The sequence below is a fragment of the Magnetospira sp. QH-2 genome (assembly GCF_000968135.1).
In the GTDB taxonomy this organism is placed as follows: Bacteria; Pseudomonadota; Alphaproteobacteria; order Rhodospirillales; family Magnetospiraceae; genus Magnetospira.
On record NZ_FO538765.1, the window covers coordinates 1019022 to 1076101 of the forward strand.

Below are 57080 nucleotides of genomic sequence, written 5' to 3' on the forward strand. Positions count from 1 at the left end.
CCAATCGAATTGATCCAAGATGATCTGCCGCGCCGCCGGCTTCTGTTGTCGTCCTTCCCGCAATAGCGCGATGGCTTTGGTGGCTGTTTCTTCCGGGGTATCGACCACATAAGCTTCGTCATCGGGAATGCCGGTCATGGCATTGCTGGAGGCCAGAACGGGCAATTCCATGGCCATGGCTTCCAGGACCTTGTTCTGAATACCCCGGGCGATCCGCAGGGGCAGGACGGCCGCTATGGCATGGGAAAGGAAGGGGCGGACATCCGGCACTCCGCCAGTGACCAACACGCCGGGACGTTCGCCCAGTTTGCGTACCGCTGGACTAGGCCGCATGCCGACGATGCAGAACAGCACATCAGGCACCGCCTTGCGGACTTTGGGCAACACCTCGTTGACGAACCAGGTCACCGCGTCGATGTTCGGCCAGTAGTCCATGGCGCCGGTGAAGACAAGAACCCGAGAGTCGCTGGGATAGGGGTCTTCGAAGCTCAAGCTGGGATCGAAATACTCGCTATCGACACCCTGGGTGCGGTTGGTGGTCCGGTCGGCACACTCCGGCGCCAGCGAGCGGAACAAATCGGCTTCGGCCTTGGAGATGAACACGGTGGTATCGAATTGCAAGGATGCCTTGGTTTCGAACGCCAGCAGTTTGTCGGCCTCGCGGCGGTACAGCCAACTCAGCGGCCAGGTCTTTTGTTCTCCATAGGCCCGCCACTTTTCCGAATCCACGTCTTCCATGTTGAGCAAGGTGCCTGCGTTGGGGGGCATTTTTCCGTCGATCAGATACAGGCCCATCACACCACTGTAGACCAGCACGGCATCTGGTTTTTCCTCCGCGACGACCCGATCGACCCAGGCCTGGAGTTGCGCATTGCGATAGAAAGGGAGCGACAATGCCTCGCCCGACAGCAATCCCTTGACCACGCTCTTGGCCTTGTGAGTCTTGGGGGAGATGCCGATGATGCAGGTCTCGGCACACATTTCTTCGACCATTGGCAGGTATTGCCAATCTTCTTCCGCATCGATGAAGGTGCCGAGAAAGATCCGACAACGGGTCGAAAAATATTTCAGCATGTTGTGGGTCGCGATTTTGTCACCCTTATTGGGTGGATAGGGCAATCGGTGCACCAGGAACAACAGCTTGTCCATCGGGGATCCTCGGCCAGTCGAACGTTTGAAGTTTCAGCACACTAACCGCCTTTCGCGGATTCGGCCAACTCATTATCCTTGTCCATGCGGTGCTTCAGTAATAGCGCAGGCGATACCACAGCCGCCCCAGTTGTTCATGCAGGGCGTAGTAGCTGAGGACCAGGGCCTTGGCGCTGGGAACGAAATGGGCAACGGTTAAGTCCGGCAGGGCTGCCAGGGCCACGGGCGCCGGAACCACTTTCAGACCCATGGCCTGGAACGCTTCGGTTGCCCGCGGTAAATGCCAGCCCTGAGTCACCAGATAGATCGCTTCAATCTTGTTTTCGTTCAGGATCTCCGCACTGAATTTCGCGTTCTCGAAGGTATTGGTGGAACGCTCTTCCAGCCACTTTGCCTCGATCCCGTAGCCTTGCGAGAGGGCACGAGCCATCAAGGAGGCCATGGAGTGGTCAAAGTGCTTGGCCACGCCCCCTGTCACCAGAATGGGTAGTCGATGCTTTCGCGCCAGCAAGACCCCGCCATGCAGTCGTTCTAAGGTGAGGCCGTCCACCTCTTCTCGAGGCTCAAGGGGAGTCGCTGCATAACCACCGGCACTGAGAACGACCACGGCCTTGGGAAGAGCGGCCGATGGCGGTGGAATGGATTCTTGTAGTTTGGCGAGAAGAGGGATGGCAACGACGGGCAGAGATAGAATCAACAAGAACCCCAGATTGGCCAGCGAAAAACCCAGCCACCGTTTGCGCCGTCGCAGATCGATCAGCGCCAGAAACAGGCCCATTGCCAGCAGCACGAAAAGCAGCCCCGGTGGCATGAGCAAGGCCTTCAGGACTGTCATGATTCCCGATCGCTCCCGTTTAGCCGACCTGGCGACCGATAAAGGGGCCGATGAAGTTGGCCACCGGAAGCGGCAGTTTCTGCCAGGTGGAGATCATCAACTTGTACTTGGGATTGTTGGGGTTGACGTCGGGCATGGGCTGATCGCCCTTCATCTTGAAGTCGAGCACCAAGGGCTGCGGCTCGAAGCCCCAATTCTTCTTGAAGGAATAAGGCCCGGTTCCGACCTTGCTGCGACCGAAATCGAACTGGGTAAAGCCCTTCTCCACCGCCCGGCGCATGACCCGGAAATACATCAGGTCGGCGGCACCCAGCTTGCGGGCCTCGAAGGCGGCGCCAGTGTAATAGGGCATCACCCGGTCTTTGAAATAGAAATTGAGGACACTCGACAGGGGCTTGCCGTCCAGCCGCACGGTCAGGATATCAGCACAGTCGGCGAATTCGGTCATCAGATTCCGGATGTATTTCTTGCCAAAGACCGGGGTGCCCAGATTGCGCATGGAAAACGAATAGAGCCCATAGAAGCTGTCGACCTCGTCATCGACCGTATCGGTCAGGTCCGATTTCAAGGCCTTGCGCACCACGGCGCGCTGTTTGCGCGGGATCTGCTTCAGACAATCGTCTTCCGCGGCCTCGATGGGGCGGTCAAAGGTGGCATAGAGGCCTTCCTTGCGCTGCCAGCCCGCCCGGTCGGCCTTTGGGTTGCGGAACTCGATATAGTCGGCGCTGACACTCTTGAGGATATCCTCGGCGGCGCCGTCCAAGGCCTTGCGGGCTTCCTCGTCCACCACCGCCGGAGAGCCATCCACGCAAAAGGCGGTGGAGACCAAGCGGTTGCCGAAGATCGGGCTTTTCATGTGGGTCAGGGGCAGAACGCCGGTGATCTCGCCATCTTTTTCCGTGTAGAGAAACGGGCTTTTTTGACCGAAGCTGTTCTCGATGACCCGCTTCCAGCCCGCTTTATGAAAGAAAGTGGCTTCCGGACAGCTGTTCACGAACGCGTCCCAGCGCTCCGCGCTTGCGGTGTCCAGTTCCTTAACGGTCGTCATGAGTCCCCCTAGACTGACTTGTGCGCGGCGTTGGGTTGGGGATCGGCCATGAACACCCGGTCCATGCGATCCCATTTGAAATCAGCCAGCAGCCGACGCAGGCGATGTTCCATGCGGTGCAAATTCAGATAATGGCGGAACTTGGATTTGGCTGACAGTCCGTCCATGCGCGGCTGGTCCGGATCCAACTCCCAAGGATGGTAATAGAAAATGCAGGATTGCCCATCATTTCCATTCACCCGCCGCATGGCCTGACGCGATACCGCATAGGGCAGCAGGCGGAAATAGCCGCCGCCGGAACAAGGTAGATTGCGGCTGCCCACACGAAGGGTGGTCAGCGGGATTTCGCTGATGGCGGCATCGGTGGGCTGAAACAGGAAGCGCGGGGCTTCTGGCATGCCATAAAGATCGTGATTGATGGGATAGATGGAAGAGCTATAGGCATAGCCTTCTTCGGCCAGTACGTCGAAGGCCCATAGGTTGTTCCGCCCGATAGAGAAGGTGGCGGCCCGATAGCCTGTGACCGCCTGACCGCCGGTATCTTCCAGCAAAGCCTTGGTGCGGCGGATGTCGTCGCGGAATTCATCGGGGCTCTGGTCGGTGACCAGGAAATGGGCCCAGCCATGGCTGGCCAGTTCGTGACCCTCTTCGACAATGCGCCTGATCAACTGCGGAAACCGCTCGGCCACCCATCCAAGGGTGAAGAAGGTCGCCTTGGTGTTGGTCTCGGCATAGATATCCAGGGCGCGCGAGGTATTGTCCACCACGCGGGTGGGGAAACTGTCCCAATCGCCGCGTGATACCCGGTTGGCAAAGGCCTGGACCTGGAAATAGTCTTCCACGTCAATGGTCATGGCGTTGACGATGGGGGCCGTCATTTCGACCGACGCCTCTTCTCCACCTCCCCATCGAGGGTCCGGAGGTATTCGGAAAAGGTCATCAGTGCGCGGCGCAGCGCCTGGTCATGCAAATCAACCAAGTCTTCCATGGCTTCCACGCGGATTTTCAATTCCTTTACCGCATGAATCTGTTCACGCAGCGCCTCGGAATCAAGGGAAGCGACGTTGGACAGCACCGCGGCCGAGGCCTCTTGCTTCGCCTCTTCCGGATCCGGCTCAAAGCCGCTATCGCGCTCCAGCTCCAGGTCTTCGGCCACCTGATTGACGTCATCGCCGTCAATTTTATGGAGCTCTTCCAGGCACCCATAGAGCAACAGCCGGGAGCAAAGCACGTTGATCCGCCGGGGCACGCCGCCAGTGCGTTCATAGATCGCCTGGAAAGCACCGTCGGTGATTTTCGGGTCGTTTTTCCAGTTCACCTCGTGCAGACGGTGCTGGATGTATTCCTTGGTTTCCTCGTCATCCACCGGGCCCAGGTGATAGGAGGCGATGACCCGTTGGCGCAACTGCTCCAGATCGGGGCTGGCGATGGTACGGCGGAACTGCGGCTGACCGACCAGAATACTCTGCAAGGGCACATCGTTGCCCACGGTCAGGTTGGACAGCATGCGGAGCTCTTCCAAAGCCTCGAAGGTCAGATTCTGGGCCTCATCGACCACCAAGATGCTGCGGCGTCCCTCGGCCAGATTGTCGGCCAGGAATTGTTGAATTCGTTCCAGCAAGGCGGGCTTGGTGAGACCCTCATGGGGAATGCCGAATACCGAGGCCGTCATGTACAGGGTGTCGTCAGCGTTGAAGCGCGTGGTGACGATGGTGCCGGTCTTGTACTTCTCTGAGTCCATATGGGACATGAGATGGGCCAGCAGGGTGGTCTTGCCCGCGCCCACATCGCCGGTGATGACAATAAAGCCTTCACCCTGGGTCAGACCGTAAGATAGATAGGCCTTGGCACGATTGTGAACGGTACTGCCGAAAAAAAACCGCGGATCCGGCGTCAGCTGGAACGGCGGTCCCTTGAGCCCGTAAAACTCGACATACATAGTGGCTCAGAACTCCTTGCGCAGGCTGACAGAGACCGTGTTTTCCTTCAGGGCTGGAGTCCCTGTGGTGTTTTGATACAGCCGCGAGACTTGAGCCGAAGCATCCAGCGTGTCGTTCAGGGCATAGCTCAGCTGCGCGGTACCGTTCATTGACTTTGTCGTTCCGGAGCTGCTGGAGGAACTGCGGCTGAAATTGGCATTGACGTTCAAAGTTGTTTGGCGCGAAAGCTCCCGGTTCCAGCTCCCGTTCAATGACAGGCTCGAATCAGACCCTGCATTGGTGCCGCTGAAAGTTCGCTTGGTCAGGTTCACGCCGGCGTTGAAGCGGTTGCGCCCTCTGGTTCCGGTCAAACCCAGGCTGAGAGTCTGGGACTTAAAGCTGGATTCCACCAAATCGGTTTGCAGGTCGTTGGGATCCACCACAAGACCCGTCGTGGCATCAATGATGTCACCGTCGTCGTTGGTGGTCAGATTGTTCAAGCTGCTGGAAAGAGCGGTTTGCTGGGTCGAGAAATCGGTCGAATAGGAGCCCTGCAACGTGGTCCGTGGCGAGAAGCGATAGGTCAGATCGCCAGAGAATTGAGTGGTGGTGAACCGCTTGCCATATTGGATGGTTACATTGGTTTTTGGTCCCGGGGCGATCTGCATGCCGCCGTTCCAGAAGAGTCCGTTGTTGGCCGATTGGTCCGCGCTGTTCTTGTCCTTGAATTTCTCGTAACCGGCGGAAGCCAGCAAGGTCAATTGCGGCATGACCACATAGGCGGCCTCTCCTTCGGTCACATCGCGGCGGTAATCGAATTGCCCTTGCTTCATGGAAACTTCCGTGCGCGCTTCGCCGGACCAGGTCAGGACACTGAAACGGCGGCCGCTTTCCAGGCCGGAGATAATCTCGTGAGTGATGGTATTGTTGAGGCCTCCATCGCCCGTCCCGGTGTCGGTCCCGGTGGCCATGAAGCGATTGCCGTTGAGCCGATAGGTCATCACCGAATCAGCCCAGCCGTCGTTGCCATGCTTGAAGGTGGGCGCGATGGAATAGTTGAGGATTCGGGTCCGGTTGGTCGATGTGGTGCGGTCGGTCGCCGTTGTGGTGCCTGTTTGCGAAACGAATTGCTCGCTCACCGATGCACGGCCATCGACAGAAACGTAGTCCGGAATGATATCAACTTCTCCGAGCCCCAGCAGTTCATGCCGGAAGCCGTTCAGCTCCTTGTTTCGAAGATAGGTGTCCCGTGACAGGGAATAGCTGAAATTGGCACTGCTTCGGCCGCCTTCGCCCTGTAGGCTGATGCCGGCATCGGTGGTGTTGATAAAGTCGGTGGCCCGATTGGTGGTCGAGGAATTGGCGTTGTCGGTGAAGGTTTCCTCGGTGGCAACGGTGGTCACGATGTCCCAGCGGGCCTGGCTTTGCATTGGCAAAAGGGTCGCCAGACCGCCGACGAAAAGGCTCGCCAGCACGGATCCCCGGACGGCCATCGACAATGAATGGGTGCGTACGCAGGGGTACCCATTCCGTCCGAACCTATCCTTGTTTGCCGCCTTGGTCATTCCGTCGCCAGTGTGCCGTCTAGAGTGCTGTCGTGAATCTCGGATCGTTTCCAATCCCAAAACGACGCCCAGGCGTGCGTGACGCCGGACGCCGGATCGGAACCGGAGAAAGAATCAGAACCAAGCCTGCGGAACGATAATCACATCGCCCGGAAGCATTTCCACGTTCGCGCTCATGTCGCCTTCCTTGAGCAAATCGTCGAGCCGAATACGGAAATTCTCCTTGCCCTCGGCCTTTTGGCGTACCAGCACGGCCCGGTTGCCCGAGGCAAATTCGGTCAAGCCACCCACCTCAATCATCACATCAAGGACGGTCATCCTTTCACGGAATGAAATAGCCTGCGGCTCGGCGGCTTCACCCACCACGCGGACTTGCTGATTGAACGGTCCGACAAACCCGGTGACGATCACCGTGACGATCGGGTTTTGGACATATTCGCCCAGCACCTTTTCGATGTCTCGAGCCAGTTGTGTCGACGTTTTGCCGGCGGCTTGAAGATCTTCGATCAAAGGGACCGAAATCAATCCGTCGGGACGAACTGGAATGGTGGTCGACAGCTCCGGATTCCGCCAGACGAAGATCTGCAGCGTATCCGTGGCGCCGATGCGATAAGTCGGTTGTTCCCCAACGGTCTGGGAAACGTCCGGGGCATCGTCATAGGGCGAGCAGGCGACCATAAACAGGCCGAGTAGGGCGACCATGACGGGGCGGAGTGATATGACACTATTGAAATAGCTGCGCACGACTAAAGGTCCGAACAGTTGTGAATGTTGGAATGCAGTATCATATAGTTGGTTTCCTTGTGCAATAGTCACTTGAGTGATAGTGACATGTCTGCGCTATATCGGTCACACTCCCGTTGCCCATCCGCCACGGAGGTGGCTATGCCCGGATGGGGTGAGGAAACTATCGCCAATGGGTTTGAATCGGTGTTAAATGACTTCCGGATCAAATGCACGACGGTGGTTTCGTTATTGAATTCAGCGGTTGCCGCGTGTTAAGGCCGCACCCAGAAAGTGTCACGCTGGAGCATTGTAAAGCGAAATAATGGACCAAATTCTTTCCTATATCCCTGCAATTTGGCGCCGTAGATGGTACGTGATCTGGGTGGCATGGCTGGTCTGCCTGATCGGGTGGCCGGTTGTGGCCTTTATTCCTGACAAATATGAGTCCAATGCGCGAATCGTGGTCGACACGGAAAGCATGCTGCGACCGCTGTTGCGGGGCTTGACGGTCGAGACCAATAAACTCCAGCAAATCGAAATCATGCATCGGACTTTGTTGAGCCGCCCCAATCTGGAAAAAGTGATCCGGATGACCGATTTGGATATCGGAGCGGTGACCGAGGCCGAAACCGAGAAGTTGATCCAGAGGCTACAGTCGAATGTCACCGTCACGGCGCAACGCACGAACCTCTTCTTGATCGCCTATAGCGACCCGATCCCCGAGGTCGCTTACAAGGTTGTCCAAGCCCTGATTAGTATTTTCGTGGAAGGCAACCTGGGCACCAGCCGGAAGGAATTGGATTCAGCGCGGCAGTTCATTGACGAGCAGGTGCGGATTTACGAAGAGCAGATGACGACGGCTGAACAGCGATTGTCCCGCTTCAAGCAGGCCAATATCGATCTGCTTCCCGGAAGTTCCAACTACTACGATTTTCTCACGGCAGCCCGCAGTGAGTTGACCAAGCTGAAAGAAAATCTCGCGGACGCGGATACGCGGGTTTCTGAAATCCAGCGTCAATTGGGCGGTGTGCCGGAATACATTGAATTCGATGATGACTCGACCGGAAGTGGGCCGCCGTCGGGGGTCGCCTCCCGTCTGATGGAATTGCAGCACCGGATGGATGATTTGCTGCTGAAATACACAAAAAACCATCCCGACGTCAAAGCGACCCAGCGCTTGGTTGACGATCTGAAAAAAGAACTGGCGGAAGAACGGGCCTCGGCTGCCACGGGAGGGCCGGGAAGCGGCGGCCCAGCGATCACCCGTCGCCCCAACGAGGTTTACCAAAGCATCAAAATGCAATTGGTTTCCGCACAGACCGAAGTGGCAAGTCTGCGCTCAAAGGTTTCACGGCAGGAAGGAGTCAATGCCAAGCTCGAAGAGCAAGCCAGCATGGTTCCAGAAGTCGAGAGCGAGTTGGACCGCCTGACCCGCGATTTTGAACTAAGCCGAAAAAACTACGAGGAACTCCTCGCCCGGCAAGAAGCGGCGATCATGTCCGAAAGCCAAGAAACCAAGGCTGAAAAAGTTCAGTTCAGGATTGTTGAGCCGCCGACGCTTCCGGTCATTCCCACGGGTCTCAAGCGATCCTTGGTTCTGACCGCGGTCATGGTTTTAGGGTTCGGTGCCGGATTGGGCTTGGTAACCTTGTTTGTGAGCCTGCAAACCACGTTCCCGAGCACTTTGCGCTTGGCCCAGGTTACCGGAAGACCGGTGCTGGGCATTGTTTCGGTGAGTGTGCCCAAGGGCACGAAAACCTACCGGACCGTGCGGATCGTGACCTTTGTCCTGGCCATATGGGTCCTGATTGCCGTTTACTTCGGCCTGATGGTGGTCGAGCGCAATATCGGTCTGGTCAACGTTGTTCCCGCGGATGTGAAGGCGCAATTGATCAACAAGCTGCCCGAAGGCATCCGAGGCAGGCTGGAATAGAAGATCCCGCCTTGGCGGCGGGCAACGACTATGGATTGGACCCAAACGAGCGAGCGTCGAAAGATGGAGCGGAAAAAAAAGCGACCTTCCCTGATTGAGCGCGCCGCCGAACGGTTTTCGAGCAGCGGTGTGGACTTTTCGGAAAAGCCAACGACCTCGGCGCGGAAGGCCGAGGCCGATAGTCGCCCCGGCGGCGGTGCCGAGGGCGGGGAGATGGCCGTCGAACCGAAAGGCCCGCCAGCGCCTGTGGAGCCCACACCCGCCAAAGGGTCCGATGGCGGCGGCAAGGATGGCTATCGCGGCGGCAATCATATTGATATCGACCTGGATGCCATAGCGGAAAAAGGCATGATTACCTCGCGCGGCGAACGCTCCCGGATGACGGAAGAGTTCCGGGTGATCAAACGTCCGCTTTTGTTGCGCGCCCTGGCGACCGGCGAGGAAGCCGTCAAGGACGGTAACCTGATCATGGTCACCAGCGCCATTCCCGGTGAAGGCAAGACCTATACGTCGGTGAATCTGGCCATGAGCATCGCCAAGGAACGCGATGTGTTTGTGTTGTTGGTGGATGCGGATTTGAGCCGTCCCAATGTCATGCCGACCTTAGGCTTGAAAGCGGACCGCGGGCTCGTGGACCTTCTGGAAAATGAAGATCTTGACGTTGCCGATGTGTTGATGCGGACCAATATTCCCAATCTCTCCATCATTCCGGCGGGGCGCTCTCACTCCATGGGTACGGAATTGTTGGCCAGTGAACGGGCTGGACAGGTCATCAATGAGATTGCCATGCGATATCGCAACCGTGTGATTATCTTCGATACCGCGCCGGTTCTGGCCAGTAGCGAAGGCGGGGCGCTGTTGAAACATGTGGGGCAGATTATCCTGGTGGTCGAATTCGAACGGACCAAGGAAGTGGAAGTGTTGGGCGCACTGGATATGTTGGACAACTGCGAACATATCAATCTGGTGCTCAACAAGGCAGGGACCAGACTTGCCGGAGGCCACGGTGGATCCGCCTATTACGGTAGCTATTACGCCGGTGGCGATGACTGATTTCGTCAAAGGACTGGAAATGGCGCCGTCACGGTGGCCGATGAATTGGGCGATTGCGAGTACCCGATGACTGGGAACAATGATCGGCTGGCCTATTGGATGGCCGGGTTGGGTGTGTTGATGGTAACGGCGCTGTTGTTCGAAACGGCGCGCGATACGGTCGGTGTCTGGTCGACCTCCTCATCCTTCAATCATGGTTTTGCAATTTTTCCTGTCGTCGCGTACCTGATTTGGGAACGCAAGGCGGATTTGGCGTGGGTGGTGCCCAAACCGGCCCCATGGGCGCTGATTCTGGTATCCGGGGCGGCGGTCGTCTGGTTGATCGGTCGTGTAACGGATACCTTGTTGGTCCAGCAGATCGGGTTCATGGGGGTGGCAGAATCCCTTGTGCTGACGCTTTTGGGCCCACAGGTAGCATGGCGGATCGCCTTTCCGCTGTTTTTTGCCTGGTTCGCCATTCCTTTTGGCGATTTCCTGGTCCCGCCCATGCAGGATGTGACGGCGTTGATCCTGGTGTGGGGGCTGGAGCTGACCGGAATACCCGTTTACGCGGACGGCGTGTTGATCAGCATACCCAGCGGTGATTTCGAGGTGGCCGAGGCCTGTTCTGGCTTGCGTTTTTTCACCGCTTCAACGGCCCTGGGCGCGCTTGGAGCCAATATGCTTTACCGTTCATGGGGTAGACGATTGGCCTTCGTCGCGCTGGCCCTGACGATCCCCATTTTGGCCAATGGATTTAGGGCTTACGGAATCGTCGTTCTGGCCCATTATGTGGACCGTGATTTCGCCCTGGGTGTGGACCATCTGATTTATGGTTGGATCTTCTTCTCCTTCATCACCATGATCTTGATCGCCATCGGATGGCAGTTTCGCGAGGATTTCGTGCCGACCACCGAGGCGCCTGCGGGTGCAGCCGGTTTTGCCGCGCCGGCTGGCTCAAGGTCCGTGGTCATGCTGACGGTCGGCACATTGGCCTTGGTTTCCATTGCCCCGTCTTTCGCCTCTTTTGCCCTGGCGCGGACCGCTGAACAGGCGCCGACCATGACGGTCCCGGCGCTGTCAGCTCCATGGCGGATCGTCGAGGAGATTCCCCAATCCTGGCAGCCGGCTTTTCTAGGCCCCGACGACGAAGCGCGGTGGCGTTTCAGCGATGGGGAAAACATGGTTGATGTCTACATCGCCTACTATGCCCGGCAGAGGCAGGGATCAGAGGCCGTGTCCTATGGCAACCATGTGGACAATAAGACATGGCGCCGGGCCGGGGTTGGCACCACGGTTGTCAAGCATGGTGAGCAATCCGTTTCCTTTCATGCCAAGACATTGATTTCCAAACATGGAAAACGGCTTTCGTGGAAAACCTACTGGGTTGACCAGTCTTTTACCGCTCGCCCGTGGATGGCCAAAGTGATGCAAGCCAGAGCCCTGATTTTTGGCGGGACACCGGCGGCAGCGGCGTTGGTGGTATCATCGCCCTATGACGATCGCCCCAAGAAAGCGGCGGAAACTCTCAAGAAATTTTTGGCGGATTCTGGGTTTATGATCCAAACACTCGACCGGGCGGCGGGTCTCAAATAACGGTTTTGGCTGTGAACAAGAGGTAGAGTATGTGCGGCATCGTTGGCATCTATCACGATAGTAGCGCCCGCCCCATCGACGAGGCGCTGCTGTCGCACATGAACGACACCCAATTTCATCGCGGCCCGGATGAAGGCGGTCTGTTTGTCGCGCCGGGGATCGGCCTGGGCCACCGTCGGCTATCCATTCTCGATCTTTCTGGCGGGCGTCAGCCGCTGTACAACGAGGATGACTCCGTCGTGGTCGTCTATAACGGCGAGATCTATAATTTTCAGGAACTTTTCGACGAATTGAAAGCCCTGGGACACCAGTTCCGCACCCATTGCGATACCGAGGCCATCGTGCATGCCTGGGAGGAATGGGGCGAGGACTGCGTCCATCGATTTCGCGGCATGTTCGTCTTCGCCATCTGGGATAGCAACAAAGATACCCTGTTCCTGGCCCGTGACCGGCTGGGGATCAAGCCGCTCTACTACGCCCCCTTGGCCGATGGCACGCTGGTCTTCGGCTCGGAATTGAAATCGGTGCTGCCCTATCCGGGCGTGCCTCGGGATCTGGACCCGGCGGCCGTGGAGGAATACTTCTCCTACGGCTACGTTCCCGACCCGCGCAGCATCTTCAAGGGCGTGTACAAGTTGGAATCCGGCCATACCCTGACCTATCGTCGCGGTATGCCGACCCCACAACCGCGCCAGTATTGGGACGTGCGGTTCGACGCCGATGTGCCCAAGGACCCGCGCGAGATTCAGGAACAATTGATCGAGCGCCTGCGCGAGGCGGTGAAAATCCGCATGATCGCCGAAGTGCCTTTGGGGGCGTTTCTGTCCGGTGGTGTGGATTCCAGCGCCGTGGTGGCGATGATGGCTGAATCCTCGGAAAAACCGGTGGATACCTGTTCCATGTCCTTTGCCCACAAGGATTATGACGAATCCGCCTATGCCCAAATGGTGGCCGAGCGCTATCACACCAATCACCGGGTGCAGCAGGTGGACCCGGATTCCTTTGACCTGATCGACCAGTTGGCGACCTTCTACGACGAACCTTTTGCCGATAGTTCGGCCATGCCCACCTATCGGGTCTGCAAACTGGCCCGGGAAAAGGTCACCGTCGCCCTGTCCGGCGATGGCGGCGACGAGGTCTATGCCGGGTACCGCCGCTATCCGTTCCACAGCTATGAAGAGATGGTGCGCGGCAAGCTGCCGCAGGGAATCCGCAAGCCGTTGTTCGGCATGCTCGGGGCGACCTATCCGAAACTCGACTGGGCACCGAAATTCCTGCGCGCCAAGTCCACCTTCCAGTCCATCGCCCGGGATGCGGACGAAGGCTTCTTTCACAGCGTTTCCGTGATGCCGGATCACCTGCGACGGCGCCTTTACAGCGAGCGCATGACCAATGACCTGCAAGGGTATCATGCGGTGGAGGTGCTGCGACGGCACATGAAGGCGGCTCCCACCGATCACCCGCTGTCCAAAGTGCAATATGCGGACATGAAAACATGGCTGCCGGGCGATATCCTGCCCAAAGTGGATCGCACCAGCATGGCGGTATCGTTGGAGGTGCGGGTGCCGGTGTTGGACCATAAATTTGTCGAATGGTCCTGTGGCCTGCCACCGGATATGAAGCTGAACGGGCGCGAGGGAAAATATATCTTCAAGAAGGCCCTGGAGCCGCACCTGCCCGATGACATTCTTTACCGCAAGAAGATGGGCTTCTCCGTGCCCCTGGCTGCCTGGTTTCGAGGACCCCTGAAGGACCGGGTCCGTGACGTGGTCACCGGCGACCTTCTGGGGGATTGTGGTCTATTTGATCAAAAATACCTGAAGACTCTGGTTGATCAGCATCAGGCCGGGTTGCGCGATCATAGTGCGCCCCTTTGGACGATCGTCATGTTCGAATCCTTTTTGCGCAAAACCCGCGAGGCGGGGAAGCCGGCGCTTTGATTAGTCTTTTGCTCCCTCCTGATGGCCATCGCGATGGTGGGGGAGCAATAATTGAATGAATGGAAAATAACATGGCCACCCTTGATCACGTTATCGGATTGCTCGGCGAAGTCCTGCATCTGGGAGATCGGACGGCGGATCTGACCGCCGATACGGCGCTGTTGGGAAGTCTGCCGGAAATGGATTCCATGGCCGTGGCGACGGTGATCGCGGGTTTGGAGGAACGTTTCGACCTGGCCATCGAGGACGATGACCTGACGGCCGAGGTTTTCCTCACTGTGGGCAGCCTCTGTGCATTCGTGGAGTCTAAGCTTGGCGGCTGATCGCGAGCCACAGTTTCTACAAGGTCCGAATGGTCCCTTGTTTACCCTGCGGATCGGTCCTGCCGCCGCGCAGGCTCGCGCGGCTTTGATATATGTTCCGCCTTTTGCCGAAGAAGGAAATCGCTCGCGACGGGTTGCCGTGGATTTGGCGGAGACCCTGGCGCCGCTCGGGATGGCCACTCTTTTGCTGGATCCCTATGGAACAGGGGACAGCGGGGGTGACCTGGATTCCGTTCGTTGGTCCACCTGGATCGAAGATGTGCGCGCGGCAACCGGCTGGCTGCGGGAGTCCGGCTATGAAACCATTTCCTTGCTGGGCTTGCGGTTGGGGGCTGGTCTGGCCTGTGCCGCGGCAGACGGGACAACCGAGCGGGTCATTCTTTGGCAACCGGTTCTCAAGGGCCCGACTTTCCTCACCCAGTTTCTAAGAATTCGGGTGGCTGCGGGCCTTGGCGGCGCTCAGGAGACCGTGAAGGATTTGCGCGCACGCTGGGACGCGGGGGAAACCTTGGAAGTGGCCGGATACGCCCTGTCCGCCGCCTTGGCCAAGGATCTGGATCAATGGACTCTCGCCAACCCTGGGGTACCGGTGGATTGGTTCCAGGTCGGTGGCGAGGCGCTCAATCCCGCCGCCTCGACCTGTCTGGCCCAATGGGGGGCAACGAGTCGGGCTCAAGTCGTATCTGGCGAGGCCTTTTGGTCCATCGAAGAAGTCGTTGCGGCGGACGATCTGGTGGCGGCGACGGCAGCCTTGTGGCAGGACAAACCATGACCGTCGTCATCCAGGAACAGGCGCTGACTTTTCCCTGTGACGGGGAAACCCTGGTGGGAGTCCTGCATCAACCCGCCGCGCCGGGGAATCGAGGCGTGGTGGTGGTGGTCGGCGGCCCCCAGTACCGGATCGGCACCCATCGACAGTATGTGCTTTTGGCCCGGGAACTGGCGGCACAGGGAATCCCGGTGCTCCGTTTCGACCTGCGCGGCATGGGAGACAGCACCGGCGACTTCCCCGGTTTCGAGGACTTGAACGTGGATATCCGCGCGGCGGTGGATTGCTTGCAGGCCCAGGCACCGTCCGTGAACGACGTCGTTCTATTGGGCCTTTGCGATGGCGCGTCGGCGTCGGCCTTCTATGGGGCGACGGATTCCCGCATCGGGGGGTTGGTGCTCATCAATCCCTGGGTGCGCAGCGAACAGACGTTGGCTCGCGCGCAAGTCCGTCACTATTACCTGCAACGGCTCACCTCCCCTCAATTCTGGCGCAAGGCCCTGGGGGGCGGTCTCAATCCCTTGCGCGTAGGCAGCGAGCTGCTGGGCAAGGTCGCTCAGGCTCGCGGGGTGAAAAAAGACCATGGAACCCAGGCTCATCCCGAGCCCCTTTCCTTGCCCGAACGGGTGTCGGCGGCGCTTCGGGCCTTTGATCGTCGGGTATTGGTGATTTTGGGGGGCGCCGATATGACCGCCCAAGAATTTGATACGGCCGTATGGCGCAGCAGTGCCATGAAGGATTGGACGGCGCGGTCTCAGGTCACTTTGCAGCGGCAACCGGGAGCCAACCATACCTATTCCACCGCCGCTTGGCGGCGGCAGGTCCATGATTGGATCAGCCAATGGCTATTGCTACCGTGACAACAGGGCCTTCTTGATCTTGGGCGCCAACACATGGCGGGCGGCGCCAAGAGCGCCCCGGAGCGTCTTTGGATTGTAGGCGGCCAGTCCCCAGAGATCCCGCCGCTGGAATAGCCATTCTTCCTTATAAGGCTCGGCGCCAATGCCGAAATCCACTTCGTGAACATGGTCCTCGTCGATGACGTGACGCATCAGGTGGAGGAGGGAAAGGCGACCAAGCGCCTGTTTCTTGTAGTCCTCGTCATAGGCGGTTTTGTACATGCTGGCGCGACCGCCCCGCACAAAGGACAATTGCTCGGCCACCGGTTTGTCATCCCAGTACACAAGACCCAGGCGCAGGGAGCCTTCCTCCGCGGCGGCGCGGATCAGCGACCGCATGAAGTCGGGTTTGGCTTCCGGCTGCTTCCAACTGGCGGCATAGATGAGCTCATAGTCGGCAATAGCCCGGTCCAGACCCTCCGGCCCGGTATGCATGACATGATGATAGGCCCCCGACCGCTCCGCCTTGCGTTCCATGCGCAAGAGGGTCTTGCGGATGGAGGATCCGCGACGGGACAGGTAGGTCGCGCTATCCGGATCCGTAATGGATTCATAGATGTTGGCATATTGGAAATAGGGCTGGACCGCCCAACCGTTGCGGTGCAAGGCGGCGACCAGCCAATCGAAACTGGGAGTGTCTTTTTCCATGGCGCGGAACGACATATGTTCCCAGCGGCTTTCCCGGGCACACAAGTGGTCAACAAGAGCGTCCAAGGCTGCTTTGGGATTGGCAAGATTGTCTGCGTACAAGGGCTCCCACAGGACCGTATAGACATTGGTCAGCGAGCCCACGGTGCGCAGGACCAGGTCCTTGCCGCCGGTGACACTCAGAGCAGGGAGCAGCAACAAGCAGCGGGAGTCTTGGTTGTCATCGGCGACCGCGTAAAAATGGATGCCATCTCCGGGGGCACAGGCTTCATCAATCAGGCAGCGATACCAGGTCCAAGAGGAGAAAAAGCTGCCCTCTCGGTGAAGGAGCGCGCTGGCTTGCTCCGGCAAGTCGGCTAGGCGATCAAAACGCGTGACCTGATAGGACATGGCAGGCCTTACCGGGATAGGTTTCGTGGGTCGCAGGCGCCGCCTTTGTATTCGATCGCCCCCAGATCAGGCGTTTTGGAATCCCTTTTATGGCCGCAGATATCCGCTGACGGGGTCGGGATGGGTTGGCCCTTGCCCACCACCGCGGACCGATCCTTCAAGCTGAGATCGACCTTTTGGGCATTGGTAAATAGGGTGCTGGTACCGGCTCCACCTGCCAAGCCGAACAAAGCCTTCGACCCTAAGGCCAAATTGCTTTCTTCCGTGAAGGACCCCCCGTTCCGCTCCTTGATTCGACCATCCAGGATGTTGTTGAAAATGGTGGCACTGGAGGCCGCAAAGCGGGAGTCAATCCCTGTGGTATGGAGAATGGTATTGTTGTGGATCGTGGTGTCGGCGGCCTTATTCAGATAGATCCCCACGTCGGAACAATTAAGGATGACATTGCCCCGCATGGTCCCGCCTGTATGCTCTATGTCGCGGCAGGCGCCGTTACGGCACAGCGTCTTGCCGGTGCCGCCACCGCCAAAGGACAGACCGACCTGGTTCGCCGCGGGTGGTTGATTCATGGCGCAGATGATTAGATTGTTCTCGAACAATGTGCCGGAGGATTCCCCTTTGGCGAAGGCGGCATAGCTGGTCTTATTCCCCAGTGCCTTGCTGTAATCGGCAATCAGATTCCGGCGGATGATCCAGTCTTTGGCACCGACAATATCAATGGGAGTCACGGATCTATGGGTTTGCCGGGGGGCTGTGTTGATGAATGTGTTGCCTTCGATGACACCATTGTCGGGAATACTCCGGACTTTTTTGAATGTGGCGCCATTAACTTTAACCTGGGCATTGAAGTCGATAACAATATTGTTGCGGATGCCAATGAACCTGGCATCGGCGACCACATGAAACGCATGTTCGCATTTCGTATGTTTGGCGCAAACACCGCGGATGACAAGGTTTTCGAAATTCCAGTACGGTTGCTTGACATTAAAGCCGCCACTCAAATCGAACTCGAGGATGACATCACCCAAGGTGTTGGCCATGACGGTGATGGGCGCATCGGCCCGTCCGGTTGCCTGAGCCGGGATCTTACTGCCGGGGACGCGATAGGTGCCAGGGGCGATGATGATGGTTTGTCCCGCCTTGGCTTTGCGTATGGCCTTTTTCAGTTCCTTGACCGACGCAACCGCCACCTTTTGGCTTTTGCTCCGGTCTTCATGGGCATAGGGCAGGATGCTCAGGCGTTTCCGCGATGCTCCGACACCCGACCAATCCAGCCATGAGGTGATCTGTTGCCCGGCCTTGGCCGGGTGAGTGAGGCCCAGGCCCTGGCTTGCCAAGGGGGCAACCGCCACCATCAGCAAAAGGAGAAGGGGCGAGAAGAAACGGCTTTGGGTCAATCTCTTTGGCATATTCGACATGACTTCCCTGTACGATCAGATCCAGCTTATGGGGGCATAGCCAATCTGACCTTTTTTTTCCCCTTGCGCCATTTGCAATGCGCCTCGTTTCGCCATTTAGCAAAAAAACCTCGTCCCAATCCGCCATCCCTGTTTGATTTGTCAAAAAATGTAATGTTATACTATTTCATCATGAGGCAAGGGTTGGCGGGTTAAGCCGCCATCCGCCGGTCGATACAGGTTTGTCATGACAAAGGTATGGGATGATGACTACACTGAATGTTCCGCAAGTCTCCGGAGGGCCGAACCTGGGCCGTTTCAGGGGAAATGATCAGGAGAGCGGGTTATTGGGGTCTCTCGCGCCGGGTAAGGAAAAGACGAGTACCAAGGAACAGGGAAAGGAGTCGATGAAAATCGGAACCATTCTCAAACGCATCGGTCGCGCGCTCTTGATTTTTATTATGCCTTGCGGCGGTAGCGACGTGGAAGACCTGTTTTCTGAGAACGATCGAAAATAGGTCCCTGAATGGCCGTGGATCGGCAAGGCTGATTCCGGCCATCGCTCGGGTTCTTGATCCCGTCGCGTTTGATCGGATTCAGGCCAATGGGAAAAACGGGATCGGTATCCATGGGCGCGCGCAGGGTTACCGGGTTCAATTGAACCAGACCACACCCGAATCAATATGTTCCTCCTGTTCCATGCAAATCTGAAGGTCGCCCCAATAACAAGGCGACCTTCAGATTTGGGGCAGGAGAGATATCAATTCCAGAGCCGTCCCTCGGAAAATCCTTGAGAGGCGGATTTAAAAGTATCCATTAGATATCAAGGCAGTAGATTCTTGATCTGGCCAGGAAAGGCCGACGACACGGGGCGGCGCCCCGTTCGGAGGTCTTGACGCCGCCAGAGCGGAAATATACGCCCTCGAGATCAAAGGAATACTTTTGAATCCGACTCTGAGAAATTATTCGGCTGCGGAGGCCTTCTTGGCCGCTTCCCTGGCATCATCGCCAATGGGTTTGGCGGGTGTCGCCGTTGCGGGCTTCCGCGTGACCATTTTGATATAGGGCGCCAGCCACTTGGTGTTGCGTGCCCGGTAGCCGAGCAACAGGGCCACCAGGGTGCCATAGATGTAGGGTTCGCCGTTCTCGGGCTCGGCAGCCATCATGAAGTGCAGCACCACCACCACATCCAGCACATAGACCGAGCGATGCAACTTCTTCCAGTTCCGCCCGCCCATGGTCTGGACCAGCTTCTTGTAGGAGGTGATGGCCAGCGGCAGCAGGATCATGTAGGCCAGGATGCCGACAATGATGAACTCGCGCTTGGCGATATCCTTGGCCATCTCGCCCCAGTTCAGGTCCCACTGGAACCACACGTACACCAGCACGTGCAAGGTGGCGTAGAAGAAGGCGTAAAGCCCGATCATCCGCGAGTATTTGGCGATCTTGTTGGCCCCGGTCAGCTCTCGCAGGGGCCGCATGGCCAGCGAAAGAATCAGGAAGTTCAGCGCCCAGTCGCCCAGATAGCGATTGAAGAAGCCCACCGGCATTTCATCCACCCCGGTACCCGGCAGCATGCCGCTGACCGCCACCCGGCCCAGCAGCCAGATCAAGGGCAGCAGGCAGGTCATGAAGACCAACGGCTTGAGGTCGGTCTTCTTGAGCTTTTGCAGGATATGCTTCGGTGATTCATCGACCCCGTTGTAAAGCAGCCAGATGGCATAGCCCATGACCAGCAAATTGCCGGTGGCCGTGAGTACAAAGGGCGAGCGCGGCCCCACGGCGTCAAAGAAATAGCCGCCGCTTTGGACCAGCAACACAATGCCGATACCGCCAGCCACGTTGAAGGCACCTTGGACCGACCCTTGAATTTTGTTGGGCGCCAGATCGCTGATCAGCACCCGGGGCGCCACCAGGCAACCCGCCTGTCCGGCACCGATGAGCATCAACGGCAGCACCACGCCCCATTCAAAGGGATTGACGAATAGTGCCAAAAAGATGAACCCGGCCCCGGACATGGAAAGCCCGGCGCCGATAGCGGCGATGCGGCTGTGGTTTTCGATAAAGCGCGACCAAAAGGGAATGCAGATCAGCACCATCACGCCGGTCAGGCCGATCATCAAGCCCGCATGGCCCACCGCGTCAGTGCGGCTCAGGCCGACCACATCGGCAAAGGAAATACTCCACAGCATGTAGAACAAGCCGATGAAGACCATGTCGGCGCGGGTGTAAAAAGCCGAGGCAAAACAAAGCAGCATCCGTGGGTCGTTGGCGGCCAGATTCCAAACCCGCTTCCAAGGGCGCTCTTCTTCTTCCAGGCGCGGCGTATTGTCGACCAGGAAATTCTTCGCCACCCAGGCGCCCAGCAGGCCGATGGCGGCGGGCGCCAACATGACGATCCAGATGCCGCCTTCCTGTTTGGGAATCTGCATCATCACCGCGTAAATGATGGTGCTGCCAAAGGTCATCATGAACACGGTATTGGTCATGAATCGGGCGCGATTGTTATAGGTGGTGAAGTCGCCGGCGAGCGTGGTCATCTGCAACTGCACCGCATCGGCGCCCAGGGACATCAAAATCCGCGTCAGGTAATAGACCACCAACCCGCCAATGCCGAGGACGGCGCCCAATTCAGGGCTGAAAGGGGCGAGCAGGGCGCCCGTGGCGGCGATGAGGAATCCGAATACGACCACCGGAATGCGCCCGTAGCGATCCGACAGGTAGCCGAAATAGCCAATCAAAATCAGGCTGAGGATCTCCACCACCACCTGGATGTTGGCATTGATGGTTCCGGCTTCCTCGAAAGGAATTTGTAGAACCTGATCCAGGAACAAGGGCTGGATGCCCACCGCCAGGGCCATGATGGTCGAGCCCAAGGCCGACAGCATGTAGACCGTGTTCCAATTTTTGGATGTGACTTTGCGACTGGTCATCCGTTACAGGCTCGTCCTATGAGTGGTCTCGACTTGCTCTAGAATCCGGATGACGAAACTTTCCAGTCGATCGCGGAAATATTGGTTTGCCTTGTCTGAAGACTATTCAAGAAATAAAGTAATTATTCCAAAGAACAGCCATATTGGCTTTTCCAGTTGATCCATTAAGGGATTTATACTAATTCGAAACTGCGAAGCAAGAAATTTGTGTGCATTCCGGGGATGGCGATGATCGTCCTCCGGCAATGCGCGCCATCCTTTTTGGAGCGAATCCGGCGGCCTATGCTCAGTCAGATCAAAACCGAACAATGGATCATGGGCGCCAGCATCGTCTTCAGCTTGGCGTTGTTGCTGATTACCCTGTTTTCCGACGATCTGTGGGAAGAGCATGACTACGAGCATGCGCCGCCGATCGTCGCCGGCATTCCCGCGCCACATATGGATGGGCGGGAAAAGATGGCCTGTTCCAGTTGTCATGTGATCATGTCGACCCGTAATCAGGCCGCCCTGCCGTCGACCAACCCCAATGCCACGGGAATCGCGGTCCCGCCGATCAAGGCTGGAACCCTGTCTCCTCATACGGATGGCCGCGAGGCGCAGCCCTGCCGCAACTGCCATCAGATCATCCCGCGCAGCGCCGCCCAGGCGCAGCAGGGAATGCGGATTGGTCAAGCCACGCCCCCCTCACGACCGCAGCCCGTGGGAGTCGCCGCTGCCTGGACTCAACAGCCGCAACGGCAAGCCATGGCCAGCAACGCCTTGCAGCCGGTCATGCCGCCTGATGGGGTCAAGCGGCTGCGCATTGCCGGGCCGGGGCAGGGGAACGGCACCACAGATTTCGGGTCCCTGAACATTCCGTTGGATCGGGCCGGACTGCATCGCTTCCAAGGCAGTATCGCGCAAGTCGCCATTTCGGCGCCCAATGCCCAGAATTCGTTGATCAATATTTGGGTCGACGATGGGGTCAATGTGCCGCACCGGGCGGTGCTGGCGCCGTCATGGTTCCTGGAAGAACAACGCTGTCCGGTTTCCTTGAATATGTACGTCAAGGGATTGGCCTTCCGCATCGAGCTGCCGCAAGCGGTCGATCCGCTGTACGTGAAGACCATCGCGGTCAATGGCAAGACCTGTGTCCTGCGCGATACCCTCGGCGCCCCCGCGTGGCAATGACCGGAAGGGAACAAGCGTCATGAGCCTCACCAAACCCGGCAAGAACGACGAGGGCGCCCAGTGGTTCGTCCTGTTCCTGGCGGTGGCGTTGGTGACTGGCGTGCTGATCCTAGTGGTCGATTCCATGCTGGGGACCAATGCCCCGCAGGTCACAGGTTTGAGCAAGCAAGAAGTCGCGGATCTACAATACATGCGGGAAGAGGAAAAACTCGCTCGGGATGTTTATCTGGACCTCTTTGAGCGTTGGCAGATCCCCATGTTCAAACGCATTGCCCAGGCCGAACAGCGGCATATGGACGCGGTGGGTGGCCTGTTGACCCGCTACCGGGTTCCCGACCCGGCCATGGCGGCCAAGCGCGGGGAATTCATGGACAGCCACTTGGCGGACCTCTATCAGGAGCTCACGGCCAAGGGACAGGCCTCGCTTCAGGCCGGTTTGGCCGTAGGCGCCCTCATTGAGGAAGTGGATATCGCCGACCTGGATAAGGCCCTGGAAAATACGCAACGGGCCGATATACGGGATGTCTATCGCACCATCCGGCGCGGCTCGCGCAACCATCTGCGGTCCTTCGCCGGACAACTGTCGGCCCGAGGCGCGCCTTACAAGGCCAAGGTGCTGACTGCTCGTCGGGTGAATAGAATTCTTTCCTCGCCCATGGAAACAGGCCAGTTCTAACAGGCTGCTTCTGTAATCGAGTCATTTGAGTCAAGCTGATTTCCAAGCCGTCGGTTTGAACCTGGGTTATGTGGCGCCCTTTGCTTCTGTCCGCGGTCGACGTCGTCGCCGCATGATGGGGATCAAGGGGGATCGGGTGCAGCAATCTGAAAAGCGTGGTCTTACGCCACTGCAGCCTGCGCGCTGTCATCCGAGCCCCGCGCGTCGCCACGCGTCCTGGCCGCCCTTCAGGCGATCTCGGTTTTCGTTGTGTTTAGATGGCGGTCTCCTCCTTGCGGTACTGGAAGTCCGTGCCGTCGATCCACATGCGATGCATGATTACGGCGAGACGCCGGGCAACGGCTACCTTGGCGCGTTTCATCCCGCGCCTTTTGGCGACCGCGAGCCCCCAGTGTTTGAGCCAGGACCAACGGCGGGTTCGAGTGAGAAGTGCATTGGCGGCCTCGAACAAAAGCCAACGAACCATGGCATCTCCGCACTTGCTGATGGGGCCGCTTCGGTCCTGCTCTCCCGAGGCGTATCTGCGTGGGACAAGCCCGAAGTGGGCGCCGACCATGACCGACTTTTGAAACCGTTCCGGCACGTCGAGTCCTGTCCTGAAAGCGAGGGCGGTAACCGGGCCGACGCCGGGAACGGTCATCAGGCGCCGGCAAACGCTATCATCGCGCGCAGCGGCATGAACCTGCCGGTCGAGCTTGTCGAGTTGTTCGAGCAAGGCTTGGCGCGCAAGCAAGAGCGGCTCGGCGGCTGCGCTGAGGTGCGGGTTATCAGCCGTCAATTCCCGAACCCGCGCCGCGAAAAGGCGTCCGCGCGCCATACCGACCTTGAGGCCGAAAGCTTTCAATGTTCCTCGTACCGTATTGGACAACTGACGGACCTGATGAACCAGGGTCTCCCGATGGGTCAGCACCATCCGGAGCTCCTGACTGCGCGCGGTCTTGACGTGGGTCGCGCGGTACAAACCGGTCCGCATCGCCTGGCTGATCAAGCGGGCGTCGCGACGGTCCGTCTTGACTGGGCTGGCGCTGGCAAAGGCCTTCATTTGCCGGGTCTCGATACAAATCACAGGGAGGCCCCGACTGGACAGTCCTGCGTACAGCCAAGGCGCCAGAGGGCCAGCTTCCAACCCAATTCGCGCAAAGCCACGCCCGCTTTCCTCGAGCCAAGTGGCGACCGCCTCGGGTGTGCTTGACACCTTGCCTTCGCGAATGACGGTTCCCTTTGCATCAATCTCACAGATCGAAATGCTTGCCATCGATACGTCCATTCCAACAAAATACTCCATAGCTGGTCTCCTCTGTTCCATGTCCAGGAATTGACCCGGATACTTGATCAAGACCGAGTGTGGAGACCAGCTGACTGTCTAGGCAATCCCTGACTGCTCGATTACCGCCATCTGAAAAAGTCCGATTTCGAGGGTGTGGCGACACATGCTTCGACAAGCTCAGCATGAGGGCCTTTGAATTAAAGCCTTTCGCCTCACCCTGAGCTTGTCGAAGGGCGAGGCGGGCCGTTGAACAACACTTTTTCAGCAGCTTGTTAGCTACAAAGTTCGTTGCGGCTGCCCATGGTCACCATGCGCAAAGCAAAAGCCAGCAGGCCAAGTCCGGCCGCCAATAGCCCCAGACGCTCAATCAACACCGTATCCAAAGCCACCATATTGGTACTGGCGCCGATGACCCAATCCCATTGCGGGATGGTCTGGACATAGGCCAGACGGGCGTGGTTGGCGCGGCTCGGCCAGCGGTAGGAGACGAAGCCATCCCCCGATGGCGCATCCAAGACCTGACGCAGAATTTGGGTGGCCGGAGATCCTTGGACGGGGAGAGATCGAAATCCCGGTTCAATTTCGTTGACCAGCGGATGTCCGGCGGAATCACTGACCCAGAGCCGCACCGTGCCATCGGCGGGCAGGTCCTGAAGCAAGGCCTGTATTTGAGGGCCACGCAGAGGAGGAGCCCCTTTTGCAGCCAAGTCTTGAAGCTGCGCGACCAGCGCGTTCACCGGATCGACCAGGGCTGTCTGCTGTGAGCGGCGTTCTTGCAGGGTCAGCCCAACCAGGACCGCGCCGCCCAGCAAGGCGACGGCCAACCAAAGGCTCAGCTTCAGTGTCCGTTCGGTCATTTTCAGGTGTTCCCTATTGTTCCCCAAATCCAAGGGGCCGATTGCCCGACATATGTGCATGGTCTTCGGGTTCGTCAAGGCGGGTCCTTGCGACGGTTTCGCGGACCTGATACCAACGGCATGACAAGACACTGGAAAGGAAACGGCCCCCATGAAAGCCGACGTATTGTTCAAGGATTCTTTTACCGAAGGCCTGCAATCCTTCGATTCCGTCGAGGTGGATGCTTCCGATGGTAGGAACCTGACCATTCGACTCCAAGATGCCGAAGGCCGGGGCCTGGACCTGTCTCTCGATCGCAAACAGGTGAAGAAGATGATCAGCTGGAAAATGCTGATGTCCCTCTAGATCACGTCGTATATGAGAGCATTCGATCAAACACGAAAAACATGATCGTTTCCAATGAAGTCGCGCGTGTCCAACGGGTCCGATTGGACCCGACACGCGCTAGGGATCGAGGAGCAAGGTGGATATGCGCGGTTGCCAGTATTTCGGTCTCATTTGGGTCTTGTGTGCCATTGCGGCGGCGGTCATGCCCAATGGCCTTCTCATGGGGATCTTTTTCGTCCTCAGCGGCTTGAGCGGCGGATTGGCACTGTACCTGCTCGGGTTGGATATGGGATTGTTGGGGGAGGCCCCCAAGGAGGCTCCAAGACCCGCTTCTTCGGCCAAACTGAAAGAGCCACGGCAGGAGCCCGCAAGGGATTGGAAGAACAAGGTCCGCGATTCTTTTGGACGGCTGGTTAAATAACGAATCGCGAATCGGAACGGTGTCGGTGCGGTGGCCGGGGCGGCAAATGTTGCCCAGTGACCGGGAAGAAATACCAAATATAGGCCCAATACCAAGGATTGTTCGCCTATATCGGTGTGGAATTCGCGCTTGACCCGGCAAAATTTACCCGAATTGACCCAAATAACGATTTCACTTAACCTTATTGAAGGAATTAACCTTTTTTAGCGCGCGTGCTAAGGGGCACATCGGGAATGTCGAACGTTCACCATTTGAGAAACGTGGCCATGGGAGCCGGGCGTTGGAACGCCTGGCGGAAATCCGAGCCTGATGTGCAGCCTGACCTGAGTCAGGCCGATTTGCGCGGTGCCAATCTGTCCGGCATGGATCTGGCGGAAGCCGTCATGTCGCTGGCCAACCTGAAGAAGGCCAACCTGAGCGGTGCCAACCTCAAGGCTTCCAACATGGCCGGGTCCATCCTTGAGGATGTCAATCTGGCCGGTTGCGTGATGGTCGGATCCAATCTGTCCGGTGCGCGGCTGACCCGCACGAATCTGGCCGGTGCCGACATGCGTCGGGTGAACCTGTCGGGCGCACGCTTTGGCGGCGATGCCATTCTCACCGGCACCGACCTGGGCGGCGCCAATCTGGCCGGCGCCAAATTGGGGGGCTCGATCCTCAGCGGCGCCAACCTGGCACGCTCCAATCTGGCCGGGGCCGATCTGCGGAATACCGATCTTAGCGGCGCCAATTTGTCCGGCGCGGTTACCGCCGGCGCCCACTTCGATGGCGCCGATCTCAGCGGGACCATTCTCGATGATCTGGGCGAGTTGGACGATTCGGAGCTAGAGGACGACTATGTCGAGGTTGAGGCTGAACCGGAGTATGTCCCGGAAGAGGACTTCGCCGAGCCGCGGATTGACGACTTTCCCGAGGAACTCCCGCCCGAGCCGGAAGCCCTTGAGCCAGAGCCCATGCCTGAGCCCGAGCCAGAACCAGAGCCAGAGCCAGAGCCAGAGCCCGAGCCCGAGCCCGAGCCAGAACCCGTGGCGGCTGCCCCCGTGGCTGATCCCAACGCCTTTTTTAGCTATCAGTCCGGCGAATGGGCGGTGTTCTCGCTGGTGATCAATGGATTCGACGATCGTACCGAAGAAGAAAAACGCAATCTGGTGGCTTTGCTCAAGCGCTATAACAAGTTCGTGGTCGGCGAGGCGTCGGATGTCTGTATGTCGACCCGGGGCGATGCCATCATCGGCGTGTTCAACGAACCGGCACAGTCCCTGTTGTTTGCGGCCAATTACATCAACGTGCTCAAGAACATCAATGTGGAAGCTTTTGCCGCCGTCCATTGGGGCACGGCCACCATCAAGACCGATCCCGGCGATGGCGAGATGGAACTGGTGGTTGATTCCATCAGTCCGGCGGCTCGCTTGGAGCCCATCGGCAGCACCGGCGAGATTCTGGTGCTCGAGGAGTTGCACAGCCGGGTGGCTGACCAGAGCGACCTGTTCGACTTCAACAAAGTGGTGCGTAAATGGAAACGGGCCGGCGACAGCAACGACAACGCGGTGGACGCGGTCTGCTATCAGGTCATGCCCGTGAACTGAAGTACTGCGATACAGTAATAAAAATAAAACCGCCGGAGTGTCCCGGCGGTTTTATTTTGTCCGGAACAGATTATTCCGCGTCGGCGTCCTTGGACGGCTTGACGGTCTTTTTCACCGTATCCGTGGCCTTTTTCACGCCGGTTTCGGCACTGTCCAAGGCCTTGTCGGCGGTGGGAATGATATATCGGTCGGAAATACGCATGCCAAGGGCAAAGCCCGCGCCGGCAACCACGGCTCCGACGGCCAAAGGAATAAAGGGTAACATAAGCTTCTCCCGTGTTTGTCATTGCACTTCATATGATTGATAGAATGGCAGAAAAGACGCATGAAGTCATCAATGGATCGCCGTTAGACTGGTATTGAGGGTGTTATAATATAATAAATCCATAGAAAATGTAAATGAGAATGATTATCGATTGGGGAAACCCCCTAGTATTACTGCGTTTCTTCATTGTATTGGCGCGTTGACACTCTGATTGTTTTTTGATTTATTGGGACCGACCCGAACGGGCGAGACGATCCGACACGGGATCCGGTTTATTCAAGGAGACACTGATCATGGCTGTTGCTCAGGCAGGTGCCCAGGCAGGCGCGAAAGCGGCGGGAGCGACCAAGGGCGGCATGACCGCCAAGGGCGCGGCGGTTGCCAAAAAGGGTTTGGCCATGGCCAAGGGCGGAGCCTCCAAGGCTGCCATGAAGGGGGGCGCTGCCAAGGCGGCGACCGGCATGGGGGCCGCCAAGGCGGCAACCGGCATGGGCGCGGCCAAGGGCGTCAGCGTCGGCCTCGGTTTGGGTCTTGGGGCCTGGGGCGCGGTGTTGTTGGTCGCGGCCGGTGGCGCGGCGGCTTATAGCTATCTGGCCAGCCGACGGGACGAGCAAAAACAGACCGACGCGGAATTGGAATTGGCGGAAGCGCTCGGCGAATTCTGAGCCCATTCCGTTTTTCACGAGTTTTGAGTATAACCGGGACCATCGCACCGATTCGGGTGCCTGCATTGAAGAGGTAGAACACCATGGCCGTCGTCATGACCCAAGAGGAAGGTAGCAAGCCCCGTTTCATGGCCGCTTTGAGCTATTTGGGCATTCTCTGTTTTGTCCCGCTTTTGATGAACCGGGATGACGAGTACGTCTATTTCCACGCCAAACAGGGCTTGGTGATCTGGATGTGGGGCGTGTTGGCTCTGTTCGCCTTGCATCTGCCGGGCGCCGGCAAGTGGTTCTTCAGCTTCTCCGCCATGGCGGTGATGGGCTTCTCGCTGCTGGGTCTGGTCAGCGTGGTGTTCAACAAAGCTTGGCGGTTGCCAGTGATCAGCTTTCTGTCCGATCGGCTTTGATCGTCGACTGTACGAACGGGTTGGAAAGGGCGTCTTCGTGAAGAAGGGCGCCCTTTTTGTTGGAATCCGTTTGTATTGAGACTGCAAGCTCCGGTAAACAGAAGTACCGTTGAATGATTCTATGAAACAGGGCGAACCGGTTCCGAAGCCATGAAAGATAAATTGGTCGAGCAATGGCATTGGAACGCCGTCTATCTATTGGCGGCGCTCTGCATGATTTTCATGACCCTGGCCGTTGCCGTGCAGCCCTTGTTCCTGCGCAACGTGTTGGGAGTCCCCTTCGAATACGCCGGGTCGATCAATGCCAGTGTCCAGGTGGTGACCGAAATCCTGGACTTGGCGGTCATCGGCTATCTGGGGTTTCTGTCGGATCGCTATGGGCGGGTGCCGATCATCGTTGGTGGATTCCTTGTGGCCGCCGCCGGAGCGCTGTTGGCCCCGTTCAGTTTGGTATTGGGCGAGGCCCTGGTGGTCGGCGGATTGGCCATCTACTTCCTGGCGCGAATCATCATGTCCATCGGGTCCGGGGCCGTCTGGCCGCAGCTGGCGACTCTGGTCGGGGACTTCACCAGCTTCAAGAACCGCGCCCGCATGCTGTCCAACAGTGCCTTCATGATGGCCTTGGGCGGCACCCTGGTTTACGCCATTTTGATGCAAATCCCGCAACATGCCGGAATCGGCGTTGTCATGCTGCTGACCGCCGCCATCGCCGTGGCCGGGGCCTGGGTGGCGGGCAAATGTCTGATCGATATCGCGCCGAAGCTGAAGGAGAACGAAGTTCCTTGGAAGCGCCTGCGCAAGCTCATTGTCGGTGATTCGCGGCTCAAGCTGACCTTTGCTTCGGCCTTCTTCGCCCGCAACGACATGGTGCTGGTGGGTATGTTCTTGATGCTGTGGTTCATCTATTTCGCCGACGTGGTCGGGGTGAGCCAAGAAGACGCCGCCGCGCAGGCGGGCAAGCTGATCGGTCTGATCGGTCTGGTCACCCTGATTTCCATACCCATCTGGGGGCAGGTGATCCAAAGGGCCGGGCGGATTACCGCCATCACCCTGGGCATGGCTATTTCCGGAGTTGGGTTTTTAACCTTCTACTTCGTGGTGAATCCCTTTGATTCAATGATTTATCTTCCGGCGGTTCTGGTTGCCATCGGTCAGGCCGGCTGTCTCGTGGCGCCGCAGGTTCTGACCGTGGACATCACCCCGAAAGAGATTCTCGGATCCATGCTCGGGGCGTTCAATGTGATGGGGGCGCTGGGCATAATTATCTTCGTGCAGGCAGGGGGATACCTGTTTGATTCCGTGGGTCCGCACGCCCCATTCGTCTTTACAGGTTTTGTGAACCTAGCTATCATGGCCTACGCTTTATGGGTCTCCCGTGTTAGCACGGATCGGCAGGTCGGCGACGACGAATACGATGTCGACGACGACCAATTGGCCGAAGAAACAGCAAGCCTCTGAAGCCCGTACGGGGGTACCGGACTTCAGAGGTTTTATGTCGTCCAGTCGCCGGGCGATTGAGGAATTGGGGCGAAGAGTTTATCGGGGCGGGTGCCGCCCCCTGAAGGAGGACGTTTCATGCCGAGCATCATTACAGGCCTTTTGGCCTTGGCTCTGGGGCTTTGGAGTCTGACCATCTGGTGGTGGTCGGTGGTCGAGTTCCTGCGCGGGTTCGTGCCCTTGGCGCTGATTGTGCTGGGTCTGGTGGCTTTGGCCGCGGGCGTTTCCGCCGTGCGTCAGGCCAAGGACGTCAATGACGAAGACCTCCTCGGGGTCGAGGACTAATAACCAACAACGCTCCGGTGGCTTTTGGGCGCCGGAAAATGAATTTGGGGTCGCCAAGATATGGCTTTCGAGGATCCGATTTACGAGGACTACGACGCAGAACCCGAGATGTGTTCGAAGGGGCTGCGGAAGTATTTCTTCGTTATTGCCACATTCGCCATGCTGATCCTGATCGGCGTCTACTGGTACAAGAACTATTACTCCACCGGCATGATGCCCGGCCTCCAGGGTATCTTTGACGGCACCAAGCCGCCGTCGGTCGCTGATCGTGGGGTCGGCTCGAAACGGCCGTCCAATGCGCCCGTCAATGCCGCCTTCGCGCCCGTGGCAACCCCCGCCGCCATCGGTGGCCTGCCAGCCTTTGGTCCTGATGGTGCGGTCATGGGTACCGGTGTTCCGACCTTCACTCTGCCGTCCCCGGGGCCGACCAACCCGACCATCGGCAGCCCCTCCCTGTCGCCGAATTTGCCCGGCCAGCGCTTGGCGATCAATGCCGCCGGCGGCAAGTTCTCCAACGTTGTCACCGGCATGCGCCACAGTGTCACCAACGTGACCATCCGGCGCCCTGGCGGGATGCTGCCCAAGAAGCCCGCTGCCGATCCCAATCCCGAACCCAACATGCCGCGCTTTCGCGTGCCGTTCTCGGGCCAGTCCCTTGAGAACGTTGGTTCCGGTGTCATCATTCGCAACGATGGCTATATCGTCACCAATTACCATGTGGTTCGCGGCGCCGACGCGGTCTTTGTGACCGTTTTCGACGACGTGGGCACCGAGCGCTATCGGGCGGAAATCGTCAAGCTTGATCAGTCGTTGGACCTGGCTCTGTTGAAGATCTCTCCCAAGGCGCCGCTGGTGGCGGCCATGCTGGGCGAATCGACCCATGTGACCGTCGCCGACGAAGTGGTCGCCATCGGCAGCCCCTTTGGCCTGGACCAGACCGTCAGCCGGGGCATTGTCTCGGGTATGCGTAAATCGTTGGTGATTGAAAACGTCACCCATAAGGACCTGCTGCAAACCGATGCGGCGATCAATCAGGGCAATTCTGGCGGCGCCCTGGTCAACGTGGAAGGCGAGGTGATCGGTATCAATACCGCCATCTACACCCCCACCGGCGCTTTCTCCGGCATTGGCTTCGCCATTCCGTCCAACCAGGTCAAAACCTTTGTCCTGGAAGAAATCAATTTCCTCAATTCCGTCAATCCGGTGGCCCAGATTGCCCGCAACGTGGCGGCCCCCGGTGCGGCGCAGCCCAAGTCGGGCCCCCCGATTCGCGCCAACCAGGGCATTCCCGGCAATCACAAGAAAGACGGTCGGGATCGGATGAACTGCGTTATCTGCCACGACATCACAGGAGCCGGTGGTCAGCAGGCGGGAGCCCAGCCGGTGTTCTTCCCCATGATGCCCGTGGCGGCGCCGGGGCGTGGTCAACCCAAGTCGGGACCGCCGATCCGCGCCGATCAGCCCGCGCCTCATACGGATGGCCGCGAGCAGATGAACTGCACCATCTGTCATGACATCATGCCCGCGCCGGGAGGCGCCGGGGGTGGTCAGCAGCAGGTGCGCGCCGCGCCGGTCGCCGCACCGCCGCCCGCCGCTGCGCCTCCGATCCAGGCGGGGATGCCCCCGCCGCACAAGGATGGCCGGGAAAAGATGGACTGCAAGATCTGCCATCAGATCGTCACTGCCAGCGGCCTGCCCGCCGCAGCGGCCACGCAGGGCCAGAATAACGCTCTGAACAATACCCAGCCGTTCAGCTATGCCGGACCGCCCAACACCCTGGCGCTCAACGTGATCCAGGGCCAAGGCCAAGGTCCGTGCGGTCAGGCCGTGGCCCAGGGCCAGGGCGGCACCGTCGCGCCTTGCCCGGGGGGTGGCCAGGGTCAAGGCATGGGACAGCGGGCCGGCTTCGTCATCCTCGGCGCCGTGGTCCAGCCCATCACGCCAGTCATTTCCGCCGCTCTCGGCCATCCCGAAGGCAAGGGCGTGTTCGTGCCGGTGGTGGTCAAGGGATCCGCCGCGGATAAGGCTGGGATCAAGTCCGGGGACATCATCCTCAAGGCCGATGGTCGCCGGGTCTCGACCCCACGCGAACTGGCCGGAATCCTCAAAAGCTTCAAGAAAGGCGACAAGGTTCGCGTCAGTCTTGAGCGCAATGGCAAGCGGAAACGCAAGAAGCTGACGATTGCCCCGGCTGGTGGCCCGGCTGGTGGCCCGGCTGGTGGGATGCAGGCTGGCCAAGCCCCCACCGCCCAACAGATGATGGGCCAACAAGGCCAGCAAATGGCGGGCCCCAATCAAGGCATGACCGCCAACCAGATGGCGGCTCGCATGGGACAGCAGCAACCGGCTGCCCGCGTGCCGACTGAATTTGCCTGGTTGGGCATGGAAATCGAAACTTTCATGCCGGCCAAGGGCGCCATGGCGCCCAATGGGTCGCCCATCAAGGGGGCGCAGGTGGCCGAGCTCACTCCGGGCTCGCGGGCCCAGCGGGGCGGCCTGATGGCCAATGACATCGTGCTACAGGTCAATAATACCTGGGTGCCCTCGGCCAAGGCTTTCAACAAGGCGATGATGGAAGCCAAGGCCAACGGCAATGGCAAGCAGGTCATGCTTCGGGTCAACCGCAACGGCAGCGAATTCCTGGTAGTGGTTTAAAGGCGTCCCGGACTTTTCGGGCGGTAGACGGATCAACGGAGCATCCATGGCGGATCAGAACTCACAGGACGGCGAATCGGCACCGAAACAGGCTTGGGTGGATATCTATGATGTCTCTCCCTGGGCCGGGAAACAGGCGCCCCTGTCCCGTTCTACCAATATCCCCAAGCTGAGCCGCCGTCGCGGCGCCGCCCAACTGTCGGAAGGCGAAGAGGGGGCCGATACCCCCTGGACCGAACCGGACCCTGTGCCGAAGTCCGCCGCGACGCCGGTTGATGATGCGCCGGTGCCCGATACCCCCGAAGGCGAGATTCCCTGGGTAACCCGCGATGAGCCCAATGCGGAAGCTTCTGTGGCGACCGAAGAGCCCGGGCCGGAGATCGTCGAGCCCGCCGCGACCGAATCCGAGGTCGAGGTCGTGGAGGCCGCCGCCTCGGCCGAAGAAGTGGTGCAGGCCAAAATCGATCCGGAGCCGCAGCCCTATCCGTCGGTTGGCGATTCGGCGGGCGATTCGGACTGGGCGGAATCGCTGGCTAAAACCGAGAGCACGGACCAAGACGAGGACGACATGGCAAAGAAGAAGGCAGCTAAGGTGACGGAAGAACCCGCTCCCGTGACAGAGACACCGGTCGTAGAAGACGTCGCGGAGGAAGTGATCATCGAGGAAGTGGTCGAGGCGGCCGTGGCCGAAGCCCTTTCCGAGCCCGTGGAAGCCGAATCGGCGCCAGTCGAGGACGATGTCGAGGACGATGTCGAGGACGATGTCGCAGAGATTTCCGAGAAATCCGAGGATGAGGCCCCTGCCTCCGAGGCGGCTGAAGAGGTCGCCGAGGAAGAGGCCGAGGAAACCGACCAGGGCGAAGAGATCGTTGCCCAGAGTGTCGCCGCCTTGCGCCAGAAACTGGCCAAAGATGTGGGCAACGATACCCTGCGCAAGATGATTTATGAGAAGGAAGGGGTCTTGCCGTCCGAAGGCAATCCCTGGAAGACCAATGGAGATGGAGGCGATGCCTCCGCGAACAGCAGCAACGAGGGACAAGAAATGACAGCAGCAACAGCGACCCCCGTCGAGGGAGTGTTCGGTGGCGTGGTGAATCTGGTTCGCAGTGGTGCCGTAACCACCTTCAACGTCACCAAGGGCGTGGCCACTGGGTTCGGAGACAACCTGACCTTCGGTGCGACCGAATTGGTCAAGGACGGCAAGGCCCTCGGCCTGGGCGTCGCGGGCATGGGCATGCGTGCCGGGACCGAGTTCGTCGAATGCGTCAAGGTCGGCGCGGTGGAGATCGTCAAGGATACCGGTAGTGTCGCCACCGGCGCCGCTTCCAGCGTCACGTCGCTGTTCTCCAAGAGCGAAGGCGCCGAGGAAGCCGCTCCGGCAACCGAGGAAGCCCCGGTGACCGAAGAAGCCCCGGCCGCTGAAGAAGCCCCTGCCGAGGCCGCCACTGAAGAAGCAGAGGCCGATAAGTCCTAAGTCTCAGAAGGTTTATCCTGTCCGATGCAATTGCGACACAGGAGCAAATACTGTGTTGCGAAGTCGCCAGGTTGGGAGCAGTATCCCGACCGGGCCGGTAGAATCGGTACAAGATAACCTCGATGACGAAGGAGTGCCTCCATGAATGCTGACAACGACGGACTGGTGATCGACATGGCAGCGGATACCGCGCCCGCCCCTAAGACCAAAAAGCGCCTGCGCCTGGGCATCGACTTGGGCACATCGCACACGGCGATCATGTCTGATCGTGGAGCCAAGGCCATGGTCAGTTCCGTGGTCGGGTATCCCAAGGATATCGTCGGCGTGAAGCTGCTGGGGGCGCCCTATGTGGTCGGCGATCGGGCCATCGCCACCCGGTCCTATCTGGAGCTGCGCTATCCGTTGGAAGACGGCGTGATTCGCGAACTGGGCGACCGGGACATGGAAGTGGCCCGTCACCTGTTCAAGCATGTGCTGGCCCTGTCCAAGCCCGAAGAGGGGGACGAGGTCTGTGCCATCATCGGCGTGCCCGCCCGCGCTTCCAACGCCAACAAGGAATTGCTGCTGGGGCTGGCACGTGAAGTGGTTCAAACGGCCATGGTGGTTTCCGAGCCGTTCATGGTTGCCTTTGGTCAGGGTAAACTGGTCAACAGCCTGGTGATCGATATCGGCGCGGGGACCATCGACATCTGCGCGCTGAAGGGCATGGTCCCGGCACCGGAAGATCAGATCACCATCCCCAAGGCCGGCAACTTTGTCGACGAGCGTTTGCAAGTGGCCATTATCGATCTTTATCCCGATGTGCAGATCAATGCCCATGTGGCCCGTGCCATCAAGGAAGCCCATTCCTTCGTCGGCAAGGCGGCCAGCCCGATCAAGGCCAATCTGCGGGTGGATGGCAAGCCCGTGGAACGGGATGTGACCGCGGCGATTCAGGCGGCCTGCGAATCCATTCTGCCCGACGTACTGGAAGGCATCGAGACGCTGATTCGCAACTTCCCGCCCGAAGATCAGGCCACGGTGCTGAAGAATATCATCGTCGCCGGGGGCGGCTCGCGTATTGCCGGGCTCGAGACCTATATCAAGAATCACCTGTCCGATTACGGTGAAGTGGAAGTGACCTGTGTCCAGGATCCGGATTACGACGGCGCCGGTGGCGCACTGAAACTGGCACAGGAACTGCCGCCGGAATACTGGGGGCAGTTGGGGGATATGGTCAGCGGCTGACAAAGCGTCACAAACAGGCTATAGACCATAAGGAAATTCAGGGTATCCGGCGAAAGGGTTCGAAGAAGGCATGGCGACATTGGTCATCTATATGGTCCTCGTGATTGGGATCGTGCTGTTCGCCAGCCAGAACCTGGACATGGTGAGCGTTCACCTGATCGCCGGGAATCCGGTGGAAGTACCGTTGATCGTGGTGGTTGGGCTGTCGTTTTTCGTCGGCTTCGTGACCGCCATTTTCAGCGTGATCATCAAGACCTTGCGGGATCGGGGGAAGCAGAACCGCTACGCAAGACCTCCAGGTAATCAAATCCGCCGCATGTAGGCGGGTTTGTCCTTGCGTCCCGGTGGGCGGACAGCGTAAGGAAAAGGGAACAAAGAAGCAGGGCGAAGAGTAATGCGTTACGAAAAGTGTGTGACCTGTTCGAAGACCGTGGGCTGGGTCGGCCTCATCACCAACAGCGTGCTGATGGTGATGAAGCTGTTTGTGGGCCTGATTGCCGGGTCTCAGGCCATGGTCGCCGACGCCATGTACTCCGCCAAGGATTTGATTTCGTCCATTTTGGTGATCATCGGCATGACCGTGTCCACCAAGCCTTTGGACGAGGAGCATCCCTACGGTCATGGCAAGGTCGAGTTCATTCTGTCCTTCGCCATCTCGGTGATCTTCATGATCGTCACCGGCTATCTGCTGGTCCATGCCGTCACCGTGCTGCTGACCCATGACGAACACAAGGCGCCGCATATGATCGCCCTGTGGGCGGCTTTGTTGTCGGTGGCTGTCAATGTGTTCATGTATTACTATTCGCGCTGTGTCTCCATCGAGTCCAACAGCCCCATGGTGCGCACCCTGGCCAAGCATCACCACGCGGACGCCACGGCGTCGGCCGGTGTGGCGGCGGGCATCGTCGGCGCCCATTACCTGAACATGCCCTGGATCGATCCGGTGATCGCGGTCATCGAGACCATCCATCTGCTCTACTTGGGCGGTGACGTGTTCTGGGATTCCTTCAAGGGCCTGATGGATCGTAGTCTGTCGCCCAAGGCCCGCGACGGCCTGAAGAAACTGATCGAGACCACCGAAGGCGTGCAGGAAGTGCGTTATCTTCGTTCCCGCCGCGTGGGCCAGGAAATCTGGGCCGAAGTGGTGGTCGGCGTGGATGCGGAAATCTCCATCGACGAGGCCTATGACATCTGTGAATCGGTGAAGCGCCGTATTCTGTCCCGGGTTTCCCATGTGGGTCATTTGACGGTCAACGCCGAAACCGGCGAGATCAGCGACGAACTGCGATTGGCTTGGGAAAAAGACAATCCGACCTTGGTGACCGCCCAGGAGGGCTGACCTCTTGGATACCCTCGTCGCTCTGGCCATCTTTCTCGGGGTCTTTACCGTCATTTTCAAAGGAATGATCGACCGGCATTCGGCGGTGCTTTATGGCGCCATCGCCATGATCCTGGTCGGAGCGCTTTCCGGATTCTACTCCTTCTCCGATGCCATTGACGCGATTTACTTCGAGACCCTGGCGCTGATCTTCGGCATGAGTGCCATCTCGTCGCTGCTGGCCCGTTCGGGTGTTTTCGCTCATCTGGCCGACCGTGCCGCGCGATCGTCCGGGGGCAATGCCTTTTGGCTGCTGTTGGTGTTCAGCCTGCTGACCTATGCCCTATCGCTGACCATCAATAATTTGGCAACCATGGTGGTGTTGCTACCGGTGACCCTGGCCACCTGTCGGCGCATGAAGATCAATCCCATTCCCGTGCTCATCGCCGAGATCGTGTCTTCCAATCTGGGTGGCGCTTCGACCATGGTCGGCGACTTCCCCAACATGATCATCGCCTCGGCGGCACAATTGAGCTTCCTGGATTTCATCGGCGGCATGATGGTGCCATGTTTGGTCCTGTTGACCGCCGCCCTCTTGTTTTTCCAATCCCGGCGTCACGAATTGCGGGTGGTGCCTTCCGGCCCAGTGGAAGACGATGACCAAGACGATTGGGAACTGCCAAGGATCGATCAATTCCGGCTGCGCCTGGGGCTGATGACCCTGGGGCTGGCCATTCTCGGTTTTCTGATGGCCGATGCCTTGCAGATCCGTCCCGGTTGGATCGCGCTCATGGCCGGAGTGATCGCGGCCGCCGGAGCCCGTTTCGGTAACGACGAGATCGCCGAGGCCTGCGGTGTCAGCGATATCCAGTTTTTCGCCGGGTTGTTCATCTTGGTTGGTGGCTTGGTGGCTGCCGGCGTGCCCGACGGATTCTCATCGGCCATTTACGCCATTGCCGGAGACAGCGAAGCCGGGCGGTTGCTGGTGATGATGTGGACCGCCGCCGGCTCGACCATTTTCCTCAATGCCGGTCCTTCGACGGCGTTGTTCGTCTCCCTGGCGCCCGGACTGGTGGCCGATGTGCAGGATCCAACCGTCTGGTGGGCCTTGTCCCTTGGCGTGCAAGCCGGGTCCTCGGCGGCTCTGACCGGGGCCACGGCGGGGGCCGTCGCGGCAACCCAGCTCAGTGCCTATCTGCGCGACCACCCGGACATGCTGGCTCATATGCCCGAAGGGAGAACCTTGGATTTCAAGGAGTTTTTACGTTGGGGGCTGCCGCTGATGGGGATTTTCCTGTTGTTGTCGTCCCTTTACGTCCTGCTGATCATATGATACCTACATCATCATCGGAGAGGTGTGCCGGAGTGGGGGATTCCCAGGGAAAACCTGAGATTTTCAGTTTCCGTAAGGGAACATTTGCTTCGTCCATGTCTTCACCAAATGCGGTCATCATGACCGAATAAAACCGACGGGTTTGCGGAATGATCGAAAGTGAAGAGATAAGCGGCCATATGGCACGCAACACCATTCTCTTTTGTACAAGGGAGTGGCGAATACCCACACTGATTCTGACAGTGTTTGTATTGCTGACGTTCGGCTGGGGATTCTACCTCCTCTCAAGCTACGGAGAGGACGACTACTTCGAATCCTATGCCGAAACATCGGTAACGAACTTCCTGTTTAGGGATGTGGCGGCCCCAGACCTGCAAAGGCTCTATCAGACGGTACCGCCCGCCGTGGTGGGGATCGGCAGCGGGACCATCAACCAGTCCATTACCGCGTCCGGTGCCCTGGTGGGCTCTGGCGGATATGTGGTGACCGCGCTGCATGCGGTGCAGGACGTGGAAAACCTGCGGGTCTATGTGCGGACGCCCTCCGGGCCGAAGCAATATGACGCCCAGGTGGTCAAGTCGGAAGCCACCCACGACATTGCCTTGCTGAAGCTGCTGACCAACGACAAGTTCATGTTCTTCGAACTGTCCAATACCCAGCAGCAGGTGCCGGTCAATGTTTATGCCTTCGGGCATGGGGGATCGGGCAGCGCCATCGTCAAGGCAGGCACGGTTTTGGCCCGGCATGAGGCGGTGACCGTTGGCAAGGCCGGGATCTCCCATCTGATCCGTACCGATGCGGTCTACAGTTGGGAGCAGACGGGCGGTCCGCTGGTGGATAGCTCGGGCAAGCTGATCGGCATCAATGTCGCCTTGCAAGATGGTACGGGCAACCTGGTCGGTTACGCCGTTCCGGCCCATGTGCTGGCGGCCCACTTCCAGGACGTGGTGCCCTTCAAGATCGACGGCAAGGTGGCGCATCTGGCTCCGGCTCCCGAAGCCGCCCCCGCCGCCTTCCCGGGGACAAAGGCCATGGCCAAAAACGTGGCCGTGCCGCCGACCAGCGAGTTGGGCACCAGCGGAGCTTCCGCTTGGTGGGCCCAGGCGCGCGCGCTGGTCGGGTCGGAGCAGGGCGCGCCGAAGGCATTCAATATCGCCATGGGACAGCCTCAGGCTCCCCCGGCGGCACCACAGGAGATGCCACCCACCGTGGCCCCCTCACCGATCATGGATCCGCATCAGGTCCATTTTCCTGACATTCTCCTAGATACTGATCATCTTTTATCCGGCCGCGTTGCCGGACTTCCTTTGGCGGATATCGCCGGTTTAACCCTTTTATCGATTATTTCCGGAATTCTGGGCGGCATGATGACCATGGGCGGCGGCGTTTTGCAGGTCGCGGGCATGATGGTGTTCTTTGGCTACGGCATGTATTTGATCCGGCCGGTGGCTTACCTGACCAATATTTTTGTGTATGGCGCGGCATCCTATCGGAATTCCAAGACCGACCTGGTGATGTGGGCCAAGGTCCGGGCCTTGACCCCCTGGGCCGTGATCGGCGTGGCATCGGGCTACTTTATTGGCAACTGGGCCGGGGACTCGGTGGTCAAGCTGCTGCTTGGTGGCTTCGCCCTGTTGATGACCGCCAAGGCCTTGCAGGAACTGTTGGTCGATCATGCCGACCAGATTGTGTTGCGGCGTCGGGCCAAGAAGGGCAAGACCCACCTGGACGACGAAGACATGGACATGATGTTCGGCGAACAGGCCGAGCAGGAAAAACAGGAACGGAAACTATCGGTGTGGCTGTCCGTGGCTCTTGGCCTGCCCATGGGCCTGATCAGCGGTATCCTGGGGATCAGCGGCGGCGTGGTTGAAGTGCCTTTGCAGCGCTACCTGGGTCGGGTCGCCTTGCAAAACGCCATCGCCAATGCCTCGGTGCTGGTCTTTTGGGCCTCTATCAGTGGTGCTGCCGTGGCCTTTACCCATGGCATCAGTACCGGCCTGATCGATTGGAACGCGCCCTTTACCCTGGCGGCGGTGATGATCCCCGGCGCCTTTATCGGTGGCTGGATCGGCGCCAAGCTGATGCGCAAGCTGCCGGTGGTGGTGCTCAAGGGCGGCTATGCCCTGGTCATGCTGGCCATTGCGGTCAAGCTGCTGTTTTTGAACTGAGCGCCGGGCGGGATCGAGTATGGAAGTCAATAAAAACCTGATCATTGTCGGGGCCACCTTGGCCACCATGGCCGCCGTGGTGTTGGTGGGATTCGCCACCCATGATCTGTGGAAGGACGGCATCGGCACCACCCGGGCCGATCGTCCGACCCTGGCTCAGGACATGGCCGACCCGGAAGTCAGGGCCTTGCCCGGCGAGACCGATGGCCTACCGTTTTCCATGCTGGCCGATCAACAGCCTATCCGGCAGCAGTTACAAAATCCCAAGCCGACGGACCCCAAGAGCATGCCCGCCCAAGCGGCTCAGCCGGTCCAGGCGGCGTTTCAAGGGGCTCCGCAGCAGTTCGCCGGGGTTCAGCCATCTCCGGTGACACCGCAATTCTCCTTGCCCGAACAGCAACAAAATCAAGTGCAACCGCGGGATCAGGCTCCCAACCAGCCGACCCCGCAGCCCTGGCAGCGGCAGACCACGGCGGGGGCTGCCGCGCGCATGGGCGACGTGAAGCCCATGCAGATGGTCGATACGGCCCAGCCGACTCCGCCCAATTACATCCCCAAAGACTTGCTGCCCTACGAAATCCATTGGCAGGGTCTCGATGCCCGGCAGATGACCACCGAACTGGCCCGCAAGCTTCAGATGCCATTGTGGCTTGAGGGGCTGATGGTAGGCGAGGTAACCATGAATGCCGCCGATTCCGGCATGCTGGGCGGCGACGTGATTGTTGCGTTGGAAGATCAGCCCATTGTCCTGTTGACGGATCTGCATAAGCAAAGCCGTATTCATCGACACAAAAAGTCGGTGAAGATCTCGGTCTTCCGCAAGCGCAAGAAAATGGTTGGCAACGAATATGCCATGCGTCGCCTGACCTTTGTCATGCACGGCAACCCCGATGTGGGCTTGGCTCAGTTGGAAGGGGCGCCGATGATCATGCCGGGCGACCCGCGGCCCCATAGCGACCGCGGCCCCTGTACCAAGTGCCACGCCATCGGCAAGGGATTCGAGTTGACCCCCGATCCCGATCTGATAACATTGCCTCCGCCGCCCATATTGAAGGATGTGGCGCTCCGTGAGGCTCGTCCTCACGAAGATCGGGGGCCCTGCGTGGCCTGCCACGTAATACAGTAGGTGCCGTGGCCTGCCACGTTATTCGTTAGTTTTCATCTTATTCGATCATGACCGCCAAAAGAGGAACACATGGGCCAAAATCTTGACCTCATGGACACGTTGGGTTTGTACGCACAGCAGACGACCTTGGTTCTGCAACGCATCACCGGCAATATGGTGAGCGGGTTTCAGTCCGTGTTCAGCATCAGTGACCAGGCCAAGGCCGATTTCTACCGCGACAAGGGTATTGTCGCCGCGAAGAAGGGCCAGTATGACCGCGCCGTGGTCATGCTCGATGCGGTGCACGAGCAGTATCCCGATGATTTCGAAGCCATGCTGTTCCTGGGCGTGGCCTGTCTGAAGACCGGGCAGATGGAGCGCGGGGTCAAACTACTGGAAACCGCCCATGCCACCGGACGGGACAAGGTCAAGACCGCCGCGACCCTCGGGGTGGCCTATGCGCGGATCGAAAGTTTTGAGAAAGCCATCCCGCTGCTGCGGGAAGCGCTTGAAAACGCTCCGAATAACTTTAACATCATATACCGTTTGGGATTGGCGCTCGACAATCAGGGCCAGCATGACGCGGCCATCGAGCAGTTCAATGCCGCGTTGGAGATCAAGGCAACGGACCCCCGGGTACACCGGGCCATCGCCTTTGCCTATGAGCAGAAGGGTGACCACGAAACCGCCGTGGCGCACTTCAAGAAAGCCAGCGATCTGGAAGACGATTGAGTGAACCGGGGGTAGGCAAGGATTATGGCTAAATACTCGTTCAAGCCGGAAGGTGTCGGCAACGGGCCGAACCAACAGGCACGGGTATCGGAGAATATCCTGGCCCAGCTCTATCACAAGGAGCTGGACCCGCCGTTTCGCGCGCCGCCGGTGCGCGGCGTGCGCTTTGCCGCCATTTTCTCGGTGGTGGCGCTGGTGCTGTTCTCGGCTACTTTGTTCTATAAGTTCAATAACTTCATCCTGCTTCGGGAAGACGTCTATACCAAGGGCGGCAACCTCCAAGCCGCCTTGCAGCGTCGGTCCAATCTGTTTGGAAATCTGGTCAAGCTGACCTTGAACCACGCGGCCTTGGAGCATTCGATCTTTTTTAATGCCTCTGATTCCCGTGCCGATATCATCAAGGAAAGCAAGTTGCCCGATGCCATCGCCGAACAACTTCTCAAGGGCATCCCGAGCCTTCCTGATGGCGGTTTGGGGGGTGATTGGGACAAGGTACTGCAGAGCTTGAATGGGGACGGATCGGTGGAATCTTCGCTCGGGCGCTTGTTAGCCGTGGTTGAGCAATATCCGGACGTCAAATCGGCGGAGACCTACAAGGAAGCCATGAGGTCCTTGGTGGAAATCGAGGACCGAATCGCCACCCGGCGCATGGAGTTCCATATGTCCCTGCGCGAATATAACGTCAACGTGTCCAAGTTCCCCTGGTATCTGCTGGCCAAAATGACCGATTTCAAGCGCATCGACTACTTTACGACCACCGAAGGCGCCTCTGCTCCGTCCATTACCCCGGACATTTTCGAGGATTTGTTGCAGATGGACCACAAGGATAAGAAATGATTTGGCGTTCACTGACCAGGGGAGGCATACTCCTGTCGGTTATTTCCGAGGCGGCGCGCCTCTGGGATATGGCGAGCCGCGACATTCGTCCGGCCCGCATCTATTCTAGCGCTGAGGCCGCGAAGCTTTTGGGAACCGACCGTAAGAGCGTGCTGCTCCTGATCAAGGAGAACGCGATGAAAGCAAAGCAGATTAAAGGCAACTATCAGATCCTTGGCCAAAACATCATAGATTATTTGAACAAATGACCACAGCAGCTTGCAGAAAATGCCGGGATGAAGTCATCTGGTGGGCATTCTTCATCAACATCGGGCAGACCACCTACAAGGGGGTTCTGGGTGTTCTCAGCGGATCAGCGGCGCTGGTCGCCGACGCCATGCACTCCGGTGCCGACGTGGTTGCCACCTTGGTCACCATGTTCAGCGTCAAGGTCTCGGACAAGAAAGCCGATGAGAAGTATCCCTTCGGGTACGGCAATATCCAATTCATCGCCTCGTCCATCGTCGGGCTGATCCTGTTTTTCGGCGCCTTGTACCTGATGTACGAATCGACCATGCAGATCATCGCCGGGAACACATCGTCGCCCAGCCCGTTCGCGGTTCTGGGCGCCATCGTGTCCATCGCCACCAACGAATTGATGTTCCGCTACCAAAGCTGCGTCGGTCGTCAAAACAACAGTCCGGCGATTATCGCCAATGCCTGGGACAACCGTTCCGATGCCTTGTCATCCGTTGCGGTGCTGATCGGCATCGTCGCCGCTGTTGTCGGTTTCCCCATTGCTGACCGTCTGGCCGCCATCGGCGTCGGCATTCTGGTCGCCAAGATCGGTATCGAGTTGAACATCGACGCCATCAACGGCTTGATGGATACCTCGGTCGAAAATGATGTGCTGGTGGATGCCTACAACATCGCCAAGGATTCGCAGCATGTTCACGGGGTGCACTATATTCGCGGCCGTAACGTCGGCGAGGACGTCCATCTGGACATTAACATCTATGTTGATGCGGATCTGAAGGTCTTCGAGAGCGACTTGGTGGCCGATGCCATCCGACGCAAGATCGAAGCGGAAGTGGACCATGTGCGCGACGTGCATGTGGGCGTAACACCGGTTCGCATCGCCGCCTGAGCGCGAGGGGCCGGGATATCGGTTCCAGCCTCGCGGGGGAAACACTAAGCACGAGGCGGACATGAAAATCGAAAACTGGATCTTCCTCTTCGGGATCGTGGTGATTCTCGGTATTGCCGGGGCTGCCATGCTGCCGGAACACCTGTGGGAAGACGATTTCCAGCAGTTCGAGATGTCTGCGGGAAGCGCATTGTCCGTGGGGCCCGGAGGTATCCCAGGGATCCAAGGCAATGCCGCCGATCCCAATCTGCATCCCGGCCATGTGCAGGGCCAAGGGCAAGGACGGGGACAAGGCCAGGTCCCCAAGGTCGGCCCCATGGGCCCCCCCACCGCGCAGACCGCCTTGTGGGGACCGGAATCAGGGCAGATGATCGCGCCCAATGGCCGAAACGTCGCCAATCTGCCGACCATGCCTTTCATGCAACGTCCGCAAAGCGCCCAGCAACCGCAACAACAAGCCCAACCGCCGAAGATGGCCGGGCTGGTTCCTTTCCGCGCGGCCAAGACCGTGCGCTACCAGGGCCGCGTGGAACGGGTCGTTCATCGCGGCGCCGCCGGAACGCCGGGGGCGGGTTGGGGGCAGATGCATATCTGGGTCGCCGACGGGGTCAATCCGGTGCAGGAAGTATCCGTCGCGCCGGATTGGTGGGTGGTGCACCTGGGATGCAACGTCCAGAAGGGCTCCTATGTGCGGGGCGTGGCCTTTCAGTTCGATCAAAGGCAGCGGCCCGAGTCTTTCATCTATGCCAAGACCCTGGTACTGAACGGCAAGCTCTGCCAAATGCGCAATGACGAGGGCTTTGCCATCTGGTCCAACCAGCTCAACTAAGGGCGCGCGGGGCCATGGCCATCTACCACAAAATCATGGAATGGCTTGCCGGGCTCAGAGTCGTGCTCTGGTTTCAGGTATTCTGGCATCGCACCGGCGGCAAGGTCGCCGTGGTTTTTATGGTGGTCGTCATCACCTTGGGAATCGCCTGGGAGTATTCCCACCTCAGCCTACAAGGCTGGACCGATCCGGAAACCAATCGCATTTTCCGCTCCCACTATGTGGGCCGCCTGGATGCGCCGACCCAGGAAACGTTTTTCGGTGGGCTGGTTAAGGTCTTTGCCCCGGAGCCGGAAATGAAGCTGATGGCCATCAAGCGAATTCCGCGCATCAAGCCCACCCAGCCCATGCCACATCCATACGTGGGCGCTTGTACCGATTGTCACCTTTACGAAGGCGGCCCGGGCCCCGGCACCCAGTATAAAACTCCGGTTGGGGCGCTGTTGGAACAGATGTCAAAGGTCCGCAAGCTGGGCCCGCCTCTGCGCCCGGATTCAGAGATGCCCCATCCCCCAGCGGGCCGCTGTATCAAATGCCACGATATCGTCGTTCAGGTTCCGGCCAATCCCGCGGCCGATACCGGCTTTGCCTGGCAGCTGCCGAACTTGCGGTAGCGACCCGCGCCGCCGTAGCGGCACCTTTCCCCACAAAGAAGAGGAGTTCACCCGCCATGTTGAAGGTCAACGAGTATTTCGAAGGCGCGGTGAAATCAATTGGCTTTCAGAGCGAGACCCTGCCCGCAAGTGTCGGCGTGATGGCCCCCGGCGACTATGAGTTTGGCACGTCGCAGAAAGAAACCATGACCGTCATCAGCGGTGCCCTGATCGTTCGACTTCCCGGAGAGGACGACTGGCAGACCTTCGCGCCCAACCAGTCCTTTCAGGTCGATGCGGACCGCAAGTTTCTGGTCAAGGTGTTGGTGGATACGGCCTATTTATGTACTTACGAGTAGGGAGAACACCTCCCTTATGGCCGCGCCAGATCATCAATCTGTAATTTAGGACGGACGATCATGGGGGTTTGTGTCAATCCACCTTACAAATTTGAAATAGTCTAATTTGCGGCAGGCCTAGAAAGCGATGATTGCCAGAAAGGTACCTGTTATTGGTATGTTTCTTGCTATGTGATTTGAGTGTGGGCGAATAAAATACAGGTTCTTTGAAAGCACAACTCAACGGAGCGAATAAAAATGAAAAACATGTTTAAACACGGTTTGGGTGTTGCCTTGTTGGCGGTGACGGTTTTCATTGGTGATCGGGCTGATGCGGTTCCCATCGTTTTCCAAGGCGATCTTACGGACGGTACCCTGCATTACGGTGCCTCGGCCAACAATGGCCTATCCAGTCCGAGCGGATGGGATTTCTGGACCTTTACGGCCTCGGCAGGTGACGTTGTCACCGTCACCAATCGCCGCAATGAGTACTATCTTGATCCGATCATGGGTGTCTGGTTCGGCTTGGAGAGTGATACTTCGGCATTCAGCAGCTTGTACTCAAGCACAGCCAATGCCATCAGCATCGGCGGTGCCGATGATACTCTAGGCAATACCTTTGGTGGGCCGTATGGGGATCCACAACTGATCTTCACCGCAGCTTACACGGGCCTCTATATGGTCGCCACCGCAGATCATACCGCCGGTAGCTATAACTGCTCCGGCCCCTGCGACTATACCCTTCAAGTGACAGGTGCTAGCGCGGTGCCGGAACCGGCCTCTCTGGCGCTTTTCGGTGCAGGTCTGATCGGCTTGGGCTGGACCCGTCGGCGCAAGGCGGTGGCCTAAGCACATAATTGTTTTGCGGCTAGATCACGTCGTGTTTGATCGGATTCGATCAAACACGACGTGATCGATTCCAATAGGCGCGCGGGTGTCCAACGGGTCCGATCGAAACCGTCACGCGCTAAAGTCCGTTGCGGCCCTACCCCCGCACATTCCCTTCTACGGTGAAGTGCTCGATGAGGATCTGGCGCAGACCCCAGAGGTCGCCATCCTCGACGACGATGCGGAACAGGTGCTGACGGTCGAATCGCTGCACCAACTGCATGATCTGTTCGGCCTCGCGCAGCAGCTTGGAGATGGCTTGGCGGACCTGGGTATTGCTCTTGCTCAGGGTCTTCATCTGGTCGAGGGTTTCCGGGTGGGCCTCCAACTGAGCCTTCATGGCGCGGAAGAACACGTTCTTGTCGCCGGTGGCGTAGGCATTGACCATTTCGCCGATGAATTCGCGCACCTCGCGCTTGGAGTATCCGGCATCCTCGCGCAGGACCCGGACCAAGCTGGTGCAGGTGACGCTAAGGTCGGACAGGGCGACGTTGAACAGATTGACCAGCATGGCCAAGTCAGACATTTCGTCGCGCTCCTCGTCCACCGCGCCGCCTTGGGCTGCGGCCACGGGGGCGGGCATGTTCTGCAAGGTGGTGGTCAGGGCGGTGAGGCCGGAGGACTGGTTCTCCAGCGCGGCTGCCATGTCCTGGGCGAGGGATTTGTGGGCTGTCAGGTCGGCGACGAGAATCTCGCGGCTCTGGCGGGTTTCCTCGGCGACCTTTTGGACGCCTTCGCCGATGGTTTCGACCATATCCGATTGCTTGGACATCAGGTTGCCGACCATGGAAACTTGGCTGCCAATATTCATCAACACATTGAGGCCCAGCACCGCCCCCAAAGGCAGAACGGCGACCAGGAAGATGAAGCCCATCTCGCTGGGTAGCATGGAAAACAGGTTGCCCCAACCGACCCAATAGGAAATGTAGAACAGGCACAGCAGGATCCAGACCCCGGATCCAATCAGGCCAGCGCGTCCGAAGCCCGCGCTGAGCGGTGTGGCGTTGTCCTGGTCGTTGTCATCCATGGTCGCTTGGTCCACCATCTGGTCTGTCCCTAAATACATTGATCGACAGGCTATTTTCCGAACCCGGCGTTAACAAAGCCTGAAAATATCACCGTCGCCCTTACAATAGGTCGATCCATTCGTCATCATCGTCCTTGGCTTTAGCTTTTTCCGGTTTCTTTTTCAGGTCGGCGGGCTTGGAGGCCTTGGGGCGGCGTCCGAAGATGGAGTCAAAAAACCGTGCCAATGGATGGCGGCCATCCTTGGTTGCGCCCCAGCGATAGCGATTGTGATAGCTGCTCTCTTCCTCGGTAAAGCCCTTGTGGCGGCGCTTGGTTTTCTTGTTTCGGCTGCTGTGATTGCCGAGCAGATCATCAATCTCGTCATCCACGGTGATTTTGCGGTCTTCGTCGCGCAAAAAATCCCAATCGTCTTCGTCATCGGTGCTGGGCTTGGTAATGACCGGGTCGGGGTCCGGCTCTTTTTCGGGCTCGCGTTCTGGCACGGGCGCGGGATCCGGCGTATCGGCCTGTTCAGCTTGGACGTCGATGTCGGCATCGACCTCCGGCGTGGGGGGGGATTCCGGGGCGGCGGCCTGCTCTCGCTCGGGTTCCGGCTCTGGTTCTTCTTCGACGACGGGAAGCGGATCGGGCAAGGGCTCGGGAATGGGCTCCGCTTCCTCTGCCTTGATTTCTTCGGGGGCTTCCTTGGGCGAGGCCACCTTTTTCTTGGCTTTGACGGGGGCCGGCTCATCTTCCATCAGCGCGAGCAGTTCGTCGGTGGTCTCCGTCACGGGTTCGGGTTCAGGATCCGTTGCCACAACGGTTTCGGTCTCTTCCGGGTCGGTCAGGTCGGCCAAGGCTTCTTCCATGGCTTCAATGGCGGCTTCCGGTTCGCGGGCCCCGTCGATTTCATCCACCTTGTGCAGCATCTCGGCATTGCCCGGCGCCAGCACCCGGCGGGCCGACTGGGCCCAGGCCTCGAACAATTCCTTGTCCTTTGCCTCCGGGTCGACGGGCGGTGATTCGGGGGCGGCCTCGAGGGCCGGTTCCGCCTCGGACGGCGCCGGGGTCTCGGCGACCGGTTCGGGATTGCCCTGCTTGGCCGCCGCCTGTTCGAGGATGCGGCTCCAGGGCTGTTTGTCCTCTTCCTTATCCTTGGGTGCGGGAAGATCAGAGGGCGCGATATCGTCGGCGGGGTGGTCATAAGGCGCCATGCCCTCGGGCTGGCCGGTCTTGTCCTCGCGGGCATGGTCGGCCAGCGCGTCGGTGGCCGCGGAGTCCGGCTGATGAGTCGGATTCAGGGGCACGTTCCAGCCGAAAGCGGGTTTGTCATCGTGAACGGGCAACGGGACCGGTCCGGCCTGAGCCGCGGCGGATTGAAGTTCCGTTTCGGCCTTTTGGATCTGGCTCTGAAGCTTCTGCACCGATTCCCGCAACAGGTCGAGCACCGGTGGCGAGGCATTGAGCTTGTCAGTCTTGAGAGTCTGCACCAAGTATTGGGCGCTCTCGGAAAGCTGGGCAATGGGCTCGTAGCCGAAGGCTTCGGCGCCGCCCTTGACCACGTGAAGGGAGCGCTCGGCGCGAATCAACGCGGCTTTTTCCAAGGCCGGTTCGGCACCGAGAAGATCAAGGGTGCCCTCCAGGTCGGCGGCGGCCCCGGCAGCTTCGCTGAGGAATGTCTGACGATATTGCGTGAAGAAGGTCACCGGCGGGTGTTTCCCCCAAATTTGTCCGAGAACAGGCTCCGACTCTTTTCAAGTCCGCGATAATACCGGATAATCCCCGCGCGCGCCCCCAAAAGAGGCGCCCCAGGGGACCAAAGTATGACCGATTCAAGCACCTATACCATTGTCGTGGGCAACGAGAAAGGGGGCTCGGGCAAGACCACCACCGCCATGCATTTGGTGGTTGCCTTGTTGCGCATGGGTTTCCGTGTGGCCAGCTTTGATCTGGACCGCCGACAGCGCAGCTTCACCCGCTATATGAGTAATCGCAAAACGCTGGTGGATTCGCGGAAGATCGACCTGCCCATGCCCGACCACTGGGACCCGCGTCACCTGAATAAGCTGGCCAAGGACGGCCCGCGCCCGGAAGAAACAGTGGCGGCGCTGATTACCTCGACTCAAAAGAGCCACGACTTTCTCGTCATTGATTGTCCCGGCAACGATACGCTGCTGGCGCGGCAGGCTCATGCGGCGGCGGACATTCTGATTACTCCGGTGAACGACAGTTTGCTGGATCTGGACTTGCTGGCGGAGATCGATGGCGAGGATCTGAAGGCCGCCCGCCCGGGGATCTATGCCCGCATGGTCTGGAACCAGCGCAAGATGCGCCTGGAGCGGGACCGCAAAGGGCTCGACTGGATCGTGCTGCGCAACCGGCTGGGCAATTTCGCCGACCATAACAAGCAACTGATGTCCACGGCTTTGGGGGATCTGTCGAAAAATCTCGGATTCCGTCTCGCCGACGGGTTCAAGGAGCGGGTGGTCTACCGGCAACTGTTCCTGGCCGGGCTGACGGTGATGGATCTGGAAAACGACGCCTTTTCGGTCAAACAGACCAAATCCTATGACATGGCCCGCGAGGAAATGCGCAACCTGCTGCGATTCCTTCACCTGCCGGATATCAACGAGCGGATTGATCGGGTTTAGGGACTTGGAAGCCAGAAGGACATACCGGAGCGTTGCTCGGTTTTTCAAGTGGAGCGCCGTTCTTTTGATGGTTGCTGCACTGATATCGCCGCCGGTGTTTGCCCAAGAGTCCGGCTCAAAAACAACGACGCTGCTTAATGTGTTGGCGCTCACTTGCCTCAAGCACATGGGGAATCCGGAGAAACTGGCCGATTTTCTGTCCAGCGATGATGGGCTTCTCCCCCGGCTCCATCAGAAAGGCGAAAAGGCACTATTGGGTGGGAGGGCCGGTAAGGCATGGTTGCTGCCACCTCAATTGGGGAATGCCGCCCTGGTATCGCTGGATGTCGGGCTCTGTACGATTTACGTTGAATCATGGAAGGAGCCCGGCTTTCCTCAAACGCTGGAAGCTTTTTTTCGCGACACGATCGAATGGTTCCATTTGCGAGAAGTCAGCCATCGGGACGGCGACCTCAGGTCCACGCTGTATGATATTGTGCCGGTCGGCGAACACCGGGAGCGTCTCCTTTCGAAGGGTATGAGAACGGATTCCATTAGCCATCTGGTTTTGTCCATGAGCAGCCAACCCGAGGCGAACTTTCAGTTGGCTATTTCGGTTGGATTCAAACCGAATCGTGATTGACTGGTCCGGCTAACGGTCCCTATCCGGCTCGTTTAATGCTATACTATTCGGTACCCAACAGGGAGCCGCGACCATGGATGGATCGGATCGGCAACCCAACGGGTTGCCGCCTGTGCGCGTGCCTTGGCATGCGTTGGACATGGGGCGGGTGCAACAGCTTCTGGATTGCGGGCCCGATGGCCTGAGTGATCTTCAGGCCCAAGAGCGTCTAACCAGATTTGGCCCCAATCAGCTTCCGGAAGCGAGGCCCGTCAGCGCTTTTGTGCGTTTCCTGCGGCAGTTCCATAATGTGCTGATTTACGTGCTGCTGGCGGCGGCGGGGATGACCGCCGCGCTGGAACACTGGATCGACACCGGGGTCATTGTCGCCGTGGTGCTGATCAACGTGATCATCGGATTCTTGCAAGAGGGCAAGGCCGAGGATGCCTTGCGCGCCATCCGCAATATGCTGTCGCCCCAGGCCATGGTCCTGCGGGACGGACGGCGAACCGTCATTGAGGCGCGGGATCTGGTGCCCGGGGATCTGGTACTGCTGCAATCGGGCGACAAGGTGCCCGCCGACCTGCGGCTGCTCAGCGGACGGGAACTGCGTCTTCAGGAAGCGGTGCTGACAGGCGAATCCGTCGCCGTGAGCAAGACCATCGAACCACGACCGGAGGAAACGGTGCTCGCCGATCGCCGCTGCATGGCCTATTCGGGCACCTTGGTGACCGCCGGACAAGGGGCGGGATTGGTCATCGCCACGGGCAAGGAAACGGAAATCGGTCGCATCAGTGCCCTGGTCGCCCGGGTGGAACAACTGACCACGCCGCTGCTGCGTCAGATGGCCCAGTTCGGTCGCTGGCTGACGGCGGGCATTCTCGCCATCACCATGTTTACCTTCCTGTTCGGGGTCTTGGTGCAGGGCTATTCGGCGGTTCAGATGTTCCTGGCCGGGGTCGGGCTGGCGGTAGCGGCGATTCCCGAAGGCCTGCCCGCCATCATGACCATCACCCTGGCCATCGGGGTTCAGCGCATGGCCAAACGCAACGCCATCATCCGGCGTCTGCCGGCGGTGGAGACCCTGGGTGCGGTGACCACCATCTGTTCCGACAAGACCGGCACCCTGACCTGCAACGAGATGACCGTGCGCGGACTGGTCACCGCCGATGGGCGATTCGAAACCTCCGGTACCGGCTACGACCCCCACGGGGGATTCCATGCCGATGGCACGGAGTTGCTGGCGCCCTTGGATTTCGCTCTGATCCAGGCGGCGGAGGCGGCCTGCCTGTGCAACGATGCCTCGTTGGAACAAAAGGACGGCGACTGGCGGGTCAATGGCGATCCCATGGAAGGGGCGCTGCTGGTGGCCGGGATCAAGGCCGGACTGGAGCCCGACTTGCTGGCCCGTCAGTATCCGCGCACGGATCTGATTCCATTCGAATCCGAGCATCGCTTCATGGCTACCTTGCACCATAGCCACGCGGGTGAAGCTTTCGTCTTCGTCAAGGGGGCGCCGGAGCGGTTGTTGGAGATGTGCCGCACCCAACGGACCCGGGACGGCGATGGTCTTCTCGACCGGGACTATTGGTCCCGCATGACCGAGACCCTGGCCGATAGCGGGCAGCGGGTGCTGGCGGTGGCCGTACAGGAGGTTCCGGGAGATCGCTTGGAATTGGAATTCGACGACATCGACGGGGACTTGGTGATGCTGGCCCTGTTCGGCCTGATCGATCCACCGAGGGAGGAAGCGGTGACGGCGGTGGGGACCTGTCGCGGGGCCGGGATCCGGGTCAAGATGATCACCGGCGATCATGCTCTGACCGCCCGGGCCATCGCCCGGCAGCTGGATCTGGCCCATGCCGACGGCGCCCTGACCGGGGCTGAACTGGATGACCTGGACGACGAAGAGCTTTCGGCGCGGCTGTCCCAGGTGGATGTGTTCGCCCGGGTGAGTCCAGAACATAAGCTGCGGCTGGTCAGTCTGATGCAAGGCCAGGGCGGCATCGTCGCCATGACCGGCGACGGGGTCAACGATGCCCCGGCGCTCAAACGGGCCGATGTGGGGGTGGCCATGGGCCGCAACGGCACCGAGGCGGCCAAGGACGCCGCCGAAATGGTGCTGGCCGACGACAACTTCGCCTCTATCTCCCATGCGGTGGAGGAGGGGCGGACGGTGGACGACAACATCAAGAAGTCGATCCTGTTCATTCTGCCCACCAATGGCGGCGAGGCGCTGACCATTCTGGCCGCCGTGCTGTTTGGTTTCGCCGACTTGCCGCTGACCCCGGTACAGATTCTGTGGGTCAATATGATCACTGCCGTGACCTTGGCGCTGGCCTTGGCTTTCGAGCCGCCGGAACCGCATGTGATGGCGCGCCCGCCCCGCGAGCCGGACGAGCCTATCCTGACCCGGCTTTTCATCTGGCGCATTACCTATGTGTCGCTGATCCTGGTGACCGGGGTCTTCGGTCTATACCTGTGGGAGACCGCCCAAGGGGCCAGCCTGGCCGAGGCCCGCACGGTGGCGGTCAATACCCTGATCCTGTTTGAGATCTTTTATCTGTTCAATTCGCGGTCCATTATCGGGCCTGTGCTCAACCGGCGCGGCCTGCTGGGCAGCCCGGTGGCGCTCTATGCGGTCGGGTTGCTGATCATCATCCAGATCGGCTTCACCTACCTGGGATTCATGCAGACCCTGTTCGGGGTTGCCGCCATCGGCCCGGAGACCTGGCTTCGAATCGTCCTGGTGGCCTCGTCGGTCCTGTTCCTGGTTGAATTGGAAAAAGCCCTGCGGCGCAAAAGTTCGCGCGGTTAGGCCGATTCACCCCCCCCCCAAGAAAAAAACCGGATAATTATTATGGTTTTTCAGGGGTCTGAGCCGTCGATTCTCGACGAGAGGAAGGAAAGGCGTTTTTTTCGCTTGGTAATGATACTCAGAATCAATAGTATTGCGCCGCTATTGCGAATGAGACGCAACAAATATATCGGGGGCGATATGATCGACGACTGTAATGATTGCTGTGGCGACACCAAGAACGACAAGACACTGGCCGACCTGAAAGCGGGTGAGCAGAGCACGATTATCTGCATCTCCGGCGATGATTCGCTGAAGCGCCGTCTGTCCTCCATGGGCGTGGTCAAGGGAACGCAGATTTCCTTGGATCGCAAAGCCCCCCTGGGCGATCCCCGGGCTTACGAGCTGATGGGCTACAAGCTGAGCCTACGGCAGGCGGAAGCCAAGCAGATCGTCATCGAAGGCTGATGCGCGGCAACCCTTGAGGTTGCCATTCGAGACACATAAATTTTCCGAGGGAAGATAATGAACCTTCACGAGCGTAGGGTGACGGTTGCCCTGGTGGGCAACCCCAATTGCGGCAAGACGTCGCTGTCGAACAAGCTGACCGGATCGCATGATTCCGTGGGTAACTATCCCCGGGTCACGGTGGCCAAGAAGATGCGCGCCGTCGAACACAAGGGCTGGACCCTGGAGTTCGTCGACCTGCCGGGGGTTTATTCCCTGACCTCCCAATCGCCGGAAGAACGCATCGCCCGTGACTACATTCAAGACACCCGCCCCGACATTGTCCTTAACGTACTGGACGCGGGCAATCTGCAACGCAGCTTGTTCCTGACCACTCAGCTCATCGAGATGGGCGCCCCTCGGGTCTATTGCCTTAACATGGCCGACGAGATGCGGTCCAAGGGACGGACCATCAACATCGGTGATTTTGGCTCCATGCTCGGTGGCCCCGTGGTGGAAACCGTGGCCAAAAACGGCGAAGGGGTCGAGGCTCTGCTGGATGCGGTGGTCACGGTCGCCGAGGGCCTGCCCTCGGAGCATCCGTTGCGGGTGCCCTATGACAGCCATCTGGAAGAAGCCATCGAGCGGGCCGAGAAACAGGTCGCCGATCTGCATCCCGGCATGCTGAAGGAAACCCAGAGCCGCTGGCTGGCTATCAAGCTTCTCGAAGGCGATGACGAAGTGCTGCGGCGCGAGGCCGAGCATGATGAATTGGTGGGGCTGGTGACCAGCGACCGTGAAGAGCTGGTGCGGACCCACGGCGAAAGCGTCGAGGCCATGTTCGCCACCGCGCGCTACGGCTTCATCCACGGTCTTTTGATGGAAGTGGGCGGCGAGGTCGATGACATGGCCAAGCGCATGGACATGACCCGCTTTATCGATTCCCTGACCCTGCACCCGGTCCTTGGGCTGCCCATTTTCCTGGGCTTCCTGTGGCTGATGTTCGAAACCACCTTTACCGTCGGCGCCATTCCCATGGACTGGATTGATGCCGGGGTCGGCTGGATTTCAGAGGTCGTTTCCGGAATCCTCCCGGCGGGCATGGTGCATGACTTGGTGGTGGACGGCATCATCGCCGGCATGGGCGGAACGATCATCTTCCTGCCCAACATCGTCATTTTGTTCTTCTTCATGGCCATTTTCAGCGAGACCGGCTACCTGTCGCGCTCGGCCTTCCTGCTCGACCGGATCATGCATAGCTTCGGTATGCACGGCAAAGCCTTCATTCCGCTGGTCATGGGCTTCGGCTGCAACGTGCCCGCCATCATGGCCACCCGGACCATCGAGAGCGACCGGTCGCGGATGATTGCCATTTTGGTCAATCCCTACATCACCTGTTCGGCCCGGCTGCCGGTGTTCGTGTTGTTCGCCGGTGCGTTCTTTGCCGAGAGCGCGGGCACGGTGGTGTTCGGCATGTACATGCTGTCCATCGTCATGGCGGTGCTGGCGGCGGTGCTTTTGGACAAGTTCGTGTTCAAGGGCGAATCCGAACCCTTTGTCATGGAACTGCCGCCCTACCGCATGCCGACGGCCGCCGCGGTCATGCATCACATGGGTGAAAAGGCCCTGGGCTTCTTGAAAAAGGTCGCGGGCGTCATCCTGGTGGGCTCGATCATCATCTGGTTCCTGCAGGCCTTCCCGCAGAACATTCAATACTCGCAGGACTACGATTCGCAGATTTCCGTGCTGGAAACCCAGCCCGAGAGCGAAGCCCGCGACACGCAGCTTGCCGTCCTGCAAAGCAAGAAGTCGGGCGAGGAACTGCAAAAGAGCTATCTGGGCAGGATCGCCGGTGGCTTTGCGCCGATCGTCGAACCCATCGGCTTTACCTGGATGGATACGGTGGCCATCCTCACTGGCTTCGTGGCCAAGGAAGTGGTGGTCGCCTCCTATGCGGTCATGTACGCCCAGGGCGAGGAGGCGGACGAGGAATCCACCGGCCTGAGACAGGCCCTGGCTGGGTCCATGACACCGCTGGTGGCCTTTGCCTTCATGGTCTTCATTCTGCTCTATGCGCCCTGTTTGGCCACCATCGCGGTGATCAAGCGGGAAGCGGGCGGCTGGAAGTGGGCTGGGTTCTCGGTGGCTTTCTCGCTGGTGCTGGCCTATACCATGGCCTTCGGCATCGTCACCATCGGGGCGATCATCATCTAGCTGGGAGACCCTAATGATCGAAGCTCTGCTGCTGGCCGTTGTGGTCGGATTCGGGTTCTACTACGTGATCAATCGGATCGCCGCGAAGATCTTCGGTAACGGCTGCCACAAGTGCGACAAGGCCGACAGCTGTACCAAGATCAAGGAATTCGACCGAAAGTCCGGTCAACTGCGCTGAAGAACCTTGCGGCGGCCCTCGGGTCGCCGTAAGTC

The 57080-nt window shown here is 59.1% G+C and carries 53 protein-coding genes and 1 pseudogene (1 of these 54 only partly in view); 39 read left to right on the forward strand and 15 right to left on the reverse strand.

Annotated features, from left to right (window positions below):
• The 7 genes from MGMAQ_RS04855 to MGMAQ_RS04885 all read right to left on the reverse strand — a co-directional run.
• Positions 1-1149, reverse strand: the 5' portion of a protein-coding gene (locus MGMAQ_RS04855; RefSeq protein WP_046020656.1) for a TIGR03087 family PEP-CTERM/XrtA system glycosyltransferase. The gene continues 75 nt to the left of window position 1, outside the view; the window shows 1149 of its 1224 coding nt (coding positions 1-1149); its start codon is at positions 1147-1149; its stop codon lies beyond the left edge, outside the window.
• A gap of 94 nt (positions 1150-1243) precedes the next feature.
• On the reverse strand, positions 1244-1984 hold the full coding sequence (locus MGMAQ_RS04860) for a YdcF family protein (RefSeq protein ID WP_052716128.1): 741 nt from the start codon (positions 1982-1984) through the stop codon (positions 1244-1246).
• A gap of 19 nt (positions 1985-2003) precedes the next feature.
• On the reverse strand, positions 2004-3032 hold the full coding sequence (locus MGMAQ_RS04865; RefSeq protein ID WP_046020658.1) for a FemAB family XrtA/PEP-CTERM system-associated protein: 1029 nt from the start codon (positions 3030-3032) through the stop codon (positions 2004-2006).
• An 8-nt stretch (positions 3033-3040) separates the two neighbouring features.
• A complete protein-coding gene (locus tag MGMAQ_RS04870; protein WP_046020659.1) occupies positions 3041-3910 on the reverse strand; it encodes an XrtA system polysaccharide deacetylase in 870 nt (289 codons plus the stop codon).
• Positions 3907-4971 carry an XrtA/PEP-CTERM system-associated ATPase gene (locus tag MGMAQ_RS04875; protein ID WP_046020660.1) on the reverse strand — a complete coding sequence of 355 codons (1065 nt, stop codon included), beginning with the start codon at positions 4969-4971 and terminating at the stop codon, positions 3907-3909. Before MGMAQ_RS04875 ends, MGMAQ_RS04870 begins: the two co-directional genes overlap by 4 nt.
• A 6-nt stretch (positions 4972-4977) precedes the next feature.
• Positions 4978-6444, reverse strand: a complete 1467-nt coding sequence (locus MGMAQ_RS04880; protein WP_046020661.1) for a TIGR03016 family PEP-CTERM system-associated outer membrane protein — start codon at positions 6442-6444, stop codon at positions 4978-4980.
• 186 nt (positions 6445-6630) lie between these two features.
• Positions 6631-7332 (reverse strand): XrtA/PEP-CTERM system exopolysaccharide export protein, encoded by a 702-nt coding sequence (locus MGMAQ_RS04885; protein WP_252508679.1) that lies wholly within the window; start codon positions 7330-7332, stop codon positions 6631-6633.
• 232 nt (positions 7333-7564) lie between these two features.
• Here MGMAQ_RS04885 and MGMAQ_RS04890 point away from each other — a divergent pair, with 232 nt between their 5' ends.
• The 7 genes from MGMAQ_RS04890 to MGMAQ_RS04920 all read left to right on the forward strand — a co-directional run bounded on the left by MGMAQ_RS04890 (position 7565) and on the right by MGMAQ_RS04920 (position 15695).
• A complete protein-coding gene (locus MGMAQ_RS04890) occupies positions 7565-9175 on the forward strand; it encodes an XrtA system polysaccharide chain length determinant (protein WP_046020663.1) in 1611 nt (536 codons plus the stop codon).
• A gap of 63 nt (positions 9176-9238) precedes the next feature.
• Positions 9239-10228, forward strand: coding sequence for an XrtA-associated tyrosine autokinase (locus tag MGMAQ_RS04895; RefSeq protein WP_065814716.1), 990 nt, complete (start codon positions 9239-9241; stop codon positions 10226-10228).
• A gap of 33 nt (positions 10229-10261) precedes the next feature.
• Positions 10262-11803 (forward strand): exosortase A, encoded by a 1542-nt coding sequence (xrtA, locus tag MGMAQ_RS19305; RefSeq protein WP_052716129.1) that lies wholly within the window; start codon positions 10262-10264, stop codon positions 11801-11803.
• 29 nt (positions 11804-11832) lie between these two features.
• On the forward strand, positions 11833-13743 hold the full coding sequence (locus MGMAQ_RS04905) for an XrtA/PEP-CTERM system amidotransferase (protein ID WP_046020665.1): 1911 nt from the start codon (positions 11833-11835) through the stop codon (positions 13741-13743).
• Positions 13744-13814: 71 nt separating this feature from the next.
• Entirely contained in the window at positions 13815-14066 is a 252-nt protein-coding gene (locus tag MGMAQ_RS04910; RefSeq protein ID WP_046020666.1) for an acyl carrier protein, read from the forward strand.
• Positions 14056-14838 (forward strand): hydrolase 2, exosortase A system-associated, encoded by a 783-nt coding sequence (locus MGMAQ_RS04915; protein WP_046020667.1) that lies wholly within the window; start codon positions 14056-14058, stop codon positions 14836-14838. The genes MGMAQ_RS04910 and MGMAQ_RS04915 overlap by 11 nt, the downstream gene beginning before the upstream one ends.
• A complete protein-coding gene (locus MGMAQ_RS04920; protein ID WP_082085275.1) occupies positions 14835-15695 on the forward strand; it encodes a hydrolase 1, exosortase A system-associated in 861 nt (286 codons plus the stop codon). Before MGMAQ_RS04915 ends, MGMAQ_RS04920 begins: the two co-directional genes overlap by 4 nt.
• Here the strand turns inward: MGMAQ_RS04920 and MGMAQ_RS19310 are convergent.
• Both MGMAQ_RS19310 and MGMAQ_RS04930 read right to left on the reverse strand, forming a co-directional pair.
• Entirely contained in the window at positions 15687-16772 is a 1086-nt protein-coding gene (locus MGMAQ_RS19310; RefSeq protein ID WP_052716130.1) for a GNAT family N-acetyltransferase, read from the reverse strand. The two genes, MGMAQ_RS04920 and MGMAQ_RS19310, sit on opposite strands and share 9 nt — an antisense overlap.
• Positions 16773-16780: 8 nt before the next feature.
• Entirely contained in the window at positions 16781-18181 is a 1401-nt protein-coding gene (locus tag MGMAQ_RS04930; protein ID WP_052716131.1) for a chondroitinase-B domain-containing protein, read from the reverse strand.
• Between the two features lie 251 nt (positions 18182-18432).
• Between MGMAQ_RS04930 and MGMAQ_RS04935 the strand changes: the two genes are divergently transcribed.
• Positions 18433-18687, forward strand: coding sequence for a hypothetical protein (locus tag MGMAQ_RS04935; protein ID WP_046020668.1), 255 nt, complete (start codon positions 18433-18435; stop codon positions 18685-18687).
• 444 nt (positions 18688-19131) lie between these two features.
• Here MGMAQ_RS04935 and mamZ read toward each other — a convergent pair whose 3' ends face one another.
• Positions 19132-21102, reverse strand: coding sequence for a magnetosome biogenesis transporter MamZ (mamZ, locus tag MGMAQ_RS20060; protein ID WP_065814674.1), 1971 nt, complete (start codon positions 21100-21102; stop codon positions 19132-19134).
• A gap of 315 nt (positions 21103-21417) precedes the next feature.
• Between mamZ and MGMAQ_RS04945 the strand changes: the two genes are divergently transcribed.
• Positions 21418-22272, forward strand: a complete 855-nt coding sequence (locus tag MGMAQ_RS04945; RefSeq protein WP_158498782.1) for a magnetochrome domain-containing protein — start codon at positions 21418-21420, stop codon at positions 22270-22272.
• Positions 22273-22291: 19 nt separating this feature from the next.
• Positions 22292-22948, forward strand: coding sequence for a DUF2202 domain-containing protein (locus MGMAQ_RS04950; RefSeq protein ID WP_052716132.1), 657 nt, complete (start codon positions 22292-22294; stop codon positions 22946-22948).
• Between the two features lie 253 nt (positions 22949-23201).
• On the opposite strand, the gene MGMAQ_RS04955 is transcribed toward MGMAQ_RS04950, so the two are convergent.
• A complete protein-coding gene (locus MGMAQ_RS04955) occupies positions 23202-24233 on the reverse strand; it encodes an IS110 family transposase (RefSeq protein WP_046020119.1) in 1032 nt (343 codons plus the stop codon).
• 254 nt (positions 24234-24487) lie between these two features.
• Complete coding sequence (locus MGMAQ_RS04960; RefSeq protein WP_046020670.1) at positions 24488-25072, reverse strand: cache domain-containing protein; 585 nt, start codon at positions 25070-25072, stop codon at positions 24488-24490.
• A 151-nt stretch (positions 25073-25223) separates the two neighbouring features.
• On the opposite strand from MGMAQ_RS04960, the gene MGMAQ_RS20970 reads away from it, so the two are divergent.
• The 3 genes from MGMAQ_RS20970 (at position 25224) to MGMAQ_RS04975 (ending at position 27407) form a co-directional block, all read left to right on the forward strand.
• Positions 25224-25418 carry a hypothetical protein gene (locus tag MGMAQ_RS20970; RefSeq protein ID WP_046020671.1) on the forward strand — a complete coding sequence of 65 codons (195 nt, stop codon included), beginning with the start codon at positions 25224-25226 and terminating at the stop codon, positions 25416-25418.
• 118 nt (positions 25419-25536) lie between these two features.
• Positions 25537-25821 (forward strand): hypothetical protein, encoded by a 285-nt coding sequence (locus MGMAQ_RS04970; RefSeq protein ID WP_148560850.1) that lies wholly within the window; start codon positions 25537-25539, stop codon positions 25819-25821.
• 233 nt (positions 25822-26054) lie between these two features.
• Entirely contained in the window at positions 26055-27407 is a 1353-nt protein-coding gene (locus tag MGMAQ_RS04975) for a pentapeptide repeat-containing protein (RefSeq protein WP_046020673.1), read from the forward strand.
• 70 nt (positions 27408-27477) lie between these two features.
• Here MGMAQ_RS04975 and MGMAQ_RS04980 read toward each other — a convergent pair whose 3' ends face one another.
• Positions 27478-27672 (reverse strand): hypothetical protein, encoded by a 195-nt coding sequence (locus tag MGMAQ_RS04980; protein WP_046020674.1) that lies wholly within the window; start codon positions 27670-27672, stop codon positions 27478-27480.
• Between the two features lie 293 nt (positions 27673-27965).
• Here MGMAQ_RS04980 and MGMAQ_RS04985 point away from each other — a divergent pair, with 293 nt between their 5' ends.
• From MGMAQ_RS04985 to MGMAQ_RS21590, 20 genes and pseudogenes are all read left to right on the forward strand, one after another.
• Positions 27966-28337 (forward strand): hypothetical protein, encoded by a 372-nt coding sequence (locus MGMAQ_RS04985; protein WP_052716134.1) that lies wholly within the window; start codon positions 27966-27968, stop codon positions 28335-28337.
• Between the two features lie 83 nt (positions 28338-28420).
• Positions 28421-28741, forward strand: coding sequence for a hypothetical protein (locus MGMAQ_RS04990; protein WP_046020675.1), 321 nt, complete (start codon positions 28421-28423; stop codon positions 28739-28741).
• A gap of 150 nt (positions 28742-28891) precedes the next feature.
• Entirely contained in the window at positions 28892-30199 is a 1308-nt protein-coding gene (gene mamH / locus MGMAQ_RS04995) for a magnetosome biogenesis transporter MamH (protein ID WP_046020676.1), read from the forward strand.
• Positions 30200-30316: 117 nt separating this feature from the next.
• The gene (mamI, locus tag MGMAQ_RS05000; protein ID WP_046020677.1) at positions 30317-30523 is read left to right on the forward strand and encodes a magnetosome protein MamI; all 207 of its coding nucleotides are present in this window, start codon (positions 30317-30319) and stop codon (positions 30521-30523) included.
• A gap of 60 nt (positions 30524-30583) precedes the next feature.
• Positions 30584-33178 (forward strand): magnetochrome domain-containing protein, encoded by a 2595-nt coding sequence (locus MGMAQ_RS05005; RefSeq protein WP_052716135.1) that lies wholly within the window; start codon positions 30584-30586, stop codon positions 33176-33178.
• Positions 33179-33224: 46 nt separating this feature from the next.
• Complete coding sequence (locus tag MGMAQ_RS05010; protein ID WP_046020678.1) at positions 33225-34652, forward strand: hypothetical protein; 1428 nt, start codon at positions 33225-33227, stop codon at positions 34650-34652.
• Between the two features lie 141 nt (positions 34653-34793).
• A complete protein-coding gene (gene mamK / locus MGMAQ_RS05015) occupies positions 34794-35879 on the forward strand; it encodes a MamK family actin-like protein (RefSeq protein ID WP_252508680.1) in 1086 nt (361 codons plus the stop codon).
• Positions 35880-35949: 70 nt separating this feature from the next.
• The gene (locus tag MGMAQ_RS05020; RefSeq protein ID WP_046020679.1) at positions 35950-36201 is read left to right on the forward strand and encodes a lipopolysaccharide assembly protein LapA domain-containing protein; all 252 of its coding nucleotides are present in this window, start codon (positions 35950-35952) and stop codon (positions 36199-36201) included.
• A 72-nt stretch (positions 36202-36273) separates the two neighbouring features.
• Positions 36274-37218 carry a magnetosome biogenesis CDF transporter MamM gene (gene mamM, locus MGMAQ_RS05025; protein WP_046020680.1) on the forward strand — a complete coding sequence of 315 codons (945 nt, stop codon included), beginning with the start codon at positions 36274-36276 and terminating at the stop codon, positions 37216-37218.
• Between the two features lie 4 nt (positions 37219-37222).
• Positions 37223-38530 (forward strand): magnetosome biogenesis transporter MamN, encoded by a 1308-nt coding sequence (gene mamN, locus MGMAQ_RS05030; protein ID WP_052716136.1) that lies wholly within the window; start codon positions 37223-37225, stop codon positions 38528-38530.
• Positions 38531-38679: 149 nt separating this feature from the next.
• A complete protein-coding gene (mamO, locus tag MGMAQ_RS05035; RefSeq protein ID WP_046020681.1) occupies positions 38680-40701 on the forward strand; it encodes a magnetosome protein MamO in 2022 nt (673 codons plus the stop codon).
• A gap of 19 nt (positions 40702-40720) precedes the next feature.
• Entirely contained in the window at positions 40721-41827 is a 1107-nt protein-coding gene (gene mamP, locus MGMAQ_RS19315; protein WP_052716138.1) for a magnetosome magnetite formation protein MamP, read from the forward strand.
• 69 nt (positions 41828-41896) lie between these two features.
• Positions 41897-42538, forward strand: a complete 642-nt coding sequence (gene mamA, locus MGMAQ_RS05045) for a magnetosome protein MamA (protein WP_052716139.1) — start codon at positions 41897-41899, stop codon at positions 42536-42538.
• Between the two features lie 24 nt (positions 42539-42562).
• Entirely contained in the window at positions 42563-43375 is an 813-nt protein-coding gene (gene mamQ / locus MGMAQ_RS05050) for a magnetosome protein MamQ (protein WP_046020682.1), read from the forward strand.
• Positions 43372-43623 (forward strand): hypothetical protein, encoded by a 252-nt coding sequence (locus MGMAQ_RS05055; protein WP_046020683.1) that lies wholly within the window; start codon positions 43372-43374, stop codon positions 43621-43623. Before mamQ ends, MGMAQ_RS05055 begins: the two co-directional genes overlap by 4 nt.
• A complete protein-coding gene (mamB, locus tag MGMAQ_RS05060; protein WP_046020684.1) occupies positions 43620-44501 on the forward strand; it encodes a magnetosome biogenesis CDF transporter MamB in 882 nt (293 codons plus the stop codon). Before MGMAQ_RS05055 ends, mamB begins: the two co-directional genes overlap by 4 nt.
• A 61-nt stretch (positions 44502-44562) precedes the next feature.
• Positions 44563-45330, forward strand: a complete 768-nt coding sequence (locus MGMAQ_RS05065) for a hypothetical protein (protein WP_046020685.1) — start codon at positions 44563-44565, stop codon at positions 45328-45330.
• A 14-nt stretch (positions 45331-45344) separates the two neighbouring features.
• Entirely contained in the window at positions 45345-45944 is a 600-nt protein-coding gene (locus MGMAQ_RS05070) for a magnetochrome domain-containing protein (RefSeq protein ID WP_052716140.1), read from the forward strand.
• Between the two features lie 56 nt (positions 45945-46000).
• Positions 46001-46282, forward strand: a complete 282-nt coding sequence (locus MGMAQ_RS05075) for a pyrimidine/purine nucleoside phosphorylase (RefSeq protein ID WP_046020686.1) — start codon at positions 46001-46003, stop codon at positions 46280-46282.
• Between the two features lie 744 nt (positions 46283-47026).
• Positions 47027-47110, forward strand: a pseudogene (locus tag MGMAQ_RS21590) (PEP-CTERM sorting domain-containing protein); the annotation flags it as partial.
• A gap of 136 nt (positions 47111-47246) precedes the next feature.
• On the opposite strand, the gene MGMAQ_RS05085 reads toward MGMAQ_RS21590, so the two are convergent.
• Both MGMAQ_RS05085 and MGMAQ_RS05090 read right to left on the reverse strand, forming a co-directional pair.
• Positions 47247-48194 (reverse strand): hypothetical protein, encoded by a 948-nt coding sequence (locus MGMAQ_RS05085; RefSeq protein WP_046020688.1) that lies wholly within the window; start codon positions 48192-48194, stop codon positions 47247-47249.
• A gap of 82 nt (positions 48195-48276) precedes the next feature.
• Entirely contained in the window at positions 48277-49863 is a 1587-nt protein-coding gene (locus tag MGMAQ_RS05090; protein WP_046020689.1) for an Hpt domain-containing protein, read from the reverse strand.
• Between the two features lie 117 nt (positions 49864-49980).
• Here MGMAQ_RS05090 and MGMAQ_RS05095 point away from each other — a divergent pair, with 117 nt between their 5' ends.
• The 6 genes from MGMAQ_RS05095 to MGMAQ_RS20975 all read left to right on the forward strand — a co-directional run bounded on the left by MGMAQ_RS05095 (position 49981) and on the right by MGMAQ_RS20975 (position 57045).
• A complete protein-coding gene (locus MGMAQ_RS05095) occupies positions 49981-50808 on the forward strand; it encodes a division plane positioning ATPase MipZ (protein WP_046020690.1) in 828 nt (275 codons plus the stop codon).
• A 67-nt stretch (positions 50809-50875) separates the two neighbouring features.
• Positions 50876-51430, forward strand: a complete 555-nt coding sequence (locus MGMAQ_RS05100) for a hypothetical protein (protein WP_148560851.1) — start codon at positions 50876-50878, stop codon at positions 51428-51430.
• Between the two features lie 73 nt (positions 51431-51503).
• A complete protein-coding gene (locus MGMAQ_RS05105) occupies positions 51504-54227 on the forward strand; it encodes a cation-transporting P-type ATPase (RefSeq protein WP_052716141.1) in 2724 nt (907 codons plus the stop codon).
• A gap of 150 nt (positions 54228-54377) precedes the next feature.
• On the forward strand, positions 54378-54674 hold the full coding sequence (locus MGMAQ_RS05110) for a FeoA family protein (protein WP_198409160.1): 297 nt from the start codon (positions 54378-54380) through the stop codon (positions 54672-54674).
• A 57-nt stretch (positions 54675-54731) separates the two neighbouring features.
• A complete protein-coding gene (gene feoB, locus MGMAQ_RS05115) occupies positions 54732-56867 on the forward strand; it encodes a ferrous iron transport protein B (RefSeq protein WP_046020692.1) in 2136 nt (711 codons plus the stop codon).
• 13 nt (positions 56868-56880) lie between these two features.
• The gene (locus tag MGMAQ_RS20975; protein WP_158498783.1) at positions 56881-57045 is read left to right on the forward strand and encodes a hypothetical protein; all 165 of its coding nucleotides are present in this window, start codon (positions 56881-56883) and stop codon (positions 57043-57045) included.
• Positions 57046-57080 lie beyond the last annotated feature (35 nt).

Coding starts and splice junctions, on each gene's coding strand:
- MGMAQ_RS04860 (WP_052716128.1), bottom strand. CDS start 1,984: ATGACAGTCCTGAAGGCCTTGCTCATGCCACCGGGGCTGCTTTTCGTG.
- MGMAQ_RS04865 (WP_046020658.1), bottom strand. CDS start 3,032: ATGACGACCGTTAAGGAACTGGACACCGCAAGCGCGGAGCGCTGGGAC.
- MGMAQ_RS04870 (WP_046020659.1), bottom strand. CDS start 3,910: ATGACGGCCCCCATCGTCAACGCCATGACCATTGACGTGGAAGACTAT.
- MGMAQ_RS04875 (WP_046020660.1), bottom strand. CDS start 4,971: ATGTATGTCGAGTTTTACGGGCTCAAGGGACCGCCGTTCCAGCTGACG.
- MGMAQ_RS04880 (WP_046020661.1), bottom strand. CDS start 6,444: ATGGCCGTCCGGGGATCCGTGCTGGCGAGCCTTTTCGTCGGCGGTCTG.
- MGMAQ_RS04890 (WP_046020663.1), top strand. CDS start 7,565: ATGGACCAAATTCTTTCCTATATCCCTGCAATTTGGCGCCGTAGATGG.
- MGMAQ_RS04895 (WP_065814716.1), top strand. CDS start 9,239: ATGGAGCGGAAAAAAAAGCGACCTTCCCTGATTGAGCGCGCCGCCGAA.
- MGMAQ_RS04905 (WP_046020665.1), top strand. CDS start 11,833: ATGTGCGGCATCGTTGGCATCTATCACGATAGTAGCGCCCGCCCCATC.
- MGMAQ_RS04910 (WP_046020666.1), top strand. CDS start 13,815: ATGGCCACCCTTGATCACGTTATCGGATTGCTCGGCGAAGTCCTGCAT.
- MGMAQ_RS04920 (WP_082085275.1), top strand. CDS start 14,835: ATGACCGTCGTCATCCAGGAACAGGCGCTGACTTTTCCCTGTGACGGG.
- MGMAQ_RS19310 (WP_052716130.1), bottom strand. CDS start 16,772: ATGTCCTATCAGGTCACGCGTTTTGATCGCCTAGCCGACTTGCCGGAG.
- MGMAQ_RS04930 (WP_052716131.1), bottom strand. CDS start 18,181: ATGCCAAAGAGATTGACCCAAAGCCGTTTCTTCTCGCCCCTTCTCCTT.
- MGMAQ_RS04935 (WP_046020668.1), top strand. CDS start 18,433: ATGATGACTACACTGAATGTTCCGCAAGTCTCCGGAGGGCCGAACCTG.
- mamZ (WP_065814674.1), bottom strand. CDS start 21,102: ATGACCAGTCGCAAAGTCACATCCAAAAATTGGAACACGGTCTACATG.
- MGMAQ_RS04945 (WP_158498782.1), top strand. CDS start 21,418: ATGGGCGCCAGCATCGTCTTCAGCTTGGCGTTGTTGCTGATTACCCTG.
- MGMAQ_RS04950 (WP_052716132.1), top strand. CDS start 22,292: ATGAGCCTCACCAAACCCGGCAAGAACGACGAGGGCGCCCAGTGGTTC.
- MGMAQ_RS04955 (WP_046020119.1), bottom strand. CDS start 24,233: ATGGAGTATTTTGTTGGAATGGACGTATCGATGGCAAGCATTTCGATC.
- MGMAQ_RS04960 (WP_046020670.1), bottom strand. CDS start 25,072: ATGACCGAACGGACACTGAAGCTGAGCCTTTGGTTGGCCGTCGCCTTG.
- MGMAQ_RS20970 (WP_046020671.1), top strand. CDS start 25,224: ATGAAAGCCGACGTATTGTTCAAGGATTCTTTTACCGAAGGCCTGCAA.
- MGMAQ_RS04975 (WP_046020673.1), top strand. CDS start 26,055: ATGTCGAACGTTCACCATTTGAGAAACGTGGCCATGGGAGCCGGGCGT.
- MGMAQ_RS04980 (WP_046020674.1), bottom strand. CDS start 27,672: ATGTTACCCTTTATTCCTTTGGCCGTCGGAGCCGTGGTTGCCGGCGCG.
- MGMAQ_RS04985 (WP_052716134.1), top strand. CDS start 27,966: ATGGCTGTTGCTCAGGCAGGTGCCCAGGCAGGCGCGAAAGCGGCGGGA.
- MGMAQ_RS04990 (WP_046020675.1), top strand. CDS start 28,421: ATGGCCGTCGTCATGACCCAAGAGGAAGGTAGCAAGCCCCGTTTCATG.
- mamH (WP_046020676.1), top strand. CDS start 28,892: ATGAAAGATAAATTGGTCGAGCAATGGCATTGGAACGCCGTCTATCTA.
- mamI (WP_046020677.1), top strand. CDS start 30,317: ATGCCGAGCATCATTACAGGCCTTTTGGCCTTGGCTCTGGGGCTTTGG.
- MGMAQ_RS05005 (WP_052716135.1), top strand. CDS start 30,584: ATGGCTTTCGAGGATCCGATTTACGAGGACTACGACGCAGAACCCGAG.
- MGMAQ_RS05010 (WP_046020678.1), top strand. CDS start 33,225: ATGGCGGATCAGAACTCACAGGACGGCGAATCGGCACCGAAACAGGCT.
- mamK (WP_252508680.1), top strand. CDS start 34,794: ATGAATGCTGACAACGACGGACTGGTGATCGACATGGCAGCGGATACC.
- MGMAQ_RS05020 (WP_046020679.1), top strand. CDS start 35,950: ATGGCGACATTGGTCATCTATATGGTCCTCGTGATTGGGATCGTGCTG.
- mamM (WP_046020680.1), top strand. CDS start 36,274: ATGCGTTACGAAAAGTGTGTGACCTGTTCGAAGACCGTGGGCTGGGTC.
- mamO (WP_046020681.1), top strand. CDS start 38,680: ATGATCGAAAGTGAAGAGATAAGCGGCCATATGGCACGCAACACCATT.
- mamP (WP_052716138.1), top strand. CDS start 40,721: ATGGAAGTCAATAAAAACCTGATCATTGTCGGGGCCACCTTGGCCACC.
- mamA (WP_052716139.1), top strand. CDS start 41,897: ATGGGCCAAAATCTTGACCTCATGGACACGTTGGGTTTGTACGCACAG.
- mamQ (WP_046020682.1), top strand. CDS start 42,563: ATGGCTAAATACTCGTTCAAGCCGGAAGGTGTCGGCAACGGGCCGAAC.
- MGMAQ_RS05055 (WP_046020683.1), top strand. CDS start 43,372: ATGATTTGGCGTTCACTGACCAGGGGAGGCATACTCCTGTCGGTTATT.
- mamB (WP_046020684.1), top strand. CDS start 43,620: ATGACCACAGCAGCTTGCAGAAAATGCCGGGATGAAGTCATCTGGTGG.
- MGMAQ_RS05065 (WP_046020685.1), top strand. CDS start 44,563: ATGAAAATCGAAAACTGGATCTTCCTCTTCGGGATCGTGGTGATTCTC.
- MGMAQ_RS05070 (WP_052716140.1), top strand. CDS start 45,345: ATGGCCATCTACCACAAAATCATGGAATGGCTTGCCGGGCTCAGAGTC.
- MGMAQ_RS05075 (WP_046020686.1), top strand. CDS start 46,001: ATGTTGAAGGTCAACGAGTATTTCGAAGGCGCGGTGAAATCAATTGGC.
- MGMAQ_RS05085 (WP_046020688.1), bottom strand. CDS start 48,194: ATGGTGGACCAAGCGACCATGGATGACAACGACCAGGACAACGCCACA.
- MGMAQ_RS05095 (WP_046020690.1), top strand. CDS start 49,981: ATGACCGATTCAAGCACCTATACCATTGTCGTGGGCAACGAGAAAGGG.
- MGMAQ_RS05100 (WP_148560851.1), top strand. CDS start 50,876: ATGGTTGCTGCACTGATATCGCCGCCGGTGTTTGCCCAAGAGTCCGGC.
- MGMAQ_RS05105 (WP_052716141.1), top strand. CDS start 51,504: ATGGATGGATCGGATCGGCAACCCAACGGGTTGCCGCCTGTGCGCGTG.
- MGMAQ_RS05110 (WP_198409160.1), top strand. CDS start 54,378: ATGAGACGCAACAAATATATCGGGGGCGATATGATCGACGACTGTAAT.
- feoB (WP_046020692.1), top strand. CDS start 54,732: ATGAACCTTCACGAGCGTAGGGTGACGGTTGCCCTGGTGGGCAACCCC.
- MGMAQ_RS20975 (WP_158498783.1), top strand. CDS start 56,881: ATGATCGAAGCTCTGCTGCTGGCCGTTGTGGTCGGATTCGGGTTCTAC.